Raw genomic sequence first — 56438 nt, forward strand, 5'->3', positions numbered from 1 at the left:
GCGATCGTCAGAGGGTCGGGTGCCGCCCCGACCACGACCAGGCTCCCGTTCGGGGCGAGGCCGCGAACAAGAGGGTTCATGGACGCGCCGCTGGAGGACGTGGTGACGATGATCGAAGCCCCGCCCAGGGCAGCGAGTTCGGTCCCGGGGTCGGTGCTTGAGCTGTCGATGTACTCGTGTGCGCCCAGACGCCGGGCGTACGTCTCCTTTTCCTCGCCGCGCGCGATCGCGACGACACGGTAGCCGAGGCTGCGCGCGTACTGCACGGCCAAGTGGCCCAGACCGCCGATGCCCTGCACGGCGACGAGTGCTCCGGCCCGGGCAGGCCCCCGCTGGAGGGCGGTGAAAGTGGTCAAGCCCGCGCAGAGCAGGGGAGCGGCGTCCGTCGCGGAAATGCCGTCGGGAATGCGCACGAGCCCGCTGGCTCGGGCATGGACGACCTCGGCGTAGCCACCGTCGACCGTGGTGCCGGTCTGTTCCTGGTTGGCGCAGTTGACGAAGTCACCCCGTCGGCACGGCTCGCATTCCCAGCAGTGCCCGTTCAGGAAACCGACGCCGACGCGGTCGCCGGGTCGCCAAGCGGAGACTCCGGCGCCGACCGCGTCGATGACACCCACGATCTCGTGACCCGGGACGATGGGACGCGAGGGGTCTTCGCGCAGGCCCTCGATGGCCAGGACGTCGGTGTGGCAGATCCCGCAGGCTTCGACTCGCAGACGCACCTGTCCAGGTGCGGGGTCGGTCAGATCGCGCTCGACAAGGTGAAGGTTGTGGACGCCGGTCGCTTCGAAGGCCCGGTATGTTGACATGCTCACTCCTGATGTTCCTTCGGCCGGACAAGCAGAGACGAACCGGTCTCGCACCGGTGGCTTCTTCACCACATCACGATGGGCGTGCGACCGCCTCCGTCGGCGACAGCAAGCAAAATGACCAGTCGACTTGAACCTTATCCCATGGTGCCGCTCCCACCGTGCGGAGGGGGCAGGGACGACGGGGGAGCCCTCCATCAGCAATGGCGCACGATCGGGGAGATCGTGTCCGAGTAAACTGGTGTGGTCGGTCATCTCTGCGTCCGCCGGTTCCAGGTCCCGTCCTGTCCTCGGCGTCGTGCTCCCGCGGCGCGGTGGCACGCACGACGTGACGATGCGGGATTCCAAGGAGGCCAGAGCCATGGGGCGAGCGTCTAAGCGTGAGGACATCGCCGAGGCGGCGTTCCAACAGTTCCACGCGCGAGGTTTCAACGCGACAGGGATCAACGACATCACCAAGGCTGCGGGGGTTCCCAAGGGTTCCTTCTACAACCACTTCTCCAGCAAGGAGGAGAGCGCCCTTGAGGCGCTGAGCCGGTACGCGGACTCGCTGCGTTTCGACATGCTCACCGCGCCGGGCAGCCCCCCGCTGGACAGGCTTCGCGCCCATTTCGAGTTCTTGAGTCGAGACGTCCTGGACAACGGTTTCGTCCGCGGCTGCCTGGTGGGCAATTTCGGCGCGGAGGTGGCTGATCACAGTGAGGAGATCCGCTCCGCCGCGAAGAGGGGCTTCGACGGGTGGGCCGAGCGGTTGCGGCAGCTGCTCACCGAGGCGCAGGAAGCCGGCGACCTCAAGGATTCCCTCGATGCTGAGACAACCGCACTGTTCATCCTCAGCGCCTGGGAAGGGGCGCTGATCGCGGCGAGGGTCGACAAGTCCGCAGCGCCTGTGGAGGCGTTCTTCCGGACCGTCTTCGAGGTCGTCCTGCGCTAGTCACGCGGTCGCCGCCCTGGCGGCGACCGCCGTGCCCCGGATCGCACTTGCGCCAGGGGGTACGGGGGAGCGAGGCGGGGCCGGCCGACGTCTGCGGCCGGCGGGAACGGCAGCTCGCGACACCCACGTCGGGCCCTTGAAAATCGACGCTTGACGTTAGGCGACCGGTCGTCTAGTTTAGGAGACCGGTCACCTAGTGGTGGTCGGCCCGACTCGTCGAAGGAACGCTTTCATGTCCACTCCCGTCAAGCTCGCTGTCGTGTACTACTCCTCCACCGGCACCATCACGGAGATCGCCAAGGAACTCCACGACGCCGGTGTGAAGACCGGCGCCGAGGTCCGCCTCCTCAAGGTCGCCGAACTGGCGCCCCGTGCCGCCATCGAGTCCAACCCCGCTTGGGCCGCCAACCACGCCGCCACCGCCGACATTCCGGAGGCAACCGCCGCCGACGTCGAGTGGGCCGACGCCATCATCTTCGGCACGCCGACCCGCTTCGGCAACGTGTCGTCGCAGCTGAAGCAGTTCATCGACACGCTGGGTGGTCTGTGGGCCGAGGGCAAGCTTGCCGACAAGATCTACAGCGGCTTTGTCTCCTCGGCCACCGCGCACGCCGGCCAGGAGTCGACCCTCCTCGCCCTCTACAACTCGATCCACCACTTCGGCGGCCTCACGGTCACGCCGGGCTTCACCGACCCGAACAAGTTCACCGACGGAAACCCCTACGGCACCTCGCACGTCGACGCGCAGGGCGCCAACCCGGTGGACGATGTCACACGTACCGCCGCCCGCATCCAGGCCGAGCGTGTCATCAAGATTGCGAGTGCCATCAAGGCAGCTGCCTGACACCGGACCCTGTGGGGCCGGCCATGGTTCGTCCGCTTGGTCGGCGGAACCTGGGTCTGGATCGCCGCGTACGGAGACTCACCCCCATGAGCCCTCCGACGCCCGCCCCGGTGCGGACCCGGGTGTCGCCCGGAGAGAACGGGCGGATCATGTAGGTGCCGAGCCGCCCATGCGGGCGGCAGGCAAGGTAAGGCTCCGTGGCCGGTGCTTGTGCTCGGTACCGCCGTCACCAGATCAGAGAGGAATGGATCATGAAGGAGTTCATGGTCGAACTCACCACTGTCGTTCCCGAGGGGACCGACCCGGCGGAGGTTGACCGGCGTCGGGCCGCCGAAGCAGTGCGTGCCGGGGAGCTGGCAGCTCAGGGGCGCTTGTTCCGGTTGTGGCGCCCGGTGGGAGAGCTTCGCAGCGTCGGCATCTGGCTCGCCGACGACGAAGCGGATCTTCGCGCGAACGTTCTCGGGAGCCTGCCTTTGTGGCCCTGGATGAGCGCAGTGATCACGCCACTGCAGTCCCACCCGAACGATCCGGGCCGGGCCGCCTGACCTCCTGGGTGCGACCCAAGTCGCCAGGACCGATCCAGAGGTGGCCAGGTTCCGCCTCGATGAACGGGAGTACCTGATGCAGAGCACAGAGACACATCGGAGCACCCTGCGCGGTGTCATGGACCGTTGGAAGACAGGGGTCGACACACACGCGCCGCAGGACGTAGCCGAATGCTTCACCGACGACGCGATCTTCCAGGGACTGCATCCGTACAGCGTCGGACGCTCAGGCGTCGCTGAGTACTACGCATCCCAGCCGCTGGGCCTGACGGCGGCCTACGAGGTCCTCGAAACCCGCGAGCTGGCCGACGACGTCCTCCTCGGATACCTCGGCGTCGACTTCTCCTTCGTCGACCGCCCGACCATCTCCGTCAACCTCAGCATCGTGCTCAGGCGCGTTGACGGGGAGTGGCTGATCGGCCATTACCAGGTCTCCAAGCTCGGCTGACAGAGAAGGACGGGGATGACCTCCCCGCCACCGCGACGCCGGCCGGGCAGCGACCCGGCAGCCGGCCCAGCCGGCCAGGCGATGACCGAGTAGGCGAGACAGCCATCAAGGGCCCCTGAATGAGCGGCCCGTCAACGGGCACAACCCACGGGGACAGCTCCGCCTCCTCACGGCGCCCGTGTCCGTGCACGTCGCTCGAGTGGCTCTCCGCATGGGCGTCGGCTGCACGAAGACACCAGGACACAGCGGAGACGACCACCGCGCCCCCGGCAGTGAACGCCTCGGTTCACCACATTGCTGATCCTGATGGTGGCGCGTGTCGGCAGCCGGGGACATATCCATGGCCGGCAGTCCAAGGCATCTCGAGTGCTCCGCGCCGGGCGGTCCGCCGCTGAGCCTTGTTCCGGCATTCGCCGGACGGCTTACGCCGTAGATCCTTGGGTGGACGGGGTTCAAGGGACGGCGTCCGTGCGGCATCGCCCGCTTCGCCCCTCGCCGGTGAGGCGGCCGCCTGAACGCCCGCTGCCCCTGCCTTCTTCTTCTTGGTACGGTCATGTGCCCCAGGGAGTGAGCGGGGGCTGTGCCACTGAGGCGCCGCGGCGGGCAGGTTGGGCGCACAGGGCCAGTAGCAAGCCGATTCGGGTGGCGGAGGCTCAAGCCCAGCACCGTTTCAGGTCTACTTGACGCGTCAAGCAAGTGCGATATGCTTGACACGTCAAGTAATGCTCTCAGGGTAACCGCTGGGAGCGGCCCCGGGAGGAGCCATGGGAGTCAACGCCTTCGAGATCGGGCTGAACTCTTTCGGAGAGGTCGCCACCGACAACGGCAGGACGCTCGATGACGCCGAGACCGTCCGTCTCCTCGTCGAGGAGGCCCGGCTGGCCGAGGACTCCGGGGTGGACGTCTTCAGTGTCGGTGAGCACTACCGGCCGGGCCACGTCGACAGTGCTACCCCTGTCCTGCTTTCCGCCATGGCCACCGCCACCGAACGCCTGCGCCTCGGCACCTCGGTCACCGTGCTGAGCACCAATGATCCTGTGCGGCTCTACCACGAGTTCGCGACGCTCGACGCAGTGTCGAACGGCCGCGCCCAGCTGGTTCTCGGGCGTGCCTCGGCCACGGAGTCCTTCCCCCTGTTCGGTTACGACCTCACCGACTACGAGCGACTCTTCGACGAGAAACTCGAACTCTTCATGCGTTTGCAGCGGGAGGAGAAGGTGACGTGGACCGGTGCGACCCGGCCCCCGGTCATCGAACAGGTCCTGCGGCCGCGGATGCGCCCGGGCGGGATTCCCACCTGGATCGGTGTGGGCGGCAGCCCCAACTCCGTCGTCCGGGCCGCCCGCCATGGGTTGCCCATGATGCTGGCCGTCGTCGGCGGACGTCCCCAGCGCTTCCGCAGTCACGTGGAGCTCTACCACCGAGAGCTCCGGCAGGCCGGGCACGATCCGCAACCGGTCGGACAGCACTCGCTGGGGCTCATCGCGGACACCGACGAGGAGGCGGTCGAGACCTGGTGGCGGTACTGGGAACCGGTGGTGCGCCAACTCTCGGAGGAGCGCGGCTTCTACCCGCCGGACCGGGCACGCTACGAGGCCGAGCTCGAGCACGGGGCGCTCTTCGTCGGATCCCCGGAGACCGTCGCACGCAAGATCGCCACAGTGGCCCGTGACCTTCATCTGAGCCGCTTCGACCTCAAGTACGACGTCATGCACCTGCCCCGTCAGGCCCGGGCCCGCTCGATCGAGCTGCTGGGCCGCGAAGTCGCCCCTCGGGTGCGCGAGATACTCAGTAAGGAACCCACACATGTCTGAACTCGTATTCGGTCTGGACACGTTCGGTGACGTGCCCCGGGACGACTCGGGTGCGCTCGTCTCGCACGCCAGGTCCATCCGGCAGACCGTCACCGAGGCCGTACTCGCGGACGATCTCGGCGTGGACGTGCTGGCACTCGGTGAGCACCACCGCCCGGAGTACTCGGTCAGCACCCCCGAGACCGTTCTCGCCGGCATCGCCACCCGCACCCAGCGCATCCGCCTGTCCTCAGGCGTCACGGTCCTCAGCTCCGACGACCCCGTGCGGGTTTTCCAGCGGTTCGCGACACTCGACGCGCTCAGCAACGGGCGGGCCGAGGTCATCCTCGGCCGCGGCTCCTTCACCGAGTCGTTCCCCCTGTTCGGCTACGACCTGGCCGACTACGACGTGCTCTTCGAGGAGAAGCTCGACCTCTTCGTGCAGTTGCTGAAGGAGGAGCCCGTCACCTGGAAGGGCACCGTGCGGGCCGCCCTCGACCACGCGGAGGTCTATCCGACGACCGAGTCGGGACACCTGACGACCTGGGTAGGCGTCGGTGGTTCGCCCCAGTCGGTCGTGCGTACCGCTCGGCACGGTCTGCCCCTGATGATCGCCATCATCGGCGGTTCCCCCGCCCGCTTCGCCCCCTACATCGACCTCTACGAGCGCGCCACGGCGCAGTTCGGCACCACGGCCCACCCGGTCGCCATGCACTCTCCCGGCTTCGTCGCGGACAGTGACGAGGAGGCCCGCGCTGCGCACTGGCCGGGCTACCGGGCGATCCGTGACCGGATCGGCGCGCTGCGCGGGTGGCCGCCGGTACGCCGAGAGGAGTACGAAGCCGAGATCGCACACGGCTCCCTGTACATCGGTTCGCCCGAGACGGTTGCGCGCAAGATCGCCGGCACTGTACGGGAACTCGGCGTCGGCCGGTTCGACCTCATCTACACCGCCGGTACGCAGTCGATCAGTGACCGCCTTCGTTCCGTCGAGCTCTACGGCACGAAGGTGATCCCCATGGTCCGCGACATCCTCGCCGACCGGCGTGCGTAAGGAGACGGAATGAACACCGAACAGGGATCCACGATCGGCATCCTGGGCGCCGGGAAAGTGGGAACGGTGCTGGCCAGGCTGGCCGTTGCCGCGGGTCATCGCGTACTCGTCGCGGGATCGGGCACACCCGACAAGATCGCCCTCACCGTCGAGGTCCTGGCCCCCGGAGCCGTCGCGGTCACCGCGGCCGAGGCGGCGAGCCAGGCGGACGTGGTGATTCTGGCCTTGCCCCTGAGTAAATACCGGGCCGTCCCCGTCGAGGCGTTGCGGGGCAAGCTCGTCGTGGACGCGATGAACTACTGGGGCAAGGTCGTGGACGCGATGAACTACTGGTGGGAGGTCGACGGCGTGCGCGACGACTTCACCGATCCGCGCACCTCCACCAGCGAACTCGTACAGGACCTCCTGGCTGAGTCGAAGGTGGTCAAGGCGTTCAACCACATGGGCTACCACGACCTCGAAGACGGGGCTGCGCCGGCCGGAACGACCGGACGCAAGGCGATCGCCGTGGCCGCCGACGATCCGGAAGCCCTGCACCGCGTGGCCCAACTGGTCGACGAGCTCGGCTTCGACCCGGTCCAGGCCGGCCCGCTCGCGGAAGGGGTGCGCCTTCAGCCCGGAACGGAGCCGTTCGGGGCCAATGTCGGCGCCGAGGAGCTGACGGCCATGCTGAATCGCTTCCCGGCCACGGAACGCGGCCGCCTGGTCGCTGAGGCCCGTTCTGGCGCACCGACGGCCACCTCCGAAAAGACCCTCGCCTCATGAGCCATGCCGACGGTGCGGCCAAGCTCCGTGCGACGACCCCCCTGCCCCATGAGATGACCTGACCGGGGCGGCGAAGGGCTACGCCGTCGAACTTCGGGACGGTGCGCATGGTGCCCCGGCGTCCCGCAGAAGCAGACCACGCCCGGACTGTCCGCCGAACGCCCTCAGAAGATGCCCACGCCGATACAGAGGGCGTCGATGACAGCGATACCTGTGCGGAGACGACCGGGCCGACAGATCACCTCGGTGGCTCAGCCCTTCGTTCGGACAGGCGCTGTGATCCTCCGGAGTAGCATGACGACCGTGGAGCTGCGCCAATTGCGGTACTTCGTTGCTGTCGCCGAGGAACTCAACTACGCACGGGCCGCGGCCCGCCTGCGGATCGCCGGCCCGTCCCTGTCGCAGCAGATCAAAGCCCTCGAACGCGACCTGGGCGTGCGGCTGTTCAACCGCGATCGCCGCTCGGTCACCCTCACGGGAGCCGGTTCGTCCCTGCTTCCCGAGGCCCGGGATCTCGTGTCCCGAGCCGACGGCCTGCAGCATCGCGCCCGGCAGCTGTCCGGTTCGAAGCCGCTGCGGCTGGCCTACGTCCATTGGCTGCCGCCCGACCTGAGCGCCCGCACTTCCGCGGTGGCTCAGGTGCACACCGACCCGTGGGTCGCACCCTCCCACACCCAGGCGGCCCGGGTGGCGGACGGCAGTCTCGACCTCGCCGTGTGCTGGGTGCGGACCGGAGACCTGGAGGAGCTCGGCCTGCGGGCCGCGCTCGTCGGTGCCCATCGGCTGCACGCTGTCACCTCGCAGAAGGACCTGGGCGAGGTGGCTGCCGGGAACACGCTGCTCCTGCTCGACGACGACACCACCTGGCGGTCGTGGAACACCTACGCCGAGCAGGTGACCCGCGCGACCGGAGCCCGGGCGGCCTGGGTCTCCGGAAGCAGCCTCACCGGGCAGGCGTTCTTCGAGCACGTCCGTCGCAGTCGCCGCCCCGTCGTCGACAACCCGAAAAACCAGGACGCCGCCCTTCCCCCCGACCTGACACGAGTGCCCGTCATCAACCCGGCCGTCTACTGGACCTGGTCCCTTGTGTGGCGGGCTGACGACGACCGTGCCGAAGTCCGAGCCGTCGTGGAAACACTGCGCCGCGAACCGGCCGAGCTGGGAATCGACGGCCCGGGCGCATGGCTTCCCGGCGACGACCCCCACGGGCGCCAAGGTCCACGCGCGGCCCGTCGGAGTGACTCCGGCGACTGATGCCACCGGCGATCACAGGACCTGCTGACTGCCGTCGTTCGCCGAACGCGCCCGGTGCCGGCACGCCGACCGACCGGTTCCCTGCAGATGGATGTCCGGTCAATCTCGGTCAACACCCGCGCGTACGGAGTGGCGCTCCGGTCTCGGCGGGCAGAGTCGGTTCGCCGAGACCGGCTCCGCAGAAGACGTTCCCCCAGTTGCCGCCGGCGCACCGCCGGCCCCTCCCGTGGCGCCGCGGGGGAGGGCGTGCGTACTCACATGGCGACCTTCTGCAGCGCGGTGGCGAGTGACTTCAGGTCTATTCCGGCGAGGTGATCGAGGAAGTGGCGTCGCACGGCCGCCAAGTTCGTCGGCCAGGCCTCTTCCAGCCTCGCGAAGCCGGCGTCGGTGAGGACCGCATACCAACTGCGGCCGTCCTGGTCGCACCGCACACGCCGGATGAACCCCTCATTCTCCAGCCTGTGGACGACGCGAGTGGTGCCGCTGAGCGACATTTCGCACGCTGTGGAGAGGTCGCCCATGCGCAGACGGCGGTTGGATGCCTCCGACAGATGCATCAAGGTCAGGTATTCCGTGGCGGACATGCGCTGTTCCTGCATCATGTCGGCGTCTATGGAGCGTGGCAGGGCGTAGATCAGGTGGGGCAGGGACCGGACGATGGCCTCCTCGTCCGCGTTCAGCGGTCGCACCGCGGCCTCGGTCGGCGTCGGCTGGAACGTCATCAAAAGGCTCCTGTTCAGGTGGAAGGAGCCGATCGGCCGAGCCTCTTCAGTGGTCGCACCCGATCCTTCGAGCCGTTCACGGTGCGATCCGGATGTCGGCCCGCGAGGTCGACAGGGCGGGCTCCTTCCTCATCGATTGTTTGACGAAGCAATCTTAACCCACCGCTTGCACCGGCGTCTTCCCGGGGATGTCCCCGTGATCCCGAGCATGATTCTGGTCTCGACGCCTGATCGGAGCGGGCTGGGACGGCACGGCTGCCGGTGTGTGCCCTAGGCCGGCCGGTCGACGCGGACACTCCGTGTCGAACCGGTGCCGGCAGGGCGAGCCGCACGAAGTGCCGGCGCGGCACTGCCGGAACGACCCGGAAATCGGCGGCCGCCGGCCCGTGTGATCGGAGAGGTTCGGGTGCTGAGAACCGGGCGCCCGAACCCACGGGTGTCCCGGCCTGCTCCACCCTCGTCCGCCGCGCGTCAAGGGGCCGCTATGCGTTCCAGCACTTTCGCGGCGGCCGCAACGTCACAGCCTTCCAGCCGGGAGAAGATGTGGCGGCGCACACTGGCGAGGTTCGTCGGCCATGCCCGCCGCAGCATTTCCCATCCGGAGTCGGTGAGGATGGCCAACCAGGCCCTCCCGTCCTCCGGACTCCTCTGGCGCTGGACCAGTGACTGCGCTTCGAGACGGTTGACGACACGCGTCATGCCGCTGAGGGAAAGGCCGCACATGGTGGCCAGTTCGCTCATGCGCATCTGGTGGTGCGGAGCCTCGGAGAGATGCACCAGGACCGTGTACTCGGTACTGGTAATCGGATGTTCCTCGAGCATGTCCGCATCGACGACTCGAGGCAACACCGCCATTACTCTGCCCAGAGCGCGAAGGAAAGCCTCCTCGTCCGCGTTGAGGGGATTGATCGTCGTCGCGTCTGCCATGGGCCCAGTCTAATTGGCGAGTTCGTCCCTCGAAGACGCATGGATGTGTTCTCGCAGGCTTCGCAGCGGCCAGGAGAACGGGCGCGATTCAGCAGCTTCATGTGCAGTCGGTTCGGGCGCTCATCTGAGATGACCATTCGTCTTGACTGAATACGCGTGTGCTGAATGTGGGAGGGTTCCTGGTGACCCGGCGAGCCAGGAGAGGCGGACCGTTCCTTCTCGCCGTCGGCGAGCGGCGGGGCGAGGATCCGGCCGGCCAAGGCTCCCGGAATGCTTCCGGCCGCCGGGTCACAGTGGGAAGGTCTAGTCTCCCGCGACTACGGCGTCGCCTTCTTCTGCCGGAACGCCGCCGCGTGCATCGTCCGCGAGGGTGTACATGACCGAACGCTGTTGTTTGTGGCGCTGGACCCGCCCCTTGGCGACGAGCGACTCCAAGGTGTTCCGCACCACCTGTGGCGTCGGTGACCGGTCGGGGTGCTTAGCCGTCAGCTCAGCGTGCAGCTCCTTGGCGAGGCGCGGTTCCGAGTGGGCACCAAGCAGCGCCGTCAAGATCTCCCCGAGCAGAGGCTGACGCGACTTCCCCTTCGCGCCGGACTCTGCCAAAACCCTTTTGAGTCGGCGTTCCCTCAGGTGCGCCGAGCGACGTGTCGTCTGCTGCGACGGAGGCTGCGCAGGCCGTCCGGCCGGAACATGTGTGCCGGACCGTTTCTGAGCGGACGACTCCGCTGCTACGTGCAGGCCCTCGTGACGCTCAGCGAGACTCAGGATGTCGACCAGAAGGGCTTCCTCGTGCTTCAACCTCGCGAGGGCCTTGGTCAGTTCCTCCTGCTGATGTCGGTTCTCTTCCAGGTCCGACGCGGCCCGTTCGATATACCGCGACCGGAGCGTGGCGGTTGATTGGCTGGTCACAACCGTTCACTCCCTTACATGGATGATCTGGCGCATCGTACCCATGTCGCCACGTCCGAGACCGGCCTGTGTCATGGAGGTGGCCGTCCGGTCAGGCATGCGGCGCGGCCTCCGGCTCGAATGGTCGGGCCCTCGGCACCCACCACACGCCCGCCTTGCGGCACCGGGGGAGAAGAGTGCCGATCAGCCATCGGGGCCCGTTGGCTGCGCGATCGGCCATCGGGGCCCCGTTGGCTGCGGGCGGTCACGGACCGGCCCGAAGGTGTGAACCGGAGCCGCCGGCGTCTCGTGTTGCCATGTGGGAGGGGCTCGTGCGGGACGACCTCGGCGGGCGTCGCGCACGCCGAGAGTGCCGAGAGCCCACCCGATTATGTGATGCCAGGGAAGCTGCCGGCACGCGGCTGTCCGCAACGGCACTCACGGCGCACAGTGGCCCGCGTGAGTGCCGTGGAAGAAGGTCGGTTCGCGCGACACCTCACAGGTGGTCGACGTCGACGACCGCCTGCGCGAAGGCCGTGGGAGCCTCCTGCGGCAGGTTGTGCCCGATACCGGTCAGCGTTCGGTGGGCGTACTTGCCGGTGAACCGGTCGCGATACGAGGCACCGTTACCGGGGGCGGTGAACGGATCGCGCTCGGCGTCGAGGGTGATGGTGGGCACTTCGATGACGGGGCGGGTGGCGAGCTGTCGCTCGTAGCGCTCGTAGCGAGCCTCTCCGTCGGCGAGACCGAGCCGCCAGCGGTAGTTGTGGATCACGATCGCCGCATAGTCGGGGTTCTCGAACGCGGCGGCGGTGCGCTCGAATGTGGCGTCGTCGAAGTCCCACGTGGGCGAGACGGTGTCCCAGACCAGACGGCACAGGTCGTGGCGGTTCGTCTTGTTCTCCATGGCGAGGCGGCCCCGCTCCGTCGCGAAGTAGTACTGGTACCACCAGGCGTACTCCGCCTTGGGCGGGATGGGCTGCTTCTGGGCCTCGACGTTGGTGATGATGTAACCGCTCACCGACACAAGTCCCTTGACCCGCTCCGGCCACAGGGCGGCGATGATGTCGGCCGTGCGCGTGCCCCAGTCGAAACCGGCGAGCAGCGCCTGATCGATCTTGAGAGCGTCCATCAGGGCGATGATGTCCAAGGCGATGGCCGACTGCTGCGCGTTGCGGAAGGTGCGAGCGGACAGGAAGCGGGTCGTGCCATGGCCGCGCAGGAAGGGCACGATGACCCGATACCCCTGTGCCGCCAGCAGTGGGGCGACGTCGACGAAGCTGTGAATGTCGTAGGGCCAGCCGTGCAGGCAGATCACTACGGGGCCGTGCGCCGGCCCGGCCTCGGCGTAGCCGACGTTGAGGACTCCCGCCCTGACGTGCTTGATCCGGTCGAACGAGGTGTGCGTTCCGGGAGTCACGGTGGGCACTGTCGGCGCAGGCCCACCGGTACCGCTCCGGTGGCCGGTCGAGGCCTTCGCACTGGCCGGGAACCCGGCGAGTGAGACCGCGGCCACGCCGCTGCCGAGGCCGGCGGCCTTGGTGAAGGTACGCCTGTTGATCATGGGAGCCTCCGTCGTGAGTGGGCTATCGGGTGGCGGCGCTCCGACGGTCTTTCCCGGGGACGTCCGCTTCTGCGCGATGACATTTCCACATCCGACCGTCACCCGTCAAACCGGTGACGTGTACTTGTGTGCGTGTCCGCGTGGAGTGCACCGAACGCGGCGCTTGATTTGCCGGGAACACATATGTGCCACATGTCGTTGTGTGCCGTGCGGTCACACGGACGGTGGCTGCCTCGCAACCCGATTCCGACGCTACGACCACAGTCAGGCCATGGTTCAAGAAGCCGTTCGCTCGGGGCGTCAAGCGGGACGGGGGCGGTGCGGTCGCCGGTCGCCCGACCGCATCCGCCGGCAACAGGGTCGCGCGGGACGCTTTGTGTCACCTGCTTGACCGGTGACGTTGTTGGTGTCATGATCGATGCGCAACAGCGAGGCTGGGGATCACTCGTCGTCCTGTCCCTGGCGTGTCCGCCGTCGGGTCTCTGAGAAATCACATGTGCCGGGCTTACCTGCCGGGCGGTTTGTCTCACACGGCCGCCGGCTGTCCCAAGTGCCGGTACGCAAGAGGTCCGGCGTGGAGAGCGGATCGGCACACCCCCGAGGTCGGGGGAGTACACCCGCTCATCTCCCCTGCGGACCGAGTGCCGTTCCAGTCATTCCCAGCGTGACGCGAAACCGTTTCGCGAGTGAGTAAAGGAGTTCCCGATGAACACTACCGAAGGTACCGGCCAGTACTACGCCGGCCGGCGTCGCTTCCTCGGAATGGCGGCAGGCGCCGTGGCCGCTACGCAGATCAGTCTGGGCGGTCAGGCCCACGCGGTGCCGGGAGGCGGGCTCGACGGTGATGCGGCGAGCACGCCGAAGCCGGTCCCCGGGGTCCGTCCCTTCCGGATCAAGGTTCCGCAGCGAGACATCAACGAACTACGGCGCCGGGTGAAGGCGACCCGCTGGCCCGACAGGGAGACGGTCGGCGATCGATCCCAGGGCGCTCAACTGGCCCGGCTGCGCCCGCTCGTCGAGTACTGGGGCAACGGTTACGACTGGCGCAAGATCGAGGCCAGGCTGAATGCCCTGCCGCAGTTCATCACCGAGATCGACGGGCTGGACATCCAGTTCGCCCACATCCGTTCACCGCACGCGAACGCTCTTCCGCTGCTGATGACGCACGGCTGGCCCGGCTCGATCGTCGAACTGTTGAAGGTCATCGGTCCGCTGACCAATCCGACGGCCCACGGGGGGCGGGCCGAGGACGCCTTCCACCTCGTCCTTCCGACGCTGCCCGGCTACGGTTTCTCGGAGAAGCCGGCGACGACAGGGTGGAACCCGGCCCGGGTGGCGGGTGCGTTCCATGAGCTCATGCTCCGTCTGGGCTACGAGCGGTACGTCTCCCAGGGAGGCGACTGGGGTGCCATCATCTCGGAACTGCTGGCGGTCCAGCGCCCGGAAGGACTCCTGGGCATCCACATCAACATGCCTGGAACGGTGCCACAGGACGTGCTCCGGCACCTTCGCAACTTCGACCCGGCGCCCCGCAGCCTCTCCGACCGCGAGAAGGTCGCCTACGACCGGCTGCTGCACTTCTATCGCGACGGCTTCGGCTACGCCGCGATGATGAACCAGAGTGCGCAGACCATCGGGTACGCCCTCGCCGACTCTCCGGTCGCCATGGCGGCGTACTACTACGACAAGTTCGCGGAGTGGACCGACTCCGGTGGCAAGCCGGAGAAGGTCCTGACCTACGACGAAATGCTCGACGCCATCTCGCTCTACTGGTTCACCAACACCGGTGCGTCCTCGTCGCGGCTGTACTGGGAGGGCGCGCAAGCGGGCGGTGGTCCCTTCGACGCCTTCGACATTCCTACCCTGCCCGTCGCGGTCACGGTGTTCCCGGGCGAGATCTACCGCGCGCCCCGCAGCTGGGGCGAGAAGGCCTTCGGCAATCTCGTGCACTGGAACGAAGTCGACAAGGGCGGCCACTTCGCCGCATGGGAGCAGCCGGAGCTGCTGTCGCGAGAGATCCGCACGGCCTTCAGGTCACTGCGTTAGCGCGGTCCCCGGGGAAGGCGGGAGGCGACCCGGGAGCACGGTGGCCGCAGGAGGACATGCCGAGCGACCTGCCCACCATGATGAGAGGGCCGTCGCCCCTTCTCTCCGGGAAGCGAGGACGGGGCGTGCCGGCCGTGGCTGACGCGCAACGCCGGTCCTCAGGGGCGGCGTTGGGCCGCGCCGGGCGCCTGTGGCCCGGGCGCCCCTCTGACCCGGCTTATCCGGTGCCGTGCCCGCCCGCCCTTCGGGAAACTGTTCGTCATTGGTCCGATCGTTTGTCCATGGGCGTCGAGAGAGCGGCCTTGGCGGCTCGAGTCTGCTCGTCCGCCAGGACTTCGAGCCGGTCGTGCTTCAGCGCGTCCATGGTCAAGGCGGCCACCAGCTCAGGACTGATCTTCGGGGCGTCGGTCCAGGCACTGAGGTCGGTGTCCACGAACCCGGTGTGCACTCCGATCACCAGGGTGCCCTGGGCGTGCAGGCCCTTGCGCAGAGCGTCTGTCAGAGACCACTGCGCGGCCTTGGACGCCGCGTAACCGGGGAACTGGGGCTGACCGACCCAGGACGCCAGCGAGAGCATGTTGACGACGGCGCCCCCTCCCTTGCGGGCCAGGACGGGTGCGAAGGCCCGGGCCACCGCCCAGGTGCCGAAGTAGTTGACATCCATGGCCTGTCGGGCGCCGTCGAAAGGGCCGGTCAGAAGCTGGGTACCGGGTGCACCGACACCCGCGTTGTTGATCACGATGGAGACGTCGTCCGCCAGCTCCGCGGCGGCGGCAACACTGTTCGCATCGGTGACGTCAAGTCGCAGCGGCACGACGTCGGCATCCGTCACGGCGGCCGGGTTTCGCGCGGCCGCGTACACCTTCCCGGCCCCCTGGTCCAGCAGGGCCCGGGCGAAGGCGCGACCGATGCCGCGATTGGCTCCCGTCACCAGAGCGACTGCTCCCTTGATCTCCATGGTTCGTCCCCTTGATGCACGTTCGAACCGGACGTGCGCTCGACATGTGTTGACGCCGGCCCGACAGCGGAGTGCGGGTGCGGACGGCGCCTTCGCCCGTGGTGACCGGTATGAGTGGTGAGACTGGCGGCCGCGGTCCGGCCCCGAGGTATGCGGGCGCCGGATCTGCGCGGGTTAGGCTAACACTTAGGTTTATATTCGCAAGTCAAGTACATGTCGACAGTAGCCCTGCTCCGGGACGAAGCGGAACCATCTGAATTGCAAAAGGGAAGCCAAGGTGGCAGTCAGGTGGCCTGAACGGCCGGAGATGTGCCGCCGCATACGGCCGGGGGTGGGCGTTGACTGCCAAGCAGTATCTGTCCGTGAGCCGTGAGCCGTGAGCCGTGAGCCGTGAGCCGTGAGCCGTGAGCCGTGAGGCGGGGGCGTCCGGCGAAGTCTGCGGACGCGACACGGGGTCACGTATAGCTGACCGGTCACCTACGAGGTAGTGTGAGTGGGTCGGTCTGTCCGGCCCGGCGGCGCCGAGTCGCTCATCCGGCCGCGCACCTGAACAGCCCGCCCGTATCCGATCCCCCTCTGACGGCCGCCGCCTGTTGTTGCGGGCGCGGGCGACAAGAGCCGGGCCGCAGCAGCCCTTGGAGTTTCCCTTGAACACAGCCGAGACCTCAGCCGCATCGCCCAGCACCGTGGAGTTCTGGTTCGATCCCGTATGTCCGTGGACCTGGCTGACCTCCCGCTGGATGCTGGAAGTGGCCGCGCTCCGGCCCGTCCGGGTGTCCTGGAACGTCATGAGCCTCTCCGTCCTGAACGAGAACCGGCTGGACGAGCTGCCGGAACGCATCCGCGTCCTGATGGGCGAGGCCTGGGCGCCGGTGAGGGTCCTGACCGCCGCGAGACTGCAGCACGGTCCCGAGGTGCTCGAACCCCTCTACACCGCGCTCGGTACCCGCTACCACCTTCGACAGCAGCCCAAGGACCGGGCGACGCTGGAGGCCGCCCTGCGGGACGTGGGACTGCCCGTGGGCCTTGCCGACGAGGGCGACGGGGACCGGTACGACGATGAGCTGCGTGCGTCTCACCACAGGGGCATCACCCTGGTCGGCCAGGACGTCGGCAGCCCGATCATCGCCGTTCCCGGACCCGATGAGGCCGGCGACCCGGTCGCGTTCTTCGGGCCCGTCGTGAGTCCCGCGCCCAGAGGAGCGGTGGCGGCGCGATTGTGGGACGGTGTGCTCGCCGCAGCTACCACGCCGGGCTTCTACGAGATCAAGCGCACACGGGCAGGCAGCCCGGATTTCGGCTGATCCGCGCAGGTGCCTTCCAGAAGTCCGCGTAGCGGGCCCGTGCCGGACGCTCGGCACACCGCCCGGCACCAGGCGGCCGGTCGCCCGGCGGACCTTCCTGCACCCCGGGCTCCCGGCACCGCCCCCGGCCGCCGGACGGATGCATGTCCGGCGTCAGGGAGTGAGACTCCGCGAGGCCAGGTCGGCCGCGGTCGCCTCGAGTGCGCCGGAGTGCCCGAACAGACCGGGCAGGCCGCCGGTGTGCAGGAAGACGGTGCGCCGGCCGGGCGTGATGTCGCCGTCGGCCACAGCCGCGATCAGACCGGCCACGGCCCTTCCCGTGTACACGGGGTCGAGCGCGATCCCCTCGCTGCGAGCGGTCCGGTTCATGGCGTCCATGACCGGTGCGGCCAACGTGCTGTAACTCTCCCCGACCTGATCCATGCGCAGCCGCAGCGAGTCCGGCGCGAGGGGGGCGCCGGACAACTCGGAGGCCAGTGTGGCCACGGCTCCGGCTGGATCGCTCACCGCACCGCAGTGGACGCCGAGAACCCGCCGGGCGCCGAGCGCGTGCACGAGACCGGCCATGGTGCCGCCGGACCCCACGGCGACGACCACGGTGTCCAGGCCGGGGTCCTGCATGAGCAACTCGTGGCCACAGGAGGCGTAACCGCGGGCTCCCAGCGCGCTGGAGCCACCGAAGGGGATGACGGCCGGCAGGGCTCCCTCGGCCCGCAGCCGTGAGGCGACCTCCTCGGCCGCGGCGGTGAGTGCCGGACCGTCGACGGCGCCGGCCCACACGCAGGTCGCGCCGAACAGCGCGTCCAGGGCGAGGTTGCCCTGGGCCGCGATGTCGGGAGTACCCGCCAGCACCAGCACGGTCTCCAGGCCGAGACGCGCACCGGCGGCCGCGGTCAGCCGGGCGTGGTTGCTCTGGGGCGCGCCGGTCGTCACCAGATGGGTGGCTCCCTCGGCGACCGCCGCACCGCACAGCCACTCGAGCTTGCGGATCTTGTTGCCGCCGCCGCCCAGCCCCACGAGGTCGTCGCGCTTGATCCACAGGTCTTCGGCACCGAGACCGAGTGACTCGGCCAGTCGCGGCATGGGCTCCAGCGGGGTCGGCCAGGTGCCGAGCCGGACGGGCCGGGAAACATCACTCAGGGAGGTCATGATCATATGATCGCTCCTTCAGCGCTCCTCGCGTACCCACCGGGCTGTGGCGATGGCATCACGCGATCAGGACGAGGGGTCGTCCCGCTCCTGCTCCAGCGCTGTGCGCAGGGCCAGGGAGTGGCGGCCGCCCAGGCCTGCGGTGAGCAGGAGTGGGGGTACGGAACCGGACCAGCGGAGGCCGAGCGGCCGTAGCCCGCGAGAACCTCGGGCAGGCGGTATCCGTGCCCGGCCGCCGCTGCGACGAGCCTCTCGGTGAGAGTCCGCAGCTCGTCGGCGAGACCCTGACGGGCGAGCCCGAGGGCGATGATCGCGTTGTCGTGGGGTCGCTGATCCGCGAGGGTGCGGATCGTCGCCCACCTGAGGAACCGTGCTCGTCCAGTCCGCCGTCGGTGAGGATCCAGTCGACGGCACGCCGTGCGTGCGTCTCACCGTCGGCGTCGAGGCGAAGGTGCCGCTCGCCGTCGTGAGCGAGATCACGGTGGCGGGCGGTTCCCGCCACGGACGGGTGCGCAGGCGCGCCCTTGGTGTCCCGCCCGACTCCGCCGTCCACCCGGTCCTGCGCCCGCGAGGGGCGGGCGCGGCCGGTGCGTCTCATCCACTGGCCCGTCCCAGCAGCTTCTGCGTCGCCGGTACCGCGAGGTGCTTGCTCTTCAGTACCGAGGTGGCCTTGTTGCCCAGTACGAGGACGTCGCGGCCGAGCGCCGGCAGAAGAGTGGTGCCGCCGTCCGGACCCAACGGTACGGAGAAGGCGCGTACCGGGGCGGGCTTGTAGGGACGCGGCATGATGCCATGCCTGCCGTGGTCCAGCAGGACGCGAATGTTGTGGGCCGTGGCCTCCCCCTGTGCGACGGCCGACGGACTGAGCTTCGCCTCCGACACGTCGTTGACGTCGCCGATCGCGAAGATGTCCCGCTGCCCCCGGACTCGCAGGTACTCGTCCACCGTGACGCGGCCGCGCTCGTCGAGCCACGCCCCCAGCCCCGCGAGCCGGAGCCAGAGCGTGTTGGGTGTGGTGCCCGTAGTCCAGAACACCACGTCCGCGTCCAGGGAGTTCCCCGCCTGGTCCTGCAACCGCATGCCGGCGCCGCCCGCGGAGGAGACGAAGGTGTCGAGGAGCACACGCACATGGTGTCGCTCCAGCCAGGCACACGCCCGCCGGCCCATCCGTCCGGTGCCGTTGTGGGAGAGCAGCCTCTGTCCGGAGTGCGCCAGGGTGACTGTGGCTCGGGGGTTGGCCAGCCGCAGTTCCGCGGACAGCTCCACACCCGAGGGACCGCCTCCGATCACCAGCATGCTGCGCGCCCCGGCGACGCGGCGCTGGTGACCGCGGAAGGACGCCGCGGCTTCGGCGACGGTGCTCCCCGTGAAACGCGCGGGCTCCTGGTAGTCGGCGCCGGTGGCGATCACGAGCACGTCGTACGACACCGTCTGGCCGGTGGCGAGCACGACCCGGCGGTGTTCCGGTTCGATGCGCACCGCCTTGTTCCTCACGACACGGCCGTTTCCCAGGAGCGAGTCGTACGGAATGAAAGGGGAGTGGGTCCATCCGGTGTCGACGCTCGCCCGCAACGAGGCGATGCGGTGGAAGAACACCTCTTTGAGGTCGATCAAGGTGACGTCGGTGTCCGCGTCCAGTTCGCGTGCGAGGCGGACGCCGGCGTACCCACCACCGACGATGACGACGTGCCGGGTGTTCGTGGCCATGATCAGCGTGCTTCCTTCGGCTCGGACCGAGGGCTTCGGCCCATCGGTGATGCGGCACATGGTCTTCGGACGAAGCGGTTGATCGCCCGGACACACTCCACAGGTTCGGAGGCCGGTCGCCTCTCGGTACGGGGGCGGTGCCGGTCCGGCGTGGCCGATCTCCGGTCGGCCTCATGAGGCCGATCCGTCGGGCAGGGCGGATACGGCGCGCTCGTCCAGTCCGTGCGCGTGCGAAAGGGACGCACGCGCGATGGCGTACGCCCCTTCGGGCACAGATCCGGCTCCATGGGACGGCGCTGAGTGGCGGCCGTCAAGCCCGTGGCGGACGCGAGCGGGTCACTGCGAGGCGGCCAGGGTCACTCCTGCCGCCACGGCCAGGAGGGAGAACAGAACGGGGGCCGTCGCGGCTCCACGGGACGCGGCGTCCGCGTAGTCGCCCCACTTCACGTGGTACCCGATCGCGCCCAGCATCACGGCAAGCATGCCGGCGGCGGCGGCGATGCCCAGCGGCTGCCACCAGATACCCGCGATGAGTCCTGTCCCCGCGGCCACCTCGGACACGCCGATGAGCCGGACGAGACCGGCACTGAGGCCCTTGGCCATGAGTTCGTCCGGCACACTGCCCTTGAGCTGCGCCTTCGGTGCGCCCGCGGCGAGGGAGGCAAGGGCGAGGAGAACGCTGAGGATGACAGCGGCGATGTACACGGTGGTCCTTTGTCGATGAAGTCGAACGGCTGAGGTGGCCGCGTCGGGTGTGAAGGCGTTCGCCCAGGTGGGGCGGGCTGTGTGGTGCGACCCACGGACTGTGGTCAGCGGTGTGCAGCGTGAACGCCCGGATCTGCCGGAGCGGGCGCTGCGTCGGAATCCCTTCCCGGCCGTGTGAAACCTGGCGGCGGGGCGGGGCGTCACAGTTCTGGCGCAGGGTGCGGATGGTGTGACGGTCCGGATGTCGCACCCGCCGACACGTGCGCCGACGGAAACTCACGGCCGGTCAAGGCACACGTCCGGCCGTGACCGAAGGGCGGAGCAGGCAGCGCCCAGCCTCCCAGGGTGAACGGCTGTGCCCTCGACGTCCCTCTTCCGGCACCGCGGGAGGGCCGTCTTCCGTGAGACGGCCCTCCCGGCCCGGATGTGAGGTGGAAACGAGTCCCGCCTACCCCCGGGCTTCGGCACTCGCAGGTTCTATGGAGCCGTCAGGCGGCACGCAGCGGGGCGAGAGCCTTGCTCCACGCCAGGACCTGGTCCAGAGTGGCGCCCAGGGCGTCGACCTGGTGGTCTCCGGGCTTGAGAACGCTGAAGTTCTCGAAGTCGTGGAACAGCGACAGTCCGACCTGGGCGCGCACGTCGGCCATCTGCAGTTCGCCGGCGACGAGACGGAGGTGCTCGACCGCGCGGGCACCGCCCATGGCGCCGTAGCTGACGAACCCGACCGCCTTGTTGTTCCACTCCGCGAAGAGGTAGTCGATCGCGTTCTTCAGCACGCCGGACGTCGAGTGGTTGTACTCGGGCGTCACCATGATGAAGCCGTCGAAGGAAGCGATCTTGCGCGCCCACTCCTGGGTGTGCGGCTGGGAGTACTGGCCCATCGACGGCGGAAGCGCCTCGTCGAGGTGCGGAAGCTTGTAGTCGAGCAGGTCGACGAGCTCGTACTCGGCGTCGCCGCGCTTGGTGGCGACGTCGAGCACCCAGCGGGCCACAGCCTCGCCGTTACGGCCGGGACGGGTGCTGCCGAGGATAATGCCGATCTTGGTCATGCCGAGCCCTTCTTGGAGGTCATCCCGAGAACCGCACGAGATGTAGTTGTTGCGACAAGTAAGTTACCAGAATCATTTGCTTAGTCAAGTAACGCGTTGGGAACGTGGTCGCCCGGGCGTGCGGGAGAGGTGTTCCGTGCGTCCGAATCGGATGTCCGGTCGTCGGCCGGGGCGGGTCACACCGCCCGTCGCCCCGTCGTTCCATGCCGAGCCAGGAGGCCAGGGCGTCGTCGAGGTGCGGCTCGGTGCGCTCGGCGCCGGCCGCGACCCTCTCCAGGGTCCGGTCGAGGAACGCCCGCAGACAGGCGGCCTGTACCGTCAGGGCGGTTGTCCCTCCCGGTGAGCTCACCCGGATCCGTATGGTGCCCCGGCCGGACCTCAGACGTCGTGGCCTGCGCGGTACGGGCCACACCTGCACGTCCGCGAGTCCGGCCGGCCTGGACAGGCCTTCCGTCAGCAGATCTCTGGCGAACACCCATCGCGCCGGCGGTGTCACACCCGTCTCCACCACCATCCGCACCGCGTAAGGATCGGCGGCGGTGTAGCCGAAAGCGATGGTGACCGGCACGGTGACCAGCCCTTCCAGCGTCGCGGATCCCTTGCACCGGCAGGACACGTCGGGTTCCGGTGCGGGAGCCGGTCCGAGACCGGGAGGGGCGTGATGGCTCATGGCGCGCTCGTCTCGCTTTCGTCGCAGTGCCGGACCGGATGTGCCTGACGCGTGAAGCCCGCGCGCCGATGCTTCGGGGTCTGTCGGCGAATCCGCCGACGACACCGCGAACAGATGACCGGTCGACTTAATTCCTGTGTGGGCCGACGGGGTCAGCCGGGGGCATGGGGGCACTCATCATGTGCTCGCCGGGGGCCCCGCTTGAGGGGCGCCGGACGGCGGCGGCGCGCACCGAACTCGGCCGCGGAAGCCACCCGGTCACAGGTGGTCCCGCGTCCGCGCCGATCCGGCCCTGAAGGGGGAGTGTGCCTGCGCCGACCCGGTCCTTAAGGGGATCAGTGCCGGCCATGCGCCCGACGGACAGTCACAAGGGCTTCAGGGCAGCGGTCGTGGGCCCCGGGATCCGGCCTCGCCGTGCGAGCCCTCGGACGCCTTCCTCAGACGTCGGCTGAGACGTCGCGGGCGGTGCGGCGCACGAGCTGCTCGGCGACGGTTTCCAGTACCTCGTCGGAGAACGTTTTGTCGGCCACGGCCCGGGAGATGAGCACGGCGCCGACCAGCGCGCTGAGTGTCAGCATGGCCTCGGGTCCGGCGTCCGTGCTGTCGTCGTCCAGGCCTGCGATCAGGTCCAGGTAGGTGCGGACCTGCTTCTCGTAGGCCTGCTTGACGTCCCGCTCACCGCGTGCGGCGGATGCGCCCAGCGTGACCAGGGCGCATCCGGTGGCCGGTCCGTCCCGGTGCTGCTTGGCGAGGTAGGCGTCGATGAGGCCGGCTCGTGCGTTCTGCTCGTTCCGGCGTGCCGAGCGCTCCATCTTGGCCGTTCCCTCGGCCAGGGCGAATGCGGAGGCCTGGGTGATCAGGTCGTCCCGGGAGTCGAAGTGCTTGTAGAAGCCGCCGTGCGTGAGGCCGGCCTCGTTCATGAGTTCCGCGACGCCGGGCCGATCGACGCCGTCCTCGCGGATCCTGCGCGACGCGATCCGCAGCACCCGTTCGCGGGTCGCCGCCTTCTCCGCCTGCGAGTGACCCATGACGACCCTGCCTTTCGTGGGGCGGCGCAGTGTGGGAACCGCGCAACTGGATGACACACATCATACACCTATGCCCTTGATGGGCGGATTGCAGGTGTCCTCGATTGACTTTGAGGATGATGAGCGTAATCCTCAATCAGGATGATGCAAGTAATCCAGAAGCGGATTGGACGTCATGACCCGGACCTATGACCCACGCCACACGGCCGTACTGCTGGTCGATCCCTTCAACGACTTCCTGTCCGAGGGCGGCAAGATCTGGCCGCGCCTCGCACCCCTGGCGGAGAAGACCGGCCTGCTCGATCACCTCCGCGCCGTCGTCACCACCGCACGCGCGACCGGCACGCGTCTGGTCTTCGTCCCGCACCGCCGTTGGGAAGAGGGCGACTACGAGACGTGGACCCACCCCAACCCCACCCAGCTCGGCATCATGGAGCGCCACAGTTTCGCCCGCGGCACCTGGGGCGGGGAGTTCCACCCCGACTTCCAGCCGCAGCCCGGCGAGATCGTCGTCGCGGAGCACTGGGCGCAGAGCGGCTTCGCCAACACGGATTTGGACTTCCAGCTCAAGCAGCACGACATCACGCACGTCGTGCTCATCGGCCTGCTGGCGAACACCTGCATCGAGTCCACCGGCCGGTTCGCCATGGAACTCGGCTACCACGTGACGCTGGTACGCGACGCCACCGCCGCCTTCCAGCCCGAAATGATGCACGCCGCGCACGAGTTGAACGGGCCGACCTACGCCCACGCCATCACCACCACCGACGAGCTCATCGCCGCGTTCGAGGGAGCAAGCGCATGACACTGACCGGAGACCTGCTCATCGGCGGAGGCCGGGTGCCCGCCACCGCGGGCACGATGAAGGCGTTCAACCCCGCCACCGGAGAGCTCATCGAGCCCGAGTTCGCCTTCGGAGGCCCCGCCGAGGTGGACCGCGCCCTGCGCCTCGCGGACGAGGCGTACGACACCTACAGCGGCACCGGACTGGAAGAGCGAGCGGCGTTCCTCGAACTCATCGCGGACAAGCTCGAGGCGGCCAAGGAGGAACTCGCGGCGCGGACCTCACTGGAGACCGGGCTGCCCGCCGCGCAGTTCGAGGGTGAGGCCGTGCGCAGCGCCGGAGTCTTCCGCAAGTTCGCCGCCGTCGTGCGCCAGGGACGCTTTCTCCAGGCGGCCATCGACCCCGCCCAACCGGATCGTCTGCCCGCTCCGCGCCAGGACCACCGGCTGCAGAAGGTGGCCCTCGGCCCCGTGGTGATCTTCGGCGCCAGCAACTTCCCGATCTCCTACTCCGTCACCGGCGGTGACACCGCCTCAGCTCTGGCAGCGGGCTGCCCCGTCGTCCTCAAGGCCCACAACGCCCACCCGGGGGCCGCCGAGATCGAAGGCCGCGTCATTCAGGAGGCCGTCGCCGAATCCGGCCTGCACGCCGGCGTGTTCTCCCTGGTGCGCGGCCCAGGCAACGAGATCGGCGAGGCGCTCGTGGACCACCCGCTCGTCAAGGCGGTGACCTTCACCGGATCCGAGACCGGCGGCATGGCCCTGTACCGCCGCGCCCAGCAGCGCCCGGACCCCATCCCGGTCTTCACCGAGATGACCAGCGTCAACCCGACCTTCGTCCTGCCCGCCGCCCTCGCGGCCCGCGCCGCCGAGATCGGCACCGGCCTGGTGCAGCGCGGCATGTACAACGTCGGCCAGGCTTGCCTCAAGCCCGCGGTCCTCCTCGCCGTCGAGGGGCCCGGCTACGCCGAACTGCGCGACGCGGCCGTCGCCGAGGTGGAGAAGTGGGCCGCACGCCCCATGCTCACCCCCGGCATACACGATGCCTACACGCACAATGCCCAGCGTCACCAGGACAACGGCGCGATCCGGCTCGGTCAAGGAGACGGTCCCGTCGGAGAGACGGACGGGCAGGCCCTTCTGCTCGAGGTCACAGGACAGCAGCTGCTTGCCGAACCCACCCTGCGCGAGGAGGTCTTCGGCCCCGCTCTCCTGCTGGTGAGGGTCGCCGACACGGAGGAACTGCTCGAAGCGGCCCGGGCTTTCCGCGGACAGCTCTCGGCCACCCTCCACGCCGACACCGCCGACCGTCCCGTCGCCGGACGACTCCTGCCGATCCTGGAACGCCGTACCGGGCGGATCGTGTTCAACGCCTTCTCGATCCCCCAGGAGGTCTCGTACGCGTCCACCCACGGCGGACCCTTCCCGGCCACCTCCGACAGCCGTTTCACCTCGGTCGGCATGGGGGCGATCGACCGCTTCATCCGTCCGGTCACCTACCAGAACTTCCCGGACGACCTCCTGCCTCAGTCGTTGCGCGAGGACAACCCCCTCGGCCTCTGGCGTCTGGTCGACGGAGAACTCACCCGACGCTGACCCCGGCACGGGTCCCGCCCGCCAGGGGGCGGGCCCCGCCCTTCCGCGAGAACAGGAGTGCTCCATGTGCGCATGGAATCCGGCCGCCGAAGACGACGAGCGTCAGGCGCGTGACGACGTCCACATGAACCTGCTCGGTGCGTGGCAGCTCGTCTCGTACACGGCCCACGGAGCCGACGGGGAGGTCATCCACCCCCTCGGCCACACCCCGTACGGCTTGATCATCTACACCCCGGAGGGGTACATGTCCGCCCAGCTGGGACGCGGTGACCGGCTCCCGCTGAGCACGCCACGGCTGGAGGAGGCGACGCCCGACGAGCTCGCCGGGGCGGCCGCCGCATACGTGGCCTACGGCGGGCCGTTCGAAGTGGTCGATCGGCACACTGTGAAGCACCACGTCACCACGAGTCTTTTCCCCAACTGGATCGGACGGACCCAGGTGCGCACGGTGCAGTTCGCCGGCTCGTTCCTGCGACTCGGCGTCAGCACTCCCACACGGATCTGGGGTGCCGAACGTACGGCCGAGCTGACCTGGAACCGGCTCGTCTGACGAGCGGTCCACTCAGGGGTTCTCCGGTGAGCGTCCTGGCCGGCCCTCCGGCCGCCGCCGTCCAGCTCGGAACGAGCCGGTACCCGTCCGCGCGGCCGCAGAGGTGATCGGACACTCCGGTCCCGGCCGGGGCCGACCCTCCGGCCCCGGCTGTCACGCCCCTGCCGTCGTGTCGCCCGGTGCCGACGCCTCCGGACGAGGCCGTGTCGGCGACCCGGCGGCCACGACGCCTCCACCCGTCCACCCTGAACCGTGCTCATGAGGAAACAATGACCAGCGCAGCCACCCGCCCAGGCGTCAAACGGGGGACCATTCCGGTCTTCGCCACGGCGACCGCGATCACCGTCTCCAACATCTACTTCGCCCAGCCGCTCCTCGACGAGATCGCCCACAGCTTCCACACCTCGGCCTCCACCGCGGGGCTGGTGGCCACCGCGGGGCAGATCGGCTACGCGCTGGGCATCGTCACCGTCGTGCCGCTCGCGGACGGAGCCAGGCTCCGCCGGTTGTCCACCGTGCTGCTGGTGATCACCACCCTGGGCCTTCTCGCGGGTGCGCTCGCTCCCTCGGTCGCCCTCTTGAGTCTGGCGGCCCTCGTGCTCTCCACCAGCACGGTACTGCCGCAGGTCATCATGCCGACCGTCGTGTCCATGGCGTCCGCCGGCAACGCGGGGCGCGTCCTTGCGGCGGTGGGTACGGGGCTCACCCTGGGGGCCCTGCTGTCACGCACCGCCGCCGGGCTCATCGCCGAGGCGACAGGAACCTGGCGAGCCGGGTACGGCGTCGCGGCCCTGGCCACCGGCGCCCTTCTCCTGGTGCTGCCGCGCTACATGCCGGCTGACCCACCGGCACTCGCCAGGCACGAGGTGAGGTACGCCCGCCTGCTGGGCTCCCTGCCCGCGTTGATCACTCGGCACGCGTCGCTGCGCGTCTCGGCGGCGTTGGGCGCGACCGTCTTCGCGGCCTTCTCCGCCTTCTGGTCCTCACTCGCCTTCCACCTGACCGCGCCGCCGATCGGACTGGGGCCCGCCGTGATCGGGCTGTTCGGTCTCTTCAGCGTCCCGGGTGCCCTGGCCGCGCGGTACTCGGGGCGGCTGGCCGACCGATGGGGGCCGTTGCGGGTCAATGTCCTGGCGCTCACTTCGGCGGCGTTCGCGTTCGTCCTGTTCGCGGTGGCAGACCGGTCACTGGTCCTCCTGGCCGTCGGCTGCAATCTGCTCGGCTTCGGTACGACCAGCAGTCAGGTGGCCAATCAAACCCGCGTCTTCGCCGCACAGCCGGCCCTCCGAGCCCGCCTCAACACCGTCTACATGTTCTCGGTGTTCGCCGGAGGTGCCGTCGGATCCTCCGTCGCGGCGACGGCCTTCTCCACGTTCGGCTGGGCCGGCGTGGTGGCGACGGGCCTGGGCTTCCTCCTGCTCGCGGCGATCTCCCTCACCTGGCACACCACGAGGCGAACCGGCCGTAGCCCGGCCGGTCGGCCCGCCCAGACCGCGTCCGTCCGGGAAGCGGTGACCGGCAGTGGCACGGCTCGGGTCGGTGGCCGGTGACGCTGACACCCCGACGTGACCGCGGGACGGGCGCCCCTCGCGTGTATGCAGCAACGCCCAAGCGTCCGAGCCCGCGGATTGCGATGACCGGTCAAGTCCACGACCCGGACGACGGAACGAAGCGTGTCCGGCGACTGGCACCTGGCTCACGCCGGGCACGCCCGCCCATCCTGAGACTCTTTTTCCCATCCAGGTGCTAGATTGGAAAACAGGTTTCAGACCAGGCGTCCGCTGATCGGGACGCGGGAGGGGCTCTCCTGCCCGGCTCGCCCGGACTCGGCGCTCATCACCGGCGTCCGCCTGCAACAACCTGACCCCTCATCACCGGCCCGCGGCGCACAACGCCCGCGCGATCATCAGGAGATCCATATGAGTTCCCAGGACCAGTTCACAGTCGAGGAGGTCAGCCCTTCCTACTGGCGGGTCACCTTCTCCAACGGGGAGATCAACCTGATCGACCCCGACACCATCGAGCAGCTCGCCGCGTTGATCACCCGCATCGAGCAGGCACCCGAGCTGACGGCCGTCGTCTTCCGCAGTGCCAACCCGGACTTCTTCATGGCGCACTGGGACATGCAGTCCGACCGTGCCCGGGTCGCCGCCATGCAGCCCGCGCCCTCCGGACTGCACCCCTTCGCCGACAACCTGTACCGGCTCGCGCGGGTTCCAGCCGCCACCATCACCGAGATCGACGGCCGTGCTCGCGGGGCGGGCAGTGAGTTCGTCCTGGCCACGGACATCCGTTTCGCCGGACCGGGCGCCGTCCTCGGACAGTTCGAGGTGGGCGTCGGAGCGGTCCCCGGCGGCAATCCCACCGGCCGCCTCCCCCGCCTCGTGGGCCGGGGCCGGGCTCTGGAGATCCTGCTCGGCGGCGACGACTTCCCCGCCGACCTCGCTGCCGCGTACGGCTATGTGAACCGTGTGGTGCCCGGCGGCGAACTCGAGCCGTTCGTGGACGGATTCGCCAGGCGCATCGCAGGGTTCGACAAGGTCGCCGTCGCCCGGATCAAGTCCTTGGTGGACGTGGAGTCCCTGCCGACGCAGGAGTCGTACGGCGCGAGTCTGCAGGCCTTCTTCCAGACCTCCGGACGTCCCGAGAACGCTCACCGAGTCCGCTCCCTCTTCGAGCGCGGACTCCAGCGCCCCGACGGGGTGGAGCTCGACCTCGGCCGCCGCCTGGCCGAGTGAACGGCGGCGGGCCGTAGGCCCGTCCGGCTGGATCACGGTCGCCGCCATGAGGGGGCCCGCGGCGACCGTCCAGCAGTACCCGCGGGCCCCGCAGTGCTGGCTGACGCGGAAGGGCGGAGGGCGTGACGTTCACGCGAAGTGACGTGGAGATACCGGCCGAGGGCGCGACCCTGGGGGGGATGGCTGTTCATACCCGATGGCGCCGAGGAGCCATTGCCGGCCCTCACCATGACCATCGGCCTCGGTGGGATCAAGGATCAAGGGCTCGAACCCTTCGCCAGCGCCTTCGCCGAAGCGGGTTGCGTCGTGCTCGCCCACGACCACCGGACCTTCGGAGCCAGCAGCGGTACGCCGCGGCACGACGTGAACCCGTGGCAGCAGATCGCCGACTGGCGCCGCGCGATCTCCTACCTCGAGTCGCGTCCCGAGGTCGACGAGCGGCGCATCGGCCTGTGGGGTACGAGCTTCGCCGGTGGCCATGCGCTGGTCCTCGGCGCCACCGATCGCCGGCTGCGGGCCGTCGTGGCGCAGGTTCCCATGATCAGCGGGTTGCAGATCGGACACCGCCGCGCTCTCCCCGAGCACCAGACGGCGGTCGAGCGGCGCTACGACGAGGATGAGCGCGCCCAGCTGCGAGGCAGTGCACCGGCGACGGTCACCATCGTCAGCAAGGACCCCGATGTCCCCGCCCTCTACCGCGACCCCGACGTCGTCGACTTCTACCTGCGGCCGTACGACTCGGACGTCCAGTGGGAGAACAAGCTGACTCTCCGGTCGAGCCGGAACAGCCGTATGTACGAGCCCGGGGTCTACATCGACAAGGTGTCTCCGACACCCCTGCTGATGATCGTCGGCACTCATGACACCATGACCCCCACCGACATCGCGCTCGCGGCCTACGAGCGTGCCCTCGAACCCAAGCGGCTCGAACTGATCCCGGGCGGGCACTTCGCGCCCTACCTCGAGGAGTTCGACTCGGCGCGCGCGGCGGCCGTCGAATGGTTCGGGAAGTATGTGTCCTGAACGGCCCTCTTTTCGCGTGCGGATGCCGGCCGCCGTTGCGCATCTCGTCCACCGGGCGGTAGCGCTGCTGGAGCCAGGGGGACCGCTGCGGTGTGACACGGGTCCCCTCGCCGGGCAACGCGAACAAGACGGTCGGTCGTCTACTATGGTGGAGAAGGGTCCGCGAGGTGACGGCCATGGGGTCATCGCCAGGACGACCGAGCGGCCGGCCACCGGATGCCAGCCACCTCCGCCCCTAGGAGATACACATGATGCGTGTCGAGATGTGGACCGATGTCGCCTGCCCGTGGTGCTACGTCGGCAGGAAGCACTTCACTGAAGGGCTTGCGGCCTTCGCGCATCGTGACCAGGTGGAGGTCGTGCACCGGTCCTTCGAGCTCAACCCCAAGGCCGAGAACGGCACGGTGCCGATCATCGACGCGGTCGCGGCCCAGTACGGCCGCACCCGCGAGCAGCAGGTCGCGCGAGAGCGGCAGGCCGCGGACATGGCGAACGCCGTGGGGCTGGACTACCGCATCGGTGGGCGCGTCTTCGGCAACACCTTTGATGTGCACCGGCTCTCGCACTTCGCCGGTACGCACGGCCTGCAGGGCGAATTCCTGGACGAAGCCTTCCGGGTCAACTTCGCGGAGGAGGCGTCGATCTACGATCGGAACACCCTGTTGGGCCTGGCCGTGAAGGTGGGGCTGGACGAGGCGGAAGTACGCGAGGTGCTCGACGATCCCGAAGCGTTCGCCGAGGACGTGCGGTCCGACGAGCGACTCGCCGCCGAACTGGGCGCCAACAGTGTCCCCTTCTTCGTGCTGGAGCGGCGGTACGGCGTGAGCGGGGTTCAGTCGTCCGGCATGTTCACGCAGGCGCTGGAGCAGGCATGGGCGGATCGTCCGGCCGCGTGACGCGCCCATCCGGCTGCCCGCGGTTCGGCGCCGGTGATGCCATGGTGCGCCCCCCTGTGTGCCGCGGCGAAAGCGACTGGTCAGAGTGATGATGTCGCTCGGGGCCTCGTCCGCGTCGTGGTCGAGGCCCTGCGGACCTCGGTGGCAGCAACTGCCCTCACGAGGACCGATCGTCAGGGGAGCACTCGGGCGGTGAGTCGGGCGTAAGGGAAACGGTGCGCTGCCGGTCCGGCACCCCGTTTCACGAAGCCAGCATGAGCAGCTTCTCGTGGGACGGGGTCCCGGTCTCGGCGGACCAGACGACGAGTTGCTGCTCGCCACTGGTGGTCGAGGTGAGAGCGTCCCAGCCGAGGGTCAGCTCGCCGACGACCGGATGATCGAGTGTCTGAGTGCCGACGCCGTGGACCGGCACATGCCGGGCGGCCCACCAGGTGCGGAAATCGTGGTCCTGTACCGACAGTTGGCCTACGAGGGCCGAAAGACGCGTGTCGTGGGGGTCGCGGGCGGCCTCGATGCACAGCTGGGCCACGCAGGCGCGGGCAACGCCCTCCCAATCGACGTACAGCGCTCGCATGGCCGGATCGGTGAAAAGCAGAACTACATAGTTCCGGTACTTCTCCGATATCGCCGAGAAGTCGGTGATCAGTGCTGCGGCAAGTGGATTCCAGGCGAGAATGTCCATTCGACGGCCGAGGATCATCGCAGGGCTGGTATTCAGATCTTCGAGAATGCGAAGCAGCCGGGGGTGCGCTTTTTGTGCGGCCCGTCGGACGGGGCGGCCGGAAATCCGTCCGGCCAGGCGGTACATGTGAGTGCGCTGCTCGTCGTCCATATGCAGGACACGCGCGAGTGCGTCCAGAACCGGCGCTGACGCCTGGCTGCGGCCTTGTTCCAGTCGGATGTACATGTCCGTGCTGATCTGCGCCAGATTGGCGACCTCCTCGCGTCGGAGTCCGCTGACACGACGACGGCCTCCACTGTCGGGTAGTCCGACGGTAGCGGGACTGAGAGCTGCCCGGCGGGCCTTCAGAAAGGCACCCAGTTCCCCGGGGCGCGCACCACTGCTCATAACCCCCACTGTAATCGGTGCGCAGGTGTGGTCGCATTCTCCGGTCCCCGGTTTTTTCCGAACCAATTATGTCAGGCATTGTTCCGGGTGCCGTCGAAGCGTTGCCATCGGTCTGCGCCTCGACGGCTCGGTGAAGATTGCCTCACTGCCGGCCAAGAGCGTCCTGCGCGCGACTCCGTGGAGTGACCGCGCGGTCGGCGTTGTGGGAGGGAAATGGACATGGGCCGCGCGACTTGCCGTACGGACGGCTCTGACAGCTCGTCACGACGGAAGGACTGAGGGGAGGTCAGGCACCACCGCGGACGGCATCGCCACCCGGCGACGCTTCCCGGCCACCGGCCGGCCGGACGGCAAGTCGGTGGCCGCGACGAGGTCCACCCACGTCCCATCACTGCTGCGCCGGGGAGTGGGCGGTGACCGGAGGTCGTCGGCACTTCGGTCCTGCGCTCCGGCCGGAGTTGGGGCCTGATCCGTGAGCCTCGGCGCGATCGCCCGGGCCGGTGCGGGCGACGGCGCCGAGTGTGTCACCGCCACCGCGGACAGCACCTACGTCTCATCACAGCAGCTCCGGCCGCATACGTCGGACCGGCGTGGCCTCAGGTCGTCCGCTGCGCCGCCACGGCGTTGTTGTGCCGGTTGACATTGACCGTCAGCCGCCGCACGAGTTCCTGAAGGGTGGCGATCTCGTCCGGCGCGAGCCCCACGGCTTCGCCGATCGCGGGCGGAACGCTGGACAGGTGCTGATGGAGCGCCAGGCCCTCCGGGGTGAGCGCGACCTGGACGACCCGCTCGTCGTCGGCCCGGCGCTCCCGCTTGAGCAGCCCGTTCGCCTCGAGGCGTTTGATCAGCGGCGTGACCGTTCCGTAGTCCAACCGCAGTACGGCTACGAGTTCCTTGACGGACACGGTGCCGTGCTCGCCGAGGGCGACCATGACCAGGTACTGCGGATAAGTGAGCCCCAGCGGATCGAGCAAGGGCCGGTAGGCGCCGGTGATCGCGCGCGAGGCGGCGTACAGGGTGAAGCAGAGGTGTTGGTCAAGCACGGGAGCGGAGTGTGCCGGTTCAGGCGCGCTCACGTCGTCGGTCATCTTTCCGTCCTCGTCTCTCGCATCGGCCCGATCGGCCTCTCGTCGCGGCAATTCGGACATTGACGCGTTTTCTGGTGAACACTATACACTCGTCTCCACTTAGTTTGTGCACGAGACAGTTGTGCGCTAGCTTTCCCTTCGTCGCCAGGGGCTCAGGGCCACCGGCGGCACCTGATCCGCCTCATGCAACACCCGCCTCATGAACACGCTCATAAGGAGATCTCGATGAACGCCTCCGTCTTCCGCTCCACCCGCAAGCGCGTTGCCGTAGTCGGCGTGCTCACGGGAGCCGCCGCGCTCGCACTGTCCAACCTGTCGCCGGCGGGTGCGACGACCGCACACCACGCCCCGGAGAAGAAGCCGACGGTCGTACTGGTGCACGGTGCCTTCGCCGACTCCTCCAGCTGGAACGGCGTGGTCGAGCGTCTGAAGAAGGACGGCTATCCCGTGGTCGCCCCGGCCAACCCGCTGCGCGGCCTCACGAGTGACGCGGACTACGTCAGGAGCTTCCTCAAGAGCGTCAAGGGCCCTGTCGTCCTGGCGGGCCACTCCTACGGCGGTGCGGTGATCAGCAAGGCGGCCGAGGGTGAATCGAATGTGGAGGCACTGGTCTACATCGCCGCCTTCGCCCCCGACAAGGGCGAAAGCGCCCTGGAACTGTCCAACAAGTACCCGGGCAGCACCCTCGGACCGACCCTGAACACCGTGCCCTTCCCGCTGCCCGACGGTGGCACCGGCAACGACCTGTACATCAAGGCCGACAAGTTCCATCAGCAGTTCGCGGCCGACGTCCCCAGCCGGGTCAGCGACCTGATGGCCGCCACTCAGCGCCCCGTGGCCGCCTCCGCCCTGGAGGAGCCGGCCACCGGCGCCGCCTGGAAGACCGTCCCCTCGTGGAACCTCGTCACCACCCAGGACCTCAACATCCCGGCCGCCGCACAGCGGTTCATGGCCCAGCGGGCGCACTCCCACACCACGGAGATCAAGGCTTCCCACGCCGTCACGGTCTCCCGCCCGGACGCGGTCACCCGGGTCATCGAACAGGCCGCACGGGCCACCGTCGGTAACTGAACTGGTCACCGGGGCACCGGCAGGTACGCGGCGCCCGCGGGGCGGCACGTCATCCGCGGCCTCCGGTGGGCGTGGGCGCCGCGGGCGACCCGTGTCCGCCGGAGGTTGTGTCACATTGGCTGCCGGCAGATCCGCAAGGCAGGTGGCCCGCTGTGCGGTGGGCCCGGGTCACCGCCGCCACGACGACTTCCAGGGCGAGCGGCGCGGCATGGACGCCGGCGCCCGACCTTCTCGGTCAGGTCGCACCGGGGCCGGTCGCTGCTGCGGAGGGCTCATTGGCCGGGAAGTCGGTGGAGGCCGTCAGATAGGCCCAGGCGTCCATGTCCTCCTGCAACTGTCGGCGGCCCTTCCGGACGAGGTGCAGCGCGTCGCTGCCGAGCAGAAGGTGCACGGGTGGATCTTCCGCCTCCAGAACCGTCATCAGGGCCTTGGCGGCGCGCTCCGGGTCACCCACCTGCTTGCCGTCCTTGTCCCTGCGAGCGGCCCGGATGGGGTCGAACACGGTGTCGTAGTCGGAGATGGTGCGAGGGACACGCACCATGGAGCGTCCGGCCCAGTCCGTGCGGAACGACCCGAGGGCGAGTGAGGTGACGTGGATACCGAACGGAGCCACCTCCTGGGCCAAGGAGGCAGAGAACCCTTCGACGGCGAATTTGCTGGCGCCGTAGAAGGCGACACCGGGCAGCGCGGTGAGCCCCGCCATGGACGACAGCGTGACGATGTGGCCGCTGCGCCGACGCCGCATATGGGGAAGGACGGCCTTGACGACCGCCACGGTCCCGAAGACATTGACGTCGAACTGCCGGCGCAGATCGGCCAGTGACGACTCCTCGACGGTCCCCTCGAGCCCGTAACCGGCGTTGCTGACGAGTACGTCGATGGGGCCCGTCTCCTCCTCGATCCTCTGGACCACCGTGTCGACGGCGTGCTCGTCGGTCACGTCCAGGAGCATCCCCACGGCGCGGCCCGGGGCCAGGTCGGTGAACTCGGCCATTTGGTGCGCCTGTCGCACGGTTCCGACGACCCGGTGACCGGCTGCCAGCGCCTCTCGGGCGAACGCGCGCCCCAGGCCGGTACTGACGCCGGTGATGAGAAAGGTTCTGCTCATGAGTGCTCCTGTCATGGGAGGAGGGCGGGCCCCACGTGAACACGTGTGGAGCCCGCGGCCCACCCCTGTGTGCGGGGGATTCGGAGATCAGTGACCGGCGCTCTGGCCACCGTCGACGTGCAGGATCTCGCCCGTGACGAAGGGGGCGTTCTCCAGATAGACGACCGCGTCGACGATGTCGCTGACCTCTCCCATCCGGCCGACCGGATGCAGCGCGGCGAAGGTGGAGTGGTGCTCTTCCTGGTGCATCGGCGTCTTGATGATGCCGAGGGCCACGGCGTTGCTGCGGATGCCGCGAGTGGCGTACTCGATGGCCAGGGCCTTGGTCGCCGACTGCAGACCGCCCTTGGTCAGCGAGGCGAGAACCGAGGTGACGGAGGAGTTGGCGTGATCGACCAGGCTGGTGGTGATCTGCACGACGTGGCCGCTGCCCTGACGGAGCATCTGCTCGACCGCGAGCTGGGTGATGCGGAAGAAGCCGTCCAGGTTCACACCGGTGACTGCGGCGTAGTCCTCGGGCGTGTAGTCCGTGAAGGGCTTGGCCACGAAGATGCCGGCATTGTTGACCAGGGTGTCGATGCGGCCGAAGCGTTCGATCGCGGCACGTGCCACGCGCTCGCCGGTGGCCGGATCGGCGATGTCGCCCTGAACGGTGACGACGTCCGGGTCCTGGGAGGGAGCGATGCCACGGGATGTGGCGACGACCGCGTAGCCGAGCTTGCGGTAGGCGTCGACGAGGCCGGCGCCGATGCCCTGCGACGCGCCGGTGATGATGGCGACCTTCTTCTGGCCGGAGGTGCTCATGGGTGTCTCTCCAAGGGGATTGAGCGGTGTCTTGCATCTGCTTCCTAAACTAGACGACCGGTCGACAAAATTCCAGTGGCCGACAATCGGTGGATCGGACGTGCGACTTCCCCTACCTGCGTCGGGAGGCTCGGCCTCTCAGGTGGGAGCACATGAGTCATGGGCCCACCTCTCGATGGACCGGCGGTCACCTGGATGGGAAGGGAAAGGTCCGGCATGCGTGCTGCCACGGCCCGGCCGCGCGTCCGGGGTGCGATGACGGCCCCGCCGCGCAGGTGACGACACCTCCCGGCGGCTGTCGTCGAGGCGGTGGCTGACGTCCGGGGCGGTGGCCGTACAGGCGTCCCGGCCGGGTCCGGGTGCTCTTCGATGGCGGCCGGGCAGGCCGGCGCGTGAGGTGCCGGGTGAGCCGCGTCGGCGGGACGGTGCAAGGCGGGGCCGCCCACGGATCACGCGGTCCTCGACGCCGTCACCCGGCGGGCCTCTGACCGTGTTCCGCGTGGTCGGAGGGTCGTTGGGGCGGCCATGCGCACCGGCCGGAGATCAAGCCGGCGTGTACCCCGTTCCGGTCGGGAGCAGACCGTTCAGGACGAGGCCGGAGAGCATGTCGGCCATGCCGCTCCTGTGCTGTTGCGCCACCGGAGCGGCCGTCGGATTCAGCCGGTCGGCGATCGGGTCCTGCGCCAGGGCGAGCGCGGGGCCGGTGATGGCGAAGTACAGGATGTGCGGCGGCACGCGCGGGATGCGTCCGGCCGCGACGAGGTTGTCGACAGCCGTCTCGATGCTGTCCCACAGGGGCTGGATGAACCGTTGGTGCAGATAGTCCAGGCGAGCCGAGTCGCGCGTCGACTCGTCGGCGACCAGCCGGTTCACCGCCGAGGCGCCGGCGGACAGCCGGTACATCTGCACGACGACGCTTCTGAGTCGATCGGCATCGTCGCGGGCCTCCGTCAGCCGACGGTCGAACTCCGACTGGACACCCAGCAGGGCGAAGTCGACCACCGCGCGCCAGAAACCCTCCTTCGAGCCGTAGCGTTCGTTGATGAAGTTGTGGCTGACGCCGAGCCGTCGGGCCAGCTCCCGCATCGTCGTCGCGGCGTAGCCGAGTTCCGCGAAGGCGTCGAGCCCGCGTCTGAGAATCTCGCTCTCATCCAGCTGCACGGGGGCGTACTTCCCGCGGGCCGGCCCTTTCGCAGTCCTTGGTCTGCTGTCGGTCACGTCGGCATCGTCCTCACCAGCTCGCGTGCAACAACTGCGCCAGGGGGGCCGATAGCAGGTGGGGCCCACATGGGCAGATGTCAGTCTGCCACACCTGCCGACCGCACCCGAGGAATGCGTTTCTCCACTGCTTGACAAGTGTCAGGCCGAGGGCTACTACTTGACGCGTCAAGTAAATGTCGATGACGGCAAGTCATCGACCCGCTCAGCAGAGGTGCTCTCATGACGCTCGAGAACGACAGCGAGACCGCATCCGCACGAACCGCCCACCACGGTCTGTCCAAGCGCCGGACGGTGATGGGCGTCGTGACCGGCCTCGCCGCCGCCGTCGCCCTGACCGCCACAGCCGTCCCCGCCATGGCGCGGGACCAGAGCCCGACCGCCGCAAAGACCGAGCAGTCCGCGCGTCAGCACCTTTCACCGCTTCAGGTCACCTCGGCGTTCTACGCCAGCTACAACGGGGACCTCAAGGCCGGATTCAACCGCTACATCTCCAAGAACCTGGTACTCCACGGCTTCAACGGCCCCGAGCAGCGCAAGGACTGGATCAAGGGCGACCTCAACATCAAGGCAGGGCTCGAGGGCTTCAAGATGACCGTGCTGGACCAGATCGTGGAGGGCAACAAGGTCGTCACCCGCTGGAGCTTCGCGGGTGTGCACCGGGGCACCGTCTTCGGCATCCCGGCTTCCGGTCGGTCGGTCCAGCTCAGCGGCATCTCGATCGACCGTGTGATCGACGGTCAGTCCGTCGAGCACTGGTCGGAGGGGAACTTCGGCGTGTTCCTCGACGAACTCCGGGGCGACACGAGCCCCGGCACCGTCGCTCCCTGACGCCGCCTGGGCGCCCCACCCGGCGCGGCCTTGTCCGCCCGACCGGCCGAGGCCGCGCCGCGGGCGTCCCGCACGAGCGGGACGCCGCACCGAACAGAAGCAGTCGCAGGAAACAGGAGATGTTCCATGGGCATTCTTGAGGGCAAGGTCATCCTTGTCACCGGCACCGCGGGCGGTATGGGGCGCGTCGCCTCGCTCGTCTTCGCAAGAGAGGGAGCGAAGATCGTCGGATGTGACATCCAGACCGAGGCCAATGAGGAGACCGCCGACCTGGTCCGCCGCGCGGGCGGCGAGATGACCGCCATCGCACCGGTCGACCTCACCGACCCCGACCAGGTCCACCACCTCGCCGACCGAGCCGCAGCGGCCTACGGCGGGCTCGACGTCGTCTACAACAACGCCGCCATGCAACGCTTCGGCGCCATGCCCGACTTCTCCGTCGAGGACTGGCGCGCCACCGAAGCCGGCGAACTCGACATCCCCTTCTTCGTCTCCAAGTACACCTGGCCCCACCTCGTCCGCCGTGGCGGCGGAGTGATCATCAACGTCGCCTCCGAGGCCGGTCTCATCGCGGGCTCCACCCCTCCGATGGTCGCCCACACCGCCGCCAACGCCGGCGTCATCGGGATGACCCGCCAACTCGCCCTCGAGGGCGCCCCGCACGGCATCCGCGCCGTCGCCATCAGCCCCGGCCCCGTCCTCACCCCCGCCAGCGACCGCGACCTCGGCGACAACCAGGCAGCACGCGACGCCATCGTCAGCAAGACCCTCCTCAAGCGCTTCGCCAAGCCGGAGGAGATCGTCGAACTCGCCGCCTTCCTCGCCTCCGACCGCGCCAGCTACATCACCGGAGCCAACTACTCCGTCGACGGCGGAGCCAGCGCCTGGTGACACCGCGGAGTGGCCCGGGCCCGGGCGCGGTCGCTCGCTCGCTCTCGGAGATCAGGCGGGGTTCGATGTCTCCATCGGGCCCCGCCTTGCACTTCTCCCCGCTCGAGCGTGCTGTCACCGGGGTGCTCGGTCATTACGTCGTAATCACCACCCGCACCGCAGCAGACCGTGCCGGCGACCGAAGCGACCGAAGCGACCGAAGCGACCGAAGCGACCGAAGCGACCGGGGGCCGGGATTGTCTCTACCCGTTCGGCCGTGCGGACCTCCGTGTCACTCCGCCAGGCCGGGTGAGTGCTCGGTCAACAGCCACCCGGGTGAGCCGTGCCGGCGACCGAAGCGACCGAAGCGACCGTCCTTCACAGTTTGCTCGGCTGTTCGGCGTCAGTACTGGAGACCAACATGTAACCACCTTGACTGGTGACGCATGTGGTCGGACAATGGCACGTCGAACCGGACGGAGGGCTCCATGCGCAGGAACAACGCAGTCAACCGGGCGGCAACCGCGCTGGCGGGCGGTGTGCTGCTGCTGACCGGCGTCGCCCTGCTGGTGCTGCCGGGTCCCGGCCTGCTGCTCGTCCTCGCCGGGCTCGTCGTTCTCTCGCGGCAATTTCCCTCCGTGGGCCGGTACGTCGATCCGGTGCGAGACCGAGCCTTGCGCGCAGCCGTGGACAGCGTCGCCTCACCGTTGCGGCTGGCCGGATCCGTTCTGGCGGGGGCGGGGCTGCTGGCGGCCGGCGCTGTGTGGGGCTTCGTCCCGGCGCTGCCGTTCGGTGGCTGGGCCACGGGAACCGGACTGATCCTGTCCGGCCTCATCCTCTTGTCCCTGCTGGTGTGGAGCCGTCACAGGTTCCGGACTGCGGAGTAGACCTCACTTGGCCATGCCGCGCCTTACGTACGGCTTCCGTCCGGCTTTGGTGCGGTGGGCCGTACGGTTGTGGGGACCTTCCTCAAGTGCGTGGTCCTTACCGATGCCGCCTGACCGCCTTGGGCCCGTGCGAGACCTGTTCACCGAGGCGTACGCAGGCCGGGGTCGGCAGCCCCGGGCTGCCCATCGTGCTGCCCGATGGCCAGCGGGAGCCCGCAGCGGAAATCCATGTAGTTGTCCGATCCAGCGGTATGCCCGGCGGTCGGCGCCGTTGACACCGGACGAAAGCCCATGCCAGCATCGTCACCAGTTGAACCGGTGATTTCCGCTTCGTGTGTTTTGTGCTCGACAGCACCCACATACGCGGGTGCCCTTGCGGCAACGGGCTACGTCACCGGGGAGCTACCACGGTAAGGAGCACACGGACATGGCACGACGGCAGCCGAAGCCAGGGGGAGACAGCGGTGCGCCGGTGGGGCGACGGGCGATGCTGGGCATGCTCGGCGCCGGCGCCACGGCGCTCGCCACCGCCCCCTATCTTCAGCGCGGCTGGGAGAATGCCCTCGCTGCGGCCTCCCAGGTCGACGGGACCGGGCTGACCGGCCTGTTGCCCAATCCAGGCGGCTTCCGGTACTACAGCGTGGTCGGTTCGGTGCCCCGCAAGGACGAGTCCAACTACGCGCTCACCGTCGGTGGCCTGGTCGACAGGAAGAAGACCTACACGCTCGCCGACCTGCGCGCGATGCCCCAGACGCGGGTCGTCGCCGACGTGCTGTGTACGGACGGCTGGCGCGTGGACGACACACCCTTCGAAGGTGTGAAGCTGGCGGACATCCTGGACGACGCCGGGGTGCGCTCCCCGGGCACGGCTGTCCGCTTCACCTGCTTCGACGGCGCCTACACCGAGAGCCTCACCCTTGAGCAGGCCCGCCGCTCCGACATCCTGGTGGCCCTGAAGATGCAGGACAAACCCATCACCCACGCACACGGCGGCCCGGTCCGCCTCTTCGTGGCGCCCATGTACTTCTACAAGTCGGCCAAGTGGCTGTCCGGCATCTCGGTCACCGACAAGGTCGTCCCCGGTTTCTGGGAGGAACGCGGATATGCGATCGACGGCTGGCTCGACGGCGCCGACCGGCCCCGTGCGGCCTGACCTGCCCGGGCGGGTGCGGCGGTTCAGCACCGCTGAGCGCTGGGTGCACCGGACCACCGGGTACCTGATGCTGGTCTGTCTGGCGACCGCCGCGTGCCTCTACCTCGGCCCGCTGGCCCAGCTGGTCGGGCGGCGGCACGTGATGATCTTCCTGCACGAGTGGTCGGGCATCCTGCTGCCGCTTCCCTTCCTGCTCGGGCTGCTCTCCACTGACTTCCGGGCCGACCTGCGCAGACTGAACCGGTTCGCGGTGTACGACCGCCAGTGGCTGCGGGCCGTGCGCAGGCGCCGCAAGGAGCCCGAGGCGCGTCCGGCCGGCAAGTTCAACGCCGGGCAGAAGATCTACGCGGGCTGGATCGCCGGTGCGGTGCTGGTGATGATGTTCACCGGCCTGCTGATGTGGTTCCTGGGGCTGCTGCCCTTCATCTCCCGGACCAGCGCCATCTTCGTCCACGACCTGGTTGCCTGGGCGATCACCATCGCCGTCCTCGGACACATGCGCAAGGCGTACGAGGACCCGGAGGCACGCCTTGGAATGCGCACCGGGTACGTCAGCCGGTCCTGGGCCGAGCGAGAGCACTCCCGATGGCTGGGCGAGTAGCGCGACCTACGCATGTACGGGTGTCCCCGGGGCAAGGGGCGACGCCGCGTCGAGGGCGTTGCGGTCGATGGCGAAGCCGCACCCTGCGGTCGGTGGCCGACGTTCCGGGGGTTGCCGGCCCTTGTCGTGAGCGAGGAGGTGTCGCCGCCTCGTACGCGAGGCCCGGGGGAGCGGACGGCGGTCGGTGACTGGCACAGAAACCATCGCGGGAGATTAACTTGTGCACAAGATAAACGCGCGCTAGTGTTTGCGGCGCAGGAGGCGGCCGCTCGAAGGCCGCCGAACCCGGCCCGGCCCGTCGAGGGCCTGACCGTGCGATCCCCGTGCGTGAGGAGTGCAGTGATGACTGGTCAGAACATCTCTCAGAGCAAGCCGACGGTGGTGCTGGTGCATGGCGCCTTCGCGGACTCGTCCAGCTGGAACGGGGTGATCGAGCGCCTGCGTCGGGGCGGCCATCCCGTCCTGGCGGTCGCCAATCCGCTGCGCGACCTTGCCGGTGACGCAGGCTATGTACGCAGCGTCCTCGAACACGTGCAGGGCCCTGTCGTGCTGGCCGGACACTCCTACGGCGGCGCCGTCATCAGTGCAGCCGCGACCGGCTCGTCCAAGGTCAAGGCCCTGGTCTACATCGCCGCCTTCATCCCCGACCAGGGTGAGAGCGCACTGGAACTGTCCAACATGTACCCGGGCAGCACCCTGGGTCCCACCCTGGACGCCGTCCCCTTCCCCCTGCCTGACGGCGGCACCGGAACCGATCTCTACATCAAGCCCGACAAGTTCCACGACCAGTTCGCCGCCGACGCCCCCGCCGACCTCGCCGGCCTGATGGCCGCCACCCAGCGCCCGGTGGCCGCCTCGGCTCTCGAAGCCCGAGCGTCCGCCGCCGCCTGGAAGGCGATTCCCTCCTACAGCCTCGTCGCCACCGATGACCACAACATTCCCCCGGCGGCCCAGCGCTTCATGGCTGAACGGGCTCATGCCCACACCGTCGAGGTCAAGGCGTCCCACGCCGTCACCGTCTCACAGCCCGACGTCGTCGCCCGGATCATCGAACGAGCCGCTCAGGACATCGTCCGCTGAATCAGGTCGGGCGTGACGGCCGATACGGCGCGAGCGATCATCCCTTCCTGCTGCGACATCGCGGCATCTCTCTCCGGCTAGTGCTCTGACCGCATAGGTTCGCCGGGTTGGCGGCGTTGGTGCTCGGACCGGCTGGACTCGGTGTGGGAAGAATTTGAGCGGTCGCGGAGCCGATCAAACTAGGCTCCCAGCATGTCTGGTCCGACGTTGGTGATCGAGTTGGCGGAGCCGCTCTCCCCGGCTGCGCTGCGGGAGTTCCGCGCGTTGATGGTGGGGCTCTCCTCCCACTTCGACGAGAAGCGGCCGGGGTTCTTCGACGTCAACGTGCCCGCAGAGCGACTGGACGTCGAGGACAGGCGAGAGAAGGACTGGCGAAAGCCGTTCCCGCTTCCACTCCTCGGCAACACCATCGCGGACGAGGAGCTCACAGCCCCGGTGGGATTCAATCCGCAGCGCGAGGACTGGCGTCGGCCCTTCCTGGTCTACTTGATGGGGCCGGGTGTCGGCGACGAGAGCACCTTCGAGGCTGAGCACGCGGACGAGCCCGAGGTGGAGGCCATTCTCGGCTTCAGGCCGACCCATGCCGTCAATGTCAGCGCCGGCTGCAATCGCGAGATCGACCACGTGACCACGGCCCTGCTGACCGCCGCTGTCATGGACGTCATCGGAGGCGTGGCCAAAGCCGAGCTGCTGGACGGACAGGCGTCGGTCGTCGCCGGCCTTCCGGGAGTGTTGGGGATCGCGGACGACGACTGGATGGCGCTGGGAAGGGCGGAGTTCCTGCGGGCCTGGGTTGGGCACCCCGCCTTCCGGCTGGTCAAGTAGCCCAGACAGATCCGTGGCGGATGTGGTGCTGTGACCTGGAACGTTCGCCATGTTGCCTGATCAGGCGGCGAGAGCGGGTCGGCCGCCCCAGCGGATGCCTTTCTCGCTGCGGATGCGGGCGCGTTCCTTGCGTTCGGCGGCCAGGACGTCGCGGTGGCGTGCGTTGGCGTTGCGCCAGCGGAGATAGGCGTGCAGGGCCCGGGTGTGCACGGTGTGGTTGGGGTGGTTCGAGTTGGCGATCGTGAACTGCCGCGGCGGTCCGAAGTGCGCTTCGATCGGGTTCGCCCACGAGGCGTAGGTCGGAGTGAAGCACAGCTCGACCTTGTGTTTCTTCGCCCAGCGACGGATGTCGGCGCCCTTGTGGGCGGACAGGTTGTCCAGGATCACGTAGATCGGTGCACCGTCCGGGCGGGCGGCGCGGATCGATTTCAGCGCGGCCAGCGTGTTCACGGCTCCCTTCTGGCGCCGATTCACGCCCCACAGCCGGTCGTCGCCCACCGAGTAGCAGCCGTGGAAGTACCGGACTCCGTGGGTGCGGTGGTAGGTGGCCGGCAGCCGGTCGGGACGCCGTTGTTCGGCCCAGCCCGCGCCCGCGGTGGGACGGATCCCGAGCGGGCCGAACTCGTCGAAGGCGAAAACTCGGTCGGGGAAGCGGTCCAGGACGTGCTCGATACGGTCCAGCTTCGTCTCCCGTTCGGGGTCCGGGGACTCCTTCCAGGTCTTGGTGCGCTGGAAGGTGACGCCGCGGCGGGCGAGCAGGCACCGTAACGCCTCACGGCCGATGCGGATCACCCGGCCGTGCACTTTGCGCAGGTAGGCGACCAGCTTGCGCAGCGACCAACGGGTGAACGGCTGGCCGAGCTTGACCGGGCGGGTGGTGGCCGTCGCGATGACGAAGTTTTCGTCGTCATCGCTGAGTTGGCGGGGACGGCCTCCCGCCCACCGAGGGTCCAGGCAGGCCAGGCCCTTCTCATTGAACGCGTGGATCACATCGCGGACGGTGTCCTCGTCGGCCTGCACCAGCTGGGCGATTACCGGTACCCGGTTCCCGCCGGCCGAGGCCAGCAGCATCATCGCCCGCCGGTAGCGAACCGAACTGGTGCTGCCCCGGCGCACGATCTGCTGCAGCTTCTGACCCTCCTGATCGGTCAGTCTGCGCACACGGACGGGCTCGGCCACCGCGCCTCCAGCGGTCGGATCGGATGTCACCGCACATCCAACCGCTACGACCGCCACCCCGGCGAACCTATGCGGTCATAGCACTAGGTGGACGTTGAGCTCTCCACGGCAATGACGGGTGCATGAGCCACATGTGCTTGATTGGACAACTACCCCCTGCTATAGACGTGAGGTGCAGGAAGTCGCACCACCAAGTCAACCATGCGACCCATGAGTTGACGCATGGTGGAAGAGCGAGAGGGAAATGTGAAACTCAAGTCCATAAGCACGATGCTCAGTTCGGTGATCGGGATGAGTATGGTGCTCGCCGCCGGAACCCCGTCGGCGGTGGCCGAGGTACGTGCCGACCTTGATGCGGCGACTCAAACGGCGGCTTCCACCTCGACCTGGGATCCCGCATCTCGGGCCCCGGGCCGATCGCCCGACGGTTCGGCTGACCGGTGGATCCAGCTGGTCACCGGTGACCGGATCTCGGTCGACGCTGAAGGCGACGTAGTGTCCCTGCGCCCTGCGAAAGGGCGTGAAGGCATACCCGTGCGGGTGGAGACCACCGGCGGACACACCTACGCCGTACCCGAGGACGCACGGTCTTTGATCGTCGGCGGCTGTCTGGATCGCCGGCTGTTCGATGTGACCACGTTGAGCGAACCCGCTTACGCGAAGGACGGACTACGGCTCATCGTGATGTACGAGTCGGCTCGCCCCGTCGTCAGGACGGCACTGCGCTCCGTCCCTGAGGCAGAGGTGCACCGCACCTTGTCCAGTATCAACGCCGACGCCATCACCACACCCGTGAGCGGCAGTGCGCGGCTGTGGTCCGAGATCACCGACGGACCGGCTCGCGCCAGCGACCGCACCGTCGCGGCCGGTATCGCATCGGTGTGGCTGGACGCCGTCGTCCAGGCCGACTTGGACAGGAGCGTGCCGCAGATCGGCGGCCCGGACGCTTGGGCGGCGGGCTTCGACGGAACCGGCTCACGCATTGCCGTCCTCGACAGCGGTGTCGATGCCACCCATCCGGATCTCGCCGACCAAGTGGTCGCTGAGCGCAACTTCTCCGATGCGCCGGACACGAGGGACCTGTACGGGCACGGCACGCATGTCGCTTCCATCGCGGCCGGCACCGGCGCCAAGTCCGACGGCAAGTACAAGGGAGTGGCTCCCGGAGCCCGCATCCTCAGCGCCAAGGTCCTCAACGACACCGGCAGCGGGACCATGTCGCAGGTGATCGCCGGGATGGAATGGGCCGTCAGTGAGAAGGCGGACGTCGCCAACCTCAGCCTCGGTCACTACAACGGTCAGGAGACCGATCCGATGGAGGCGGCCGTCAACACATTGTCGGCCGAGAGCGAGACCCTTTTCGTCATCGCCGCCGGCAACACCGGCGACCAGGGACCGGGCTCCGTCACCACGCCCGGAAGCGCGGACGCCGCCCTCACCGTCGGCGCGGTCGACAAGCAGGACCACCTTGCCGCCTTCTCCAGCGTCGGCCCGCGCAACGGTGACGGAGCCATCAAGCCCGACCTGACGGCGCCCGGAGTGGACATCGGAGCCGCCTCCGCCAAGGGCAGCCGCCTGGAGGGATACGGACATCAAGTCGCCGAAGGCTATGTGGCACTCAGCGGCACCTCCATGGCCAGCCCCCACGTCGCCGGTGCCGCAGCCGTCCTGGCCCAGCAGCACCCCGACTGGGACGGCGATGATCTCAAGGCCGCCCTGGTCGGTTCGACGACTGCGGGGCAGTACTCGGCGTTCCAGCAGGGATCGGGCCGGGTCGACCTGCACAAGGCGATCAAGCAGAGCCTCTTCGCTCGTGAGGCATCGCTCTCGTTCGGTGTCGCCCAGTGGCCCCACACCGATGATCAACCGCTTGCCAAGAACCTCACCTACCGCAACACCGGAGACGCTCCCGTCACCCTGACGCTGACGGTGGACGCCACCGGCCCGGACGGAGAACCCGCTCCCCGCGGCATGTTCACCGTGGACGATCAGGTCACTGTCCCGGCTCACGGACAGGAGACTGTGAAGGTGACCGCGGACACGCGGACCGGCGATGTCACCGGAGCCTTCACCGGGCGCATCACAGCCACCGGCGGGGGACAGACCGTCGGCACCGCAGTGGCCGTGGAGCGGGAGTCGGAGCACTACACGGTCAGGCTCAGGACCCTCGACCGCACAGGCAAGCCGGCCGCGTCCTGGGCCGCGACCCTGGCAGGCCTGACCGGCCCCGACAGGGGATTGTCCACCGATCTGTCCGGGGCGAGGGACTCGGTACGCCTGCCCAAGGGCCGCTACTTCCTCAACAGCTTGATCCGGTCGGAGCCGCAGGGAGCCGCCACCCGCGGCGTGGACTGGCTCAACCAGCCGAGCCTCGAGGTCACCGAGGACATCACGGTGACCGTGGACGCCCGTACCGCCGAGCCCATCGACGTCACTGTCCCGGATCGTTCCGCGTACCAGACGTGGGGGCACTACGGCGTCGCGAACGATCTCCCTGACGGAACCATGGCCGGTTTCTCGTACATGACCGCTTCCTTCGCGGACTTCCGCACGGCTCACCTCGGCCCGAAGGGCTATCCCGGAGACAAGCTGAGCCAGCAGCTCTCACTGTCGTTCTCCACCGGTGCCACGGGTGAGGACGAGTACCACCTGGTGTACCTGCCGGAGGGCGACAGGTACTTGACGGGGTTCACCCACCACACCAGGCCCCGGGAGTACGCGGAGGTGGAGCAGTCGCTGGGAGCCGCGGCCCGGAACAAGTCCGGTTTCGTCACGCCGACACCCGTGCAAGGCGGTTCCGGCTATGGCGCGGAGCATCCTCTGCCGTACCACGGCACCCTCCACCTGCTGTCGGCCGACACCTCGTGGTGGATGACCTTCAAGCAGATCGACGCGAACGGGGGCTACGAAACCGCCTACGGCGCGCCCGCGCGCACGTTCCGGCCCGGACACTCCTACAAGCAGGAATTCAACGTCGGTGTTTTCGGACCGGACCTCCCGAACGGTGGTGCCGGTCTCTTCCGCGCGGACGAGGCACTGGACGGCGACCTTCCGCTGTTCTCGGATCGCAGAGGAAACAGCAGTGACAACCAGTCGCCCGTCGAGAGCTCGCGTACTTCCGTCTACCGCAACGGCGAACTGGTCAGGACGAGCATCTACCCGATGGACCTGTTCTACATCGCCGACAACGAGCGCGCCGACTACCGGATCACGGTGACGGTCGACCGTGGGGCGGTGGCGGACGTATCGACGAGCCTGACCACGAGCTGGACGTTCGCCTCAGAGTACGCGCCGGGACGGACGGAGATCCCCACTTCCGTCGTGCGCTTCACTCCCGCGCTCTCGCTTGAGAACACGAGCAAGGCAGGGGTGAAGGTGCGCGTGCCCGTGACCGTGAAGGGCTCCGCCGCGGGGCGGAACGGAACTCTCGGGTCCTTGACCGTGTGGGTCTCCTACGACCGGGGGAACCACTGGCGGGAACTGCGCGTGCACAACGGCAGCGTCCAGGTTGCCAACCCCAAGGCTAGGGGCAGTGTCTCCTTCAAGGCCAAGGCCGTCGACCGACAAGGCAACACGGTCGACGAAACCATCATCGACGCCTATCTGACGAAGTGACCCGCGGCGCCCTGATCACGGAGGGGTGGAACGCATGAAGGCCGGGCCCCGGCACTTGTGCCGGGGCCCGGCCTTGACGCAACCAGGCGAGGCCGGAGTGGCCAGGACGCGGAGCCGCCCACGGGGGGAACCCCGACGACGGGTTGTCGCGTCGCCGGACCGCGACGAAAGGTGATGCGGCTCAACGGACGGGGGGGACCGTTGGGCCGCGAGTCACACATTACCCCAGGTTGCGTCGTCACCTGGGCCTGGAGGTATCCGGCGTCAGGTGCATGTGCAGGCCGGTGGAGGATGGTGGTGACGGCGCCGGACAGTGCACCGTGGCAGTTTTGGCTTCGCGCAGCAACATTGTCCAGGAGTCGGCCCGAGTCAGCCATGTCCGGCAAAGATTTTTTACGAAGCAAGTAAAGTGGGGGTCATGTCACGCGTCGTACCGCAGCCGGAAGCGCCGAAGCCGCTCAACCCGGACGAAGAAGCCGTCGTTCGATCGCTCAGCCGTGTCATCTACACACTGCCTCGCGCGATCGACGCCGACATGATCCGTGAGCAACGGCTCTCGCTCATCGAGTACCTGGCGATGGCGCATCTCTCCGAGGCTCCGGACAGGCAACTGCGCATGAGCGATCTCGCTGCCGCTGTCGACATGTCGCTCAGCGGCATCACGCGCTTGGCAAGCCGACTGGAGGCCCAAGGGGTGATTCGGCGCGTCCGGTCGACCGAAGACGCTCGTGGTTACCACGCCATCCTCACCGATGAGGGATTTGCCCGTCTCGAGAAGGCGTGGCCGACCAACTTGGCCGCGGTGCGCCGCCATTTCCTGGATCACCTGACGGGACTGGACCTGAAGAAGCTCGCAGTCGCCTTGCGCCACATCGCTACGTGACGCGCGCGCCGAGCCTTGACCCGGTGCGGGTTCCCGCGCCGGGCGACCTTCGGGAAGGCGTCCGACGTCCGGCGTGTCAAAAGATGTGCAGGAAACACCCGAGCGTCACCACGCCGGCGGCCGCGATCGATGTCAGCTTGACGATGAGCCTATGGGGCTGCAAGGGCGGACCTCTTTCGGAAAGCGCCGTGAAGCAGAACCTCAAAGCGCCGGATTGTCATATTCGTGTCCCGCAGCCGCACCCCGTGTTCCCCGTCGGGTCTGTCGACCTGGTCGACGAGGAATCCGCGGGTCACAACCCTCCCATGCGGATGAGCCACCAGTCCGGGTTGTAGGCCCCGCTGGCCGTGTCGTGCTGCGTGGCCGGCCGCTGCTCTGTGGTGTCCTCCAGCCGAATGGGCTCCGGAAGCTTCGAGAACCGCAGGTTGCGTCGCACCTGAGCGGCATCGGCAGATTCGCGTTCGTGCTCCATTTTCGACAACTCCTTGCGCGGTAGAGGGCATGCGCCGAAACGGCAGTCTGCGGCCGTCGGGACGGGGGTGGAGGAGCGGATGATGGCAGCTTCGCGCACCCGAAGTAACTGGTCAGAGAGTGATGTCAAGCTGTGGGGGCCCGCATGAACGGAGCGGGGCCTGCTCATACAGCGGACCCGATCGAACCGGGTCCGGGGTGGTCAGACGGCGACCGCGTGGATGGTGACGGGTATGTTGCCGCGCACCGCCTTGGAGTACGGGCAGATCTGGTGAGCTGCCGCGGCGAGCTCCGCGGCCTGCTCCTGGCTGACGCCGCCCACCTGAAGGTTGAGGACGGCGGCCAGGGAGAAGCCCTCTTCGCCGTGCTGGAGCGTCACATCGGTGTCGATCTCCGTGCTGGCCAGCCTGATCCTGCGCTCGGCGGCGGCAAGCCGGACCGCGCCCAGGAAGCAAGCTGCCCACCCCGCTGCGAACAACTGCTCGGGATTGGTCGCCGTACCCGCGCCGCCGAGTTCCTTCGGCAGCGCCAGATCTGTGTCCAGCAGGCCGTCATCGGACTGAGCGCGACCGCCGTTGCGGCCCTCTCCGGTGACCTTGACGTGGGCGGTGTACTTGTTCGACATGAAAGGCCTTTCGGGAGGGAGAGAGGGTGCAATGTCACCTGCTCAGTTGGTGACGTCATATTGACACAACTGAGCCATCACCTGTCAAGCAGGTGATGAGGGGGAGTTGACTGGTTCGAGAACCCTGGGTTCAGGGCCGACTCTCCGGTCACGTCGGCCGGCCGCCGCAGCAGGCCCGACGCGGTCATCGGCGACAAGGCGTATGCGTCACGGGCGATCCGCCAGACGCTGCGGCGCCGGGGCATCCAGGCGGTGATCCGGAGAGGGCCGACCGGAAGGCCAACCGGATGCGGCGCGGCCGGGCCGGCGGCAGACCACCGGCCTTCGACCGCGTCCTCCACAAGGCCCGCAACGTCGTCGAAGGCTGCTTCAACCGGCTCAAGCAGTTGCGCGCCATACGGCACGCCTGATCGGACGAGCACACCATGCGCGCACGACGGACGCAGCGGACGGCACTCTCCGGCATCCTCGGTGCGATGGCGCTGGTGGCTGCCTCGCCCGCCCGGGCCCACGCAAGCGTCCGGCAACTCCTGCCCCGTAACGCCGACGGCTGGAGCAGACTTTCTCCCCTGCTACGACTACGACACCGACGGCTGTGACGCGACTGCCCCCATCGGCGCCGACGGCACCGGCAACCCCGGTCCGCCGCTGGGCGGCGATGTCAACGGCGAGTGTCACGACCGCGACAAGCTCATGAGCGGCGACCTCGGCGCGGCCCTTATCAAGATCGGGGACGTGGACTTTGCGTACACTCGCACCCAGTGCGAGCCTGCCGGGATTCCGTTCGACCCGGATGCCCTGAGAAGGAGAAGCTACGGCGGGATCGAACGACGGCACCACTGATACCATCGATACCATGTCGGACGCCAAAGCAATGAGCCTGCGCTTTCCCGATCCCACGCAGCGGGAAGCCATCGCGGCGGCCGCCAGGCAGGCGGGCGTCAGCATGCAGGAGTACATCCTCTCTGCCGCCTACGACCGTGCGACCGCCGTGGAGCAGCGGTTCCTGGCCGGCTTCAAGGCGTCCATGGCCCGCAGCGGCGCCGCCTTCGCCGCCGAACCGAGCAGCACCGATCCCAGCCCGGAGCACCGGGCGGCCGAGCGTGAGGCCAAGCGGGAAATCGACCAGCACGAGCGGGGCCACGCCGCGTGACCGACCAGCAACCGCTGCACCCGATCGACGTCACGTTCCTGCTGCACGCCGCAGAAATCCTCGACGGGGATCCCCAAGTCGACGACTACGGACCGCTCTACGCCGCCGCAGCCCGGGTGAACGCCAAGGCCATGAAGCGGGACATCTACGGATCCCTCCACCTCAAGGCCGCTGCGCTGTTGCAGACACTGGCCAGGCTGCCCTGTCTGGAACACTCCAACGAGGCTTTCGCCTGGCACGCGAGCGAGGCCTTCTTGTTCCTCAACGGACGAGAGATGGAGTACCCGCCCAAGGCAGCCCTCGCCCTTGTCCGCGACGCTGCCTCAGGCGCGCTCGGAGTCGCCGGAATCGCCCGGCAGCTACGCGACTGGACGGTCACCTGACCCCTGTGCAGACGCGACATCCGCGAAGGACGGTGCCATTCGGCTGGTCCGGAACCTTGGGCGGTCGTGTGATCAGGGGGAGGGCAGTTCGCCCCGGAGGCGCCGGCCACGTCGCTCGTGACCGGCACCTCCATAGGGACCGGGGCCGTGTCGAGGGCGTGTCAGGCGCCGAAGACCTTCAGCACCTCGGCCACGAACTCCTCGGGACGCTCCTCGGCCAGGAAGTGCCCGGCCCCCGGGAACTCGACGTACGTGACGTCGTCCACCATCGGATCCACCATGGCCTTCGAGACCGGCAGCAGATAGCCGCTGAAGTACACCAGAGGCATGGAGAGCTTCGGGTAGGTGCCGAAGTCGATGATGTCCTGGTAGAACGTGTCGAACCACTTGTTGGTGGCGATGATGGACTCGGCGGTGTCGTAGCCGGCGGCGGCCATGGAGCGGACGTCCTCGGTGAACACCTCGGGGTGGTCGCCGCCGATGTTCTTGATGTTCCAGTCGATGATCTCGCGCGCCTTGCCGGCGAACAGCTTGTGGGGAAGGTCCGGAATCTGACCCATGACCCACCAGAACGGGAAGATCACCTCTCGTGCCTCGGGGGGCTGGACCATCGAGAAGTTGTGCATGCCCGGGTTGGGGTGGACACCGTCGGCGATGATCAGCTTCTTGACCACCTCGGGGTGGTTGATGGCCAGGCTCCAGGCGACCATGCCGCCGATGTCCTCGCCCTCGACGTACGCCTGCTCGTAGCCGAGGGAGCGGATCAGCTCGTAGACGTCCTGGGCCATGTTCTTCTTGTCGTACCCGGACTCGGGCTTCGCTGAGTCCCCCATGCCGCGGATGTCCACCACGATGACGCGGAAGTGCTCGGCGAGCTTGGGCATGACCCGCTGGTAGTAGTACCAGGTGCGCGGGTAGCCGGTCATGAGAACGAGGGGCTCCCCCTCTCCGCCGATGACGTAGTGCAGCTGAGTGCCGTTGACATCGGCGTACGCGTGCTCGAAACCTTCAGGCGGGTTGGTCATGTGGTATTCATCCGTTCTGATTACTGTTCATTTCGCGCAGCGCGTCCGGCTGCGAAAGGGCACGGCTGTATGACGTGACCTGCTGCCGCAGTCGTCCGCGGCAGGTGTGTTGCCGATTCGTCCGGTGTCCATGACCTCGCTCGACCGCATGGGAACGGTGAGGAGGAACCTCCGGCTCGCGATGTGTGCGGCTAGTCCTTCTCGGGCGCTTGTACGGTGCCGAGCTTGCGGGAAAATTCCAGCATCTGCGGTGTGAAGCGCTCGGCGGTCCACAGTTCCGGCTCGTGGCCCGGCAGTGGGTCGTCACCGTACCGGAGGAAGAAGTCCTCCGGCCCTGCGGGTGTGAACAGGAAGACCATCTTGGTGTGGCGAGGGCTCCGGTTCTTGAAGCGGTGCCGTGTGCCACGAGGCACATAGATGAAGTCGCCGGCCTTCGCGGTGAGGATCGTCTCACCGTTCAGAAACTCCAGTTCACCCTCGATGAGGTAGAACGCTTCGTCGCTGTTCTCGTGCATGTGCGCGACCGGGCCGTTGCCGGGCGGGACAGTGGCGACGACGAAACTGAGTGCCCCGTGTGACTGCTCACCGCTGAGCTTGATGTTGTACTCGTCCCCGACGACCCACTTGACCGTGCCGTCGCTCTCGGGAACGTACATCGCGTCACTGCTGTACGTCTTCGATCCTGTCTCTGACAAGGGGATGGTCCTCTCTTACACGCTCCGCCTGTTGCGGACACGTATGGCGGCCGAAGTGGCGAGGTCGCGCCTGAGCCACCGGACGGATCATTGCTTGACTCGGCAAGTAATGCGCATGTCTGGCGGGTTGTCAAGTGGCTTACGGGGAGCGGTTGTGGGTGTTTCGCGAACCTTGGGGCGATTCCCGTGGGCCTGATGTGCAGCGCCGGGCGAGAGATTGATCCACCCAAGTGCTTGACTTGGCAAATATCATCCTGATTGTATGCTTGCTGAAGCAAGTAAATTGCCCTTGATCGTCTGTCCACCACCCCTCAGTCCGCACAGAGAGGCCCGTCCATGTCGCCTACGGCATCAGGAAACAGTTCGGCCCAGACCCATCTCCCCGTCCCCGCACACTGGATCGACGGGCACTCAGTTCCAGTGGAAGGACACGGGCTTGCCGTGGTCAACCCGGCCACGGGCGAGGTGATCGCTTCGGTCCCCGAGGGCACAGCGGAGGATGTCGACCGTGCGGTCGATGCGGCCGCGGCGGCCTTCGCCGACTGGTCGACGACCGACCTTGCGCATCGGATCGCTCTCATGCGCCGGGTGGCCGAGGGCCTGCAGACCCGGCAGGAGGAACTCGCCGCCGTCATCACGGCGGAGATCGGCGCGCCGATCTCGTTCTCCCGGCTGGCGCACGCGGGCTTCCCCGCCGAGGCCATAGCGGCGGCCATCACCGTGGCCGAGGAATACGTGTGGTCGGAGGAGGTGGGCAACTCCACCATCGTGCGTGAGCCGATCGGAGTCGTGGGAGCGATCACACCGTGGAACTTCCCCCTGCAGCAGGTCGTCAACAAGGTGGTCCCTGCTCTGCTGGCGGGCAACACCGTCGTTCTCAAGCCGTCCGAGGTGTCGCCGCTGTCGGCTCAGATATTCGCCGAGGTCACCGCACAAGCCGGCGTTCCGGCCGGTGTCTTCAACCTGGTGCACGGCACAGGAGCCGTCGTGGGTGAGGCGATCGCCCGCCACAGTGGCATCGCCATGGTGTCCTTCACCGGCTCCACCATGGCGGGCAAGCGCGTTGCCGCCGTCGCCGCCGACACCGTCAAGCGGGTGTCCCTGGAACTCGGAGGCAAGGCCGCGCTCGTCGTCCTGCCCGAGGCCGACCTGGACGAAGCCGTCAGCCAGGGCCTCGCCAATGCGTGGGTCAACGGCGGTCAGGCCTGCGGCGCCTGGACGCGGATGCTGGTTCCGGCCGAGGCGCACGACCGGGTGGTGGAGAAGCTGCGTGAAGCCGCCGCCGCGTACACGACGGGGGATCCCACTCGTGAGGAGACCGACCTGGGCCCCCTGGCCTCCGAAGCCCAGCGCCGACGGGTGAACGAGTACATCGAGAAGGGCATCGCCGACGGCGCCACGCTCGTGGTCGGGGGCCCGGACAGGCCGGAGGGCCTGGAAACCGGTGCCTACGTCAAGCCCACGATCTTCGCCGACGTGGATCCGGATTCCACCATCGCGCGGGAAGAGATCTTCGGGCCCGTCCTCACCGTCATCCCCTACACCGGCGACGACCAGGCCGTGGCCATCACCAACGACACCGTCTACGGCCTCAGCGCCGCGATCGCCGGCGACGGCGACCACGCACTGGCCCTGGCGCGACAGATCCGGGCCGGCCAGGTCATCATCAACGGCGGGCAGTACAACTTCATGGCTCCCTGGGGCGGGTACAAGCAGTCCGGGAACGGCCGGGAGAACGGTCGCGCCGGCTTCGAGGAATACCTCGAGACGAAGGCCATCAGCGTCTGACACTGTCACGGTCCTCCTGTCCCGCACTGCCGATCATGCGGGTACAGGAGACCGGCCGGTCTCACTCGGCTCCGCAGGTGACGCCGAGAACGCGGATGCTCCCCGCTCCACTCAGCGAAACCGAAGTGCACTCCCTCGCCGGACCTGCGCGCCGGCACCGCATCCGCGGTCGGGTGCGGAGAAATCTCGCGCAAGGCGGCACAGATCCGCGCCACCGCGCTGCCGCATCCATGAAGGGCGGCGCCCTGGGCCGGTTCCGGCACCACCGGGGTGGCTCACCGTCTCGGCAGAGAACTGTCAGCCGCTCCCCTCACCAGCTCGGAGAACGTTTCATGCCCCAGCCCACCGCACGAACCCGTCACCAGTTCGTCTTCGCCGTACTCGCCGTGGGCATCCTGGCCTTTTCCCTCCTGCAATCGCTGCTCACCCCGGTGCTGGTCACCTTGCAGGAGGAACTGCACACCAGCCGCTCCACGGTGACGTGGGTGCTGACCGCCTACCTTCTGTCCGCATCGGTCTTCACCCCGATCATGGGAAGGGTTGGCGACATCCTTGGCAAGAAGCCCGTCTTCGTGGCCGCCCTGGTGGCCCTCTCCCTAGGCGCCCTGCTGGCAGCGCTGGCCTGGAACGTCGCAGTGCTGATAGCCGCACGGGTCATCCAGGGCGTCGGGGGCGGGGTCCTCCCTCTGGCCTTCGGAGTACTCCGGGACGAGTTCCCACCGGAGAAGGTCTCCGGGGCGGTCGGGGCGATCGCCTCCCTGACGGCGGTCGGGGCCGGTACCGGGGTGGTGCTCGCGGGGCCGATCGTCAACACCCTGGACTATCACTGGCTGTTCTGGATCCCCATGGCCCTCACCGCCGTCGCCGCGGTCGCCGCCCACCTGGTGATCCCCAAATCCTCACCGCGCACCCCCGGGCGCATCAGCCCGCTACCCGCCCTGCTGCTGTCAGCATGGCTGGTGGCACTGCTCGTGGCACTCAGCAGAGCACCGAGTTGGGGCTGGGCCTCCGGGAAGACCATCGGCCTTCTCGTCTGCGCCGTCGTCGTCGCGGCGTCCTGGGTCCATGTGGAGAAGCGGTCCGCGGCTCCGCTGGTGGACATGCAGATGATGCGGCTTCCGGCGGTGTGGACCAACAATCTGGTCGGGCTGCTCATGGGCGTCAGCATGTACGCGCTCTTCGCCTTCGTGCCGCAGTTCGTCCAGACCCCCCGTTCCTCCGGCTACGGCTTCGGTGCCGGCGTCACCCAGTCGGGGCTGATCCTGCT

54 protein-coding genes and 1 pseudogene (2 of these 55 cut by a window edge) are annotated in these 56438 nt (G+C 68.3%); 33 read left to right on the forward strand and 22 right to left on the reverse strand.

The window, feature by feature from the left end:
• Positions 1–809, reverse strand: partial view of an alcohol dehydrogenase catalytic domain-containing protein gene (locus F3L20_RS31915; RefSeq protein ID WP_150157824.1) — the 5' portion only. 211 nt of this gene lie to the left of the window's left edge; only the first 809 of its 1020 coding nucleotides appear in the window; the start codon lies at positions 807–809; the stop codon falls past the left edge of the window.
• A 361-nt stretch (positions 810–1170) separates the two neighbouring features.
• On the opposite strand from F3L20_RS31915, the gene F3L20_RS31920 reads away from it, so the two are divergent.
• From F3L20_RS31920 to F3L20_RS31955, 8 genes are all read left to right on the forward strand, one after another.
• On the forward strand, positions 1171–1743 hold the full coding sequence (locus tag F3L20_RS31920) for a TetR/AcrR family transcriptional regulator (RefSeq protein WP_206338956.1): 573 nt from the start codon (positions 1171–1173) through the stop codon (positions 1741–1743).
• Positions 1744–1975: 232 nt separating this feature from the next.
• Entirely contained in the window at positions 1976–2587 is a 612-nt protein-coding gene (gene wrbA, locus F3L20_RS31925) for an NAD(P)H:quinone oxidoreductase (protein ID WP_145828890.1), read from the forward strand.
• A 251-nt stretch (positions 2588–2838) separates the two neighbouring features.
• Positions 2839–3132 carry a muconolactone Delta-isomerase family protein gene (locus tag F3L20_RS31930; protein ID WP_145828889.1) on the forward strand — a complete coding sequence of 98 codons (294 nt, stop codon included), beginning with the start codon at positions 2839–2841 and terminating at the stop codon, positions 3130–3132.
• 76 nt (positions 3133–3208) lie between these two features.
• Positions 3209–3580 (forward strand): hypothetical protein, encoded by a 372-nt coding sequence (locus tag F3L20_RS31935; RefSeq protein ID WP_150157605.1) that lies wholly within the window; start codon positions 3209–3211, stop codon positions 3578–3580.
• A 764-nt stretch (positions 3581–4344) separates the two neighbouring features.
• Entirely contained in the window at positions 4345–5394 is a 1050-nt protein-coding gene (locus F3L20_RS31940; protein ID WP_150157606.1) for an LLM class flavin-dependent oxidoreductase, read from the forward strand.
• Positions 5387–6427: an LLM class flavin-dependent oxidoreductase gene (locus tag F3L20_RS31945; RefSeq protein WP_150157607.1), complete on the forward strand. Its 1041-nt coding sequence runs from the start codon at positions 5387–5389 to the stop codon at positions 6425–6427. Before F3L20_RS31940 ends, F3L20_RS31945 begins: the two co-directional genes overlap by 8 nt.
• A 9-nt stretch (positions 6428–6436) precedes the next feature.
• Positions 6437–7192, forward strand: coding sequence for an NADPH-dependent F420 reductase (locus tag F3L20_RS31950; RefSeq protein WP_150157608.1), 756 nt, complete (start codon positions 6437–6439; stop codon positions 7190–7192).
• Positions 7193–7486: 294 nt separating this feature from the next.
• Positions 7487–8446, forward strand: a complete 960-nt coding sequence (locus F3L20_RS31955; RefSeq protein ID WP_150157609.1) for a LysR family transcriptional regulator — start codon at positions 7487–7489, stop codon at positions 8444–8446.
• A gap of 254 nt (positions 8447–8700) precedes the next feature.
• On the opposite strand, the gene F3L20_RS31960 is transcribed toward F3L20_RS31955, so the two are convergent.
• From F3L20_RS31960 to F3L20_RS31975, 4 genes are all read right to left on the reverse strand, one after another.
• On the reverse strand, positions 8701–9168 hold the full coding sequence (locus F3L20_RS31960) for a MarR family winged helix-turn-helix transcriptional regulator (protein ID WP_150157610.1): 468 nt from the start codon (positions 9166–9168) through the stop codon (positions 8701–8703).
• A 471-nt stretch (positions 9169–9639) separates the two neighbouring features.
• Entirely contained in the window at positions 9640–10095 is a 456-nt protein-coding gene (locus tag F3L20_RS31965) for a MarR family winged helix-turn-helix transcriptional regulator (RefSeq protein WP_145828882.1), read from the reverse strand.
• A 303-nt stretch (positions 10096–10398) separates the two neighbouring features.
• Positions 10399–11004, reverse strand: a complete 606-nt coding sequence (locus F3L20_RS31970) for a hypothetical protein (RefSeq protein WP_206338957.1) — start codon at positions 11002–11004, stop codon at positions 10399–10401.
• A 475-nt stretch (positions 11005–11479) separates the two neighbouring features.
• Positions 11480–12547, reverse strand: a complete 1068-nt coding sequence (locus F3L20_RS31975; RefSeq protein WP_150157611.1) for an alpha/beta fold hydrolase — start codon at positions 12545–12547, stop codon at positions 11480–11482.
• Positions 12548–13252: 705 nt separating this feature from the next.
• Here F3L20_RS31975 and F3L20_RS31980 point away from each other — a divergent pair.
• Complete coding sequence (locus tag F3L20_RS31980) at positions 13253–14593, forward strand: epoxide hydrolase family protein (RefSeq protein ID WP_240811011.1); 1341 nt, start codon at positions 13253–13255, stop codon at positions 14591–14593.
• 259 nt (positions 14594–14852) lie between these two features.
• On the opposite strand, the gene F3L20_RS31985 is transcribed toward F3L20_RS31980, so the two are convergent.
• A complete protein-coding gene (locus tag F3L20_RS31985) occupies positions 14853–15551 on the reverse strand; it encodes an SDR family oxidoreductase (RefSeq protein ID WP_150157612.1) in 699 nt (232 codons plus the stop codon).
• A 647-nt stretch (positions 15552–16198) separates the two neighbouring features.
• On the opposite strand from F3L20_RS31985, the gene F3L20_RS31990 reads away from it, so the two are divergent.
• Entirely contained in the window at positions 16199–16855 is a 657-nt protein-coding gene (locus F3L20_RS31990; RefSeq protein ID WP_167534732.1) for a DsbA family protein, read from the forward strand.
• 153 nt (positions 16856–17008) lie between these two features.
• Here F3L20_RS31990 and F3L20_RS31995 read toward each other — a convergent pair whose 3' ends face one another.
• The 6 genes from F3L20_RS31995 to F3L20_RS32025 form a co-directional block, all read right to left on the reverse strand.
• Positions 17009–18004 carry a D-cysteine desulfhydrase family protein gene (locus F3L20_RS31995; protein WP_150157613.1) on the reverse strand — a complete coding sequence of 332 codons (996 nt, stop codon included), beginning with the start codon at positions 18002–18004 and terminating at the stop codon, positions 17009–17011.
• 594 nt (positions 18005–18598) lie between these two features.
• A complete protein-coding gene (locus F3L20_RS32005) occupies positions 18599–19711 on the reverse strand; it encodes an NAD(P)/FAD-dependent oxidoreductase (protein WP_150157614.1) in 1113 nt (370 codons plus the stop codon).
• A 336-nt stretch (positions 19712–20047) separates the two neighbouring features.
• Complete coding sequence (locus tag F3L20_RS34200) at positions 20048–20416, reverse strand: DoxX family protein (protein WP_167534733.1); 369 nt, start codon at positions 20414–20416, stop codon at positions 20048–20050.
• A gap of 488 nt (positions 20417–20904) precedes the next feature.
• On the reverse strand, positions 20905–21465 hold the full coding sequence (locus F3L20_RS32015; protein ID WP_145828876.1) for an NADPH-dependent FMN reductase: 561 nt from the start codon (positions 21463–21465) through the stop codon (positions 20905–20907).
• Between the two features lie 19 nt (positions 21466–21484).
• On the reverse strand, positions 21485–22135 hold the full coding sequence (locus F3L20_RS35780) for an SsgA family sporulation/cell division regulator (protein WP_150157616.1): 651 nt from the start codon (positions 22133–22135) through the stop codon (positions 21485–21487).
• Between the two features lie 437 nt (positions 22136–22572).
• The gene (locus F3L20_RS32025; RefSeq protein ID WP_150157617.1) at positions 22573–23163 is read right to left on the reverse strand and encodes a TetR/AcrR family transcriptional regulator; all 591 of its coding nucleotides are present in this window, start codon (positions 23161–23163) and stop codon (positions 22573–22575) included.
• A 175-nt stretch (positions 23164–23338) separates the two neighbouring features.
• Between F3L20_RS32025 and F3L20_RS32030 the strand changes: the two genes are divergently transcribed.
• The 7 genes from F3L20_RS32030 to F3L20_RS32060 all read left to right on the forward strand — a co-directional run bounded on the left by F3L20_RS32030 (position 23339) and on the right by F3L20_RS32060 (position 30749).
• The gene (locus F3L20_RS32030) at positions 23339–23968 is read left to right on the forward strand and encodes an isochorismatase family cysteine hydrolase (protein WP_150157618.1); all 630 of its coding nucleotides are present in this window, start codon (positions 23339–23341) and stop codon (positions 23966–23968) included.
• Positions 23965–25542 carry an aldehyde dehydrogenase (NADP(+)) gene (locus F3L20_RS32035; RefSeq protein WP_150157619.1) on the forward strand — a complete coding sequence of 526 codons (1578 nt, stop codon included), beginning with the start codon at positions 23965–23967 and terminating at the stop codon, positions 25540–25542. The genes F3L20_RS32030 and F3L20_RS32035 overlap by 4 nt, the downstream gene beginning before the upstream one ends.
• Positions 25543–25606: 64 nt before the next feature.
• Positions 25607–26092 (forward strand): lipocalin-like domain-containing protein, encoded by a 486-nt coding sequence (locus F3L20_RS32040; RefSeq protein ID WP_150157620.1) that lies wholly within the window; start codon positions 25607–25609, stop codon positions 26090–26092.
• Positions 26093–26361: 269 nt separating this feature from the next.
• Complete coding sequence (locus F3L20_RS32045) at positions 26362–27642, forward strand: MFS transporter (protein ID WP_150157621.1); 1281 nt, start codon at positions 26362–26364, stop codon at positions 27640–27642.
• A 369-nt stretch (positions 27643–28011) separates the two neighbouring features.
• Entirely contained in the window at positions 28012–28830 is an 819-nt protein-coding gene (locus F3L20_RS32050) for an enoyl-CoA hydratase/isomerase family protein (RefSeq protein WP_145828869.1), read from the forward strand.
• Between the two features lie 228 nt (positions 28831–29058).
• Positions 29059–29853: an alpha/beta hydrolase gene (locus tag F3L20_RS32055; RefSeq protein ID WP_150157622.1), complete on the forward strand. Its 795-nt coding sequence runs from the start codon at positions 29059–29061 to the stop codon at positions 29851–29853.
• 251 nt (positions 29854–30104) lie between these two features.
• Positions 30105–30749: a DsbA family oxidoreductase gene (locus F3L20_RS32060; protein ID WP_150157827.1), complete on the forward strand. Its 645-nt coding sequence runs from the start codon at positions 30105–30107 to the stop codon at positions 30747–30749.
• A gap of 241 nt (positions 30750–30990) precedes the next feature.
• Here F3L20_RS32060 and F3L20_RS32065 read toward each other — a convergent pair whose 3' ends face one another.
• Positions 30991–31818 (reverse strand): helix-turn-helix domain-containing protein, encoded by an 828-nt coding sequence (locus F3L20_RS32065; RefSeq protein ID WP_150157623.1) that lies wholly within the window; start codon positions 31816–31818, stop codon positions 30991–30993.
• 596 nt (positions 31819–32414) lie between these two features.
• Positions 32415–32906 (reverse strand): MarR family winged helix-turn-helix transcriptional regulator, encoded by a 492-nt coding sequence (locus F3L20_RS32070; RefSeq protein ID WP_150157624.1) that lies wholly within the window; start codon positions 32904–32906, stop codon positions 32415–32417.
• Between the two features lie 225 nt (positions 32907–33131).
• Here F3L20_RS32070 and F3L20_RS32075 point away from each other — a divergent pair, with 225 nt between their 5' ends.
• Positions 33132–33977: an alpha/beta fold hydrolase gene (locus F3L20_RS32075; protein WP_150157625.1), complete on the forward strand. Its 846-nt coding sequence runs from the start codon at positions 33132–33134 to the stop codon at positions 33975–33977.
• A gap of 235 nt (positions 33978–34212) precedes the next feature.
• Here F3L20_RS32075 and F3L20_RS32080 read toward each other — a convergent pair whose 3' ends face one another.
• From F3L20_RS32080 to F3L20_RS32090, 3 genes are all read right to left on the reverse strand, one after another.
• Entirely contained in the window at positions 34213–35085 is an 873-nt protein-coding gene (locus tag F3L20_RS32080) for an oxidoreductase (RefSeq protein WP_150157626.1), read from the reverse strand.
• Positions 35086–35172: 87 nt separating this feature from the next.
• Positions 35173–35889, reverse strand: a complete 717-nt coding sequence (locus tag F3L20_RS32085; RefSeq protein ID WP_145828863.1) for an SDR family NAD(P)-dependent oxidoreductase — start codon at positions 35887–35889, stop codon at positions 35173–35175.
• 543 nt (positions 35890–36432) lie between these two features.
• The gene (locus F3L20_RS32090) at positions 36433–37050 is read right to left on the reverse strand and encodes a TetR/AcrR family transcriptional regulator (protein WP_167534734.1); all 618 of its coding nucleotides are present in this window, start codon (positions 37048–37050) and stop codon (positions 36433–36435) included.
• 279 nt (positions 37051–37329) lie between these two features.
• Between F3L20_RS32090 and F3L20_RS32095 the strand changes: the two genes are divergently transcribed.
• The 7 genes from F3L20_RS32095 (at position 37330) to F3L20_RS32125 (ending at position 43354) form a co-directional block, all read left to right on the forward strand.
• Positions 37330–37938: an ester cyclase gene (locus tag F3L20_RS32095; protein ID WP_150157628.1), complete on the forward strand. Its 609-nt coding sequence runs from the start codon at positions 37330–37332 to the stop codon at positions 37936–37938.
• A gap of 126 nt (positions 37939–38064) precedes the next feature.
• Positions 38065–38829: an SDR family NAD(P)-dependent oxidoreductase gene (locus tag F3L20_RS32100; protein ID WP_150157629.1), complete on the forward strand. Its 765-nt coding sequence runs from the start codon at positions 38065–38067 to the stop codon at positions 38827–38829.
• 467 nt (positions 38830–39296) lie between these two features.
• Positions 39297–39695 carry a PGPGW domain-containing protein gene (locus F3L20_RS32105; protein WP_145828859.1) on the forward strand — a complete coding sequence of 133 codons (399 nt, stop codon included), beginning with the start codon at positions 39297–39299 and terminating at the stop codon, positions 39693–39695.
• 427 nt (positions 39696–40122) lie between these two features.
• The gene (locus tag F3L20_RS32110; RefSeq protein WP_240811012.1) at positions 40123–40848 is read left to right on the forward strand and encodes a molybdopterin-dependent oxidoreductase; all 726 of its coding nucleotides are present in this window, start codon (positions 40123–40125) and stop codon (positions 40846–40848) included.
• Positions 40799–41449 (forward strand): cytochrome b/b6 domain-containing protein, encoded by a 651-nt coding sequence (locus F3L20_RS32115; protein ID WP_150157630.1) that lies wholly within the window; start codon positions 40799–40801, stop codon positions 41447–41449. Before F3L20_RS32110 ends, F3L20_RS32115 begins: the two co-directional genes overlap by 50 nt.
• 342 nt (positions 41450–41791) lie before the next feature.
• Positions 41792–42529 carry an alpha/beta fold hydrolase gene (locus F3L20_RS32120; RefSeq protein ID WP_150157631.1) on the forward strand — a complete coding sequence of 246 codons (738 nt, stop codon included), beginning with the start codon at positions 41792–41794 and terminating at the stop codon, positions 42527–42529.
• 192 nt (positions 42530–42721) lie between these two features.
• Positions 42722–43354 (forward strand): DUF6368 family protein, encoded by a 633-nt coding sequence (locus F3L20_RS32125; RefSeq protein WP_150157632.1) that lies wholly within the window; start codon positions 42722–42724, stop codon positions 43352–43354.
• A 60-nt stretch (positions 43355–43414) separates the two neighbouring features.
• Here F3L20_RS32125 and F3L20_RS32130 read toward each other — a convergent pair whose 3' ends face one another.
• Entirely contained in the window at positions 43415–44533 is a 1119-nt protein-coding gene (locus F3L20_RS32130) for an IS630 family transposase (protein WP_240811013.1), read from the reverse strand.
• A 222-nt stretch (positions 44534–44755) separates the two neighbouring features.
• Here F3L20_RS32130 and F3L20_RS32135 point away from each other — a divergent pair, with 222 nt between their 5' ends.
• Together F3L20_RS32135 and F3L20_RS32140 are read left to right on the forward strand one after the other, a co-directional pair.
• The gene (locus tag F3L20_RS32135; protein ID WP_150157634.1) at positions 44756–48148 is read left to right on the forward strand and encodes a S8 family peptidase; all 3393 of its coding nucleotides are present in this window, start codon (positions 44756–44758) and stop codon (positions 48146–48148) included.
• Positions 48149–48566: 418 nt separating this feature from the next.
• Complete coding sequence (locus F3L20_RS32140; RefSeq protein ID WP_150157635.1) at positions 48567–49031, forward strand: MarR family winged helix-turn-helix transcriptional regulator; 465 nt, start codon at positions 48567–48569, stop codon at positions 49029–49031.
• A 292-nt stretch (positions 49032–49323) separates the two neighbouring features.
• On the opposite strand, the gene F3L20_RS32145 is transcribed toward F3L20_RS32140, so the two are convergent.
• Both F3L20_RS32145 and F3L20_RS32150 read right to left on the reverse strand, forming a co-directional pair.
• Positions 49324–49503 (reverse strand): hypothetical protein, encoded by a 180-nt coding sequence (locus tag F3L20_RS32145; protein WP_150157636.1) that lies wholly within the window; start codon positions 49501–49503, stop codon positions 49324–49326.
• A 201-nt stretch (positions 49504–49704) separates the two neighbouring features.
• Positions 49705–50127 (reverse strand): Ohr family peroxiredoxin, encoded by a 423-nt coding sequence (locus F3L20_RS32150; protein ID WP_150157637.1) that lies wholly within the window; start codon positions 50125–50127, stop codon positions 49705–49707.
• Between the two features lie 144 nt (positions 50128–50271).
• Here F3L20_RS32150 and F3L20_RS32155 point away from each other — a divergent pair.
• The 4 genes and pseudogenes from F3L20_RS32155 to F3L20_RS32170 form a co-directional block, all read left to right on the forward strand.
• A pseudogene (locus F3L20_RS32155) lies at positions 50272–50525 on the forward strand (transposase); the annotation flags it as partial.
• 73 nt (positions 50526–50598) lie between these two features.
• The gene (locus tag F3L20_RS32160; protein ID WP_240811014.1) at positions 50599–50970 is read left to right on the forward strand and encodes an NPP1 family protein; all 372 of its coding nucleotides are present in this window, start codon (positions 50599–50601) and stop codon (positions 50968–50970) included.
• 13 nt (positions 50971–50983) lie between these two features.
• Positions 50984–51280, forward strand: a complete 297-nt coding sequence (locus F3L20_RS32165) for a hypothetical protein (RefSeq protein WP_206338959.1) — start codon at positions 50984–50986, stop codon at positions 51278–51280.
• A complete protein-coding gene (locus tag F3L20_RS32170) occupies positions 51277–51663 on the forward strand; it encodes a fic family toxin-antitoxin system, toxin component (RefSeq protein WP_150157639.1) in 387 nt (128 codons plus the stop codon). The genes F3L20_RS32165 and F3L20_RS32170 overlap by 4 nt, the downstream gene beginning before the upstream one ends.
• A gap of 161 nt (positions 51664–51824) precedes the next feature.
• Here F3L20_RS32170 and F3L20_RS32175 read toward each other — a convergent pair whose 3' ends face one another.
• Positions 51825–52688 carry an alpha/beta fold hydrolase gene (locus F3L20_RS32175; protein WP_150157640.1) on the reverse strand — a complete coding sequence of 288 codons (864 nt, stop codon included), beginning with the start codon at positions 52686–52688 and terminating at the stop codon, positions 51825–51827.
• Between the two features lie 191 nt (positions 52689–52879).
• Entirely contained in the window at positions 52880–53383 is a 504-nt protein-coding gene (locus F3L20_RS32180; RefSeq protein ID WP_150157641.1) for a cupin domain-containing protein, read from the reverse strand.
• Between the two features lie 336 nt (positions 53384–53719).
• On the opposite strand from F3L20_RS32180, the gene F3L20_RS32185 reads away from it, so the two are divergent.
• Positions 53720–55171, forward strand: coding sequence for an aldehyde dehydrogenase family protein (locus F3L20_RS32185; RefSeq protein WP_150157642.1), 1452 nt, complete (start codon positions 53720–53722; stop codon positions 55169–55171).
• Between the two features lie 332 nt (positions 55172–55503).
• Positions 55504–56438, forward strand: the 5' portion of a protein-coding gene (locus F3L20_RS32190) for an MFS transporter (RefSeq protein ID WP_150157643.1). It continues 526 nt past the right edge of the window; the window shows 935 of its 1461 coding nt (coding positions 1–935); its start codon is at positions 55504–55506; its stop codon lies beyond the right edge, outside the window.

This window comes from Streptomyces tendae (assembly GCF_008632955.1).
GTDB lineage: Bacteria > Actinomycetota > Actinomycetes > Streptomycetales > Streptomycetaceae > Streptomyces.

Coding starts and splice junctions, on each gene's coding strand:
- F3L20_RS32025 (WP_150157617.1), bottom strand. CDS start 23,163: ATGGGTCACTCGCAGGCGGAGAAGGCGGCGACCCGCGAACGGGTGCTG.
- F3L20_RS32060 (WP_150157827.1), top strand. CDS start 30,105: ATGCGTGTCGAGATGTGGACCGATGTCGCCTGCCCGTGGTGCTACGTC.
- F3L20_RS31950 (WP_150157608.1), top strand. CDS start 6,437: ATGAACACCGAACAGGGATCCACGATCGGCATCCTGGGCGCCGGGAAA.
- F3L20_RS32120 (WP_150157631.1), top strand. CDS start 41,792: ATGACTGGTCAGAACATCTCTCAGAGCAAGCCGACGGTGGTGCTGGTG.
- F3L20_RS32135 (WP_150157634.1), top strand. CDS start 44,756: ATGGTGGAAGAGCGAGAGGGAAATGTGAAACTCAAGTCCATAAGCACG.
- F3L20_RS32105 (WP_145828859.1), top strand. CDS start 39,297: ATGCGCAGGAACAACGCAGTCAACCGGGCGGCAACCGCGCTGGCGGGC.
- F3L20_RS32175 (WP_150157640.1), bottom strand. CDS start 52,688: ATGACCAACCCGCCTGAAGGTTTCGAGCACGCGTACGCCGATGTCAAC.
- F3L20_RS32145 (WP_150157636.1), bottom strand. CDS start 49,503: ATGGAGCACGAACGCGAATCTGCCGATGCCGCTCAGGTGCGACGCAAC.
- F3L20_RS32045 (WP_150157621.1), top strand. CDS start 26,362: ATGACCAGCGCAGCCACCCGCCCAGGCGTCAAACGGGGGACCATTCCG.
- F3L20_RS31975 (WP_150157611.1), bottom strand. CDS start 12,547: ATGATCAACAGGCGTACCTTCACCAAGGCCGCCGGCCTCGGCAGCGGC.
- F3L20_RS31960 (WP_150157610.1), bottom strand. CDS start 9,168: ATGACGTTCCAGCCGACGCCGACCGAGGCCGCGGTGCGACCGCTGAAC.
- F3L20_RS32165 (WP_206338959.1), top strand. CDS start 50,984: ATGTCGGACGCCAAAGCAATGAGCCTGCGCTTTCCCGATCCCACGCAG.
- F3L20_RS31920 (WP_206338956.1), top strand. CDS start 1,171: ATGGGGCGAGCGTCTAAGCGTGAGGACATCGCCGAGGCGGCGTTCCAA.
- F3L20_RS31985 (WP_150157612.1), bottom strand. CDS start 15,551: ATGGAGATCAAGGGAGCAGTCGCTCTGGTGACGGGAGCCAATCGCGGC.
- F3L20_RS32095 (WP_150157628.1), top strand. CDS start 37,330: ATGACGCTCGAGAACGACAGCGAGACCGCATCCGCACGAACCGCCCAC.
- F3L20_RS31965 (WP_145828882.1), bottom strand. CDS start 10,095: ATGGCAGACGCGACGACGATCAATCCCCTCAACGCGGACGAGGAGGCT.
- F3L20_RS32185 (WP_150157642.1), top strand. CDS start 53,720: ATGTCGCCTACGGCATCAGGAAACAGTTCGGCCCAGACCCATCTCCCC.
- F3L20_RS32125 (WP_150157632.1), top strand. CDS start 42,722: ATGTCTGGTCCGACGTTGGTGATCGAGTTGGCGGAGCCGCTCTCCCCG.
- F3L20_RS32085 (WP_145828863.1), bottom strand. CDS start 35,889: ATGAGCACCTCCGGCCAGAAGAAGGTCGCCATCATCACCGGCGCGTCG.
- F3L20_RS31935 (WP_150157605.1), top strand. CDS start 3,209: ATGCAGAGCACAGAGACACATCGGAGCACCCTGCGCGGTGTCATGGAC.
- F3L20_RS31930 (WP_145828889.1), top strand. CDS start 2,839: ATGAAGGAGTTCATGGTCGAACTCACCACTGTCGTTCCCGAGGGGACC.
- F3L20_RS32080 (WP_150157626.1), bottom strand. CDS start 35,085: ATGAGCAGAACCTTTCTCATCACCGGCGTCAGTACCGGCCTGGGGCGC.
- F3L20_RS32115 (WP_150157630.1), top strand. CDS start 40,799: ATGCGATCGACGGCTGGCTCGACGGCGCCGACCGGCCCCGTGCGGCCT.
- F3L20_RS32005 (WP_150157614.1), bottom strand. CDS start 19,711: ATGGCCACGAACACCCGGCACGTCGTCATCGTCGGTGGTGGGTACGCC.
- F3L20_RS32070 (WP_150157624.1), bottom strand. CDS start 32,906: ATGACCGACGACGTGAGCGCGCCTGAACCGGCACACTCCGCTCCCGTG.
- wrbA (WP_145828890.1), top strand. CDS start 1,976: ATGTCCACTCCCGTCAAGCTCGCTGTCGTGTACTACTCCTCCACCGGC.
- F3L20_RS32140 (WP_150157635.1), top strand. CDS start 48,567: ATGTCACGCGTCGTACCGCAGCCGGAAGCGCCGAAGCCGCTCAACCCG.
- F3L20_RS35780 (WP_150157616.1), bottom strand. CDS start 22,135: ATGAGCCATCACGCCCCTCCCGGTCTCGGACCGGCTCCCGCACCGGAA.
- F3L20_RS31955 (WP_150157609.1), top strand. CDS start 7,487: ATGACGACCGTGGAGCTGCGCCAATTGCGGTACTTCGTTGCTGTCGCC.
- F3L20_RS32015 (WP_145828876.1), bottom strand. CDS start 21,465: ATGACCAAGATCGGCATTATCCTCGGCAGCACCCGTCCCGGCCGTAAC.
- F3L20_RS32110 (WP_240811012.1), top strand. CDS start 40,123: ATGGCACGACGGCAGCCGAAGCCAGGGGGAGACAGCGGTGCGCCGGTG.
- F3L20_RS31995 (WP_150157613.1), bottom strand. CDS start 18,004: ATGACCTCCCTGAGTGATGTTTCCCGGCCCGTCCGGCTCGGCACCTGG.
- F3L20_RS32055 (WP_150157622.1), top strand. CDS start 29,059: ATGACCATCGGCCTCGGTGGGATCAAGGATCAAGGGCTCGAACCCTTC.
- F3L20_RS32035 (WP_150157619.1), top strand. CDS start 23,965: ATGACACTGACCGGAGACCTGCTCATCGGCGGAGGCCGGGTGCCCGCC.
- F3L20_RS31945 (WP_150157607.1), top strand. CDS start 5,387: ATGTCTGAACTCGTATTCGGTCTGGACACGTTCGGTGACGTGCCCCGG.
- F3L20_RS32150 (WP_150157637.1), bottom strand. CDS start 50,127: ATGTCGAACAAGTACACCGCCCACGTCAAGGTCACCGGAGAGGGCCGC.
- F3L20_RS32040 (WP_150157620.1), top strand. CDS start 25,607: ATGTGCGCATGGAATCCGGCCGCCGAAGACGACGAGCGTCAGGCGCGT.
- F3L20_RS31980 (WP_240811011.1), top strand. CDS start 13,253: ATGAACACTACCGAAGGTACCGGCCAGTACTACGCCGGCCGGCGTCGC.
- F3L20_RS32030 (WP_150157618.1), top strand. CDS start 23,339: ATGACCCGGACCTATGACCCACGCCACACGGCCGTACTGCTGGTCGAT.
- F3L20_RS32100 (WP_150157629.1), top strand. CDS start 38,065: ATGGGCATTCTTGAGGGCAAGGTCATCCTTGTCACCGGCACCGCGGGC.
- F3L20_RS32075 (WP_150157625.1), top strand. CDS start 33,132: ATGAACGCCTCCGTCTTCCGCTCCACCCGCAAGCGCGTTGCCGTAGTC.
- F3L20_RS32065 (WP_150157623.1), bottom strand. CDS start 31,818: ATGAGCAGTGGTGCGCGCCCCGGGGAACTGGGTGCCTTTCTGAAGGCC.
- F3L20_RS32050 (WP_145828869.1), top strand. CDS start 28,012: ATGAGTTCCCAGGACCAGTTCACAGTCGAGGAGGTCAGCCCTTCCTAC.
- F3L20_RS31940 (WP_150157606.1), top strand. CDS start 4,345: ATGGGAGTCAACGCCTTCGAGATCGGGCTGAACTCTTTCGGAGAGGTC.